Source organism: Gordonia asplenii, from assembly GCF_012933505.1.
In the GTDB taxonomy this organism is placed as follows: domain Bacteria; phylum Actinomycetota; class Actinomycetes; order Mycobacteriales; family Mycobacteriaceae; genus Gordonia; species Gordonia asplenii.
The window spans coordinates 1-57,671 of record NZ_JABBNB010000027.1; the positions used below are offsets into that span (position 1 = coordinate 1).

Here is a 57,671-nt window from a genome sequence, read left to right on the forward strand (position 1 = left end):
GCGTTAGCGACGAGCGTGTCGAAACCACGGTGAGACAACGGATTTCGGTGAGTCGCGGCTGGTCAGGGACTGCAGTGTCGGCGCTACCGTCGGATGCACCTGTTGGGTGCATCCGACTGGAGTTGATCACACGATCGGACGTGAGATGAGGGGTCGCGCGAAATCTGTTGTGTCACCGTGGTTTCGACACGGACCTCGGCTAGCGCCTCGGACCGGCTCAACCAGCGAAATAGGTCCACCGTCGGTGGATCCGGGTTGAGCCGGTCCGAGCGCCGTGCTGACCGACGCGCTAGCCGAGTCGAAGTTGCGGTAGCTTAGTCCGTGTCGAAACCTTTCAGCCACAACGACTTTCGATGAGGTGCGCCAATATCGGCAATGACACCCGGCAAGTGACGCGTGTACACCTTGCTGATGCCACGCCTCGATGTTCGATACCATCACGGTTCGACACGTGCGCTACCGTCAAATGTATTGTGGTACAGGGGTTTCGACACGCTCGTCGCTAGCGCTCCTCGCGGCTCAACCAGCAGAGGGCAACTTCGCCTCGCCCAACCGACAGGTGTGGACGCTGCCCCTACTCCATCCTCAGAATGGTCTTCACACTGCGGCGCTGTGCCATATCCGCGTAACCCTGTGCGGCGTCGGCCAAATCTAGTCGGCCGTCGATGACGACGGTCGGGTCGATGACGCCCGAGGCCAGCAGTCCCGCGAGTTCGTCCCGGTCCCTGATGGCGTTGCCGATCGCGAACGACAGCGTCAGCTCGTCGGCGAAGGCGCGAGCGACCGGCAGCGGCCACTGCGCCGCCGAATGGACACCCACCGACACGACCGTTCCGCGTCGCCTGACCAGCGAAAGGGCCGAGTCCAGGCCGAGGCTTCCGCCGACCGCCTCGACCACCGCATCGGCACCCCGCCCGTCGGTGAACTGGTCGATCACCGCGCGGGCGTCGTCGGGCGCGGCGGCGAGAGCACCGCACTCCTGTGCCAGGTCGCGGCGTTGCGCGACGGGTTCGACGACGATCACCGCGCCGGCACCGCAGGCCTGCGCCGCTTGGCTGGCCATCTGCCCCACCGGACCACCGCCCACGATCGCTACTGTCGCACCCGGGCGGAAGTCCGCGCGCCGGATGGCGGCGTACCCGGTTGCCAGGATGTCCCCGAGGAACAGCGCGGCTTCCCAACTCAATTCCGGCGGTAGCTTCTGCAGCGTGACATCCGCGAAGGGAACCCGCACATACTCGGCCTGAGCGCCGTCGAGTCTCGGACCGAACGCGGTGCCGCTGCCGAAGAACGACCGCGACCGACATTCCCACTGGTTGCCTGCCCGGCACCACCAGCAGGCGCCGCACGCGGTGAAGTCCGCACCCGCGACCCGGTCGCCGATCGACAGTCCGCGGACCGCGGCACCGACGTCGACGACGACCCCGACGAACTCGTGGCCCATCACGGTGCCCGCCGTCAGTCCATCACCGTCGGCGATGAGATGCAGATCGGTGCCGCAGATGCCGGCACGACGCACCTGCACCACCGCGTCGGCGGCGTCGGACAACACCGGGTCGGCGACTGTTGCTACCTCGACCGTCCCGGCGCCGGCGAAGGTGACGGCCTTCATGACGTGACCGCGCTCAGTGCGCTGACGCGTTCGGCGATACGGTCGGCCGCGGTGCGCAACTCACGCCGCTCGGCGTCGGTCAACGGTACTTCGACGATCTCGTCGAGACCACGCCGACCGAGCCGGACCGGCAGACCCACGTATCCGGCGTCGATGCCGTATTCGCCGTGCGGCGCGACGGTGGCGGCCTGGACCTCACCGGTCTCGTCGATCATCGACAAGACCATTCGCGCCGCGGCCAGCCCGGGCGTGAAGAACGCGCTGCCCGACTTCAGCAGACCGACGACCTCGGCCCCCGAGTTCCGTGCGCGGTCCACCAGGGCATCGACTTGCGCCCCGGACAGCGCCTCGGTTACCGGCCGCCCCGACACCGTGGCCTGCGACAGCGGCATGACCATCTCTGCGCCGTGACTGCCCAGCGCTACGGCTGACACCTCGCGGGGGTGGACTCCGGCCCTCGATGCGGTGAGTGCCCGGAAGCGCGAGGAGTCGAGCACGCCGGCCATTCCGATCACTCGACTAGTCGGGAAACCTGATGTGCGCCAAGCATGTTCGGTCATCTCGTCCAGTGGATTGGTGACGATCAGCAGTACCGCGTCCGGCGAGATCAAGGCCGCGTCGGCGGCGAGGGCTCCGACGATCGCCGCGTTGGTGTCGACGAGATCCGTACGGCTCATGCCCGGGGTGCGCGCCTTGCCGGCGGTGATCACGACATAGTCGGAGGGGCCCGCCTCAGCCAGGGTGTTGACGCCGCGAACGCGTGTCGCGAAACCCAGCAGCGGCGACGCGTGTGCGATGTCGAGGGCGATTCCGGCGGCACGCTGGCCTGCGATGTCGACCAGGACCACCTCGTCGATGACGTCGGATTCGGCGAGTCGCATCGCGGCGATCATGCCGACGTTCCCTGCCCCGACCACGGTCACCCGCCCGACTTTGGCGTTCGACGGCCTGCGGGACGCCGAATTGCCATGTCCCACAAGGACGTCGGCCGGCACTGGCGCACCCCGCCGGTACAACGCCGGTGATGGTGGGCTCAGCGGTGCAGGCGGCGCTGAACCCACCACGTCGTGGGGCCCGGGTCGACGGACCACGCTCGCCGGTCGCGCCGACGACGGCGCGGGCGTCGCCGACACCGGCACCGGTGCCGCCGACACCGGCGCGGACGCCGTCGATGCCGGTACCCGAGCCGCGATGGCCGCAGCGGCAGACGCCGTAGTCGCTTCCACGACGATCTCGACCTTCGCGTCGCGAGCGCGTTCACGTGCGAGGGGTGTGACGATGTCGGTGCGGCCGACGATCAACCGGTTCGCGCCGGCCGCGATGACCGCGTCGACGGAGTCGGCACCGTGCACGGTCATCGCTTCCCCTCCGCCACCCCGTCGAGCTGTTCCAGAGCGGCGACCGCAGCGTCCCGCGCGGTGGCGACTTCGCTCTCCCCGCCGGACAGGAACAGCCGGCCGAAACGTCCGACCGCGCGGATCTCGATGACGCTGATGTCGGCGGCCTTCTCGGCCTCGTTTGCGGCGAGCGAGATGTAGGCGGCCGGCGCGCATTCGAGCACGAACAGACTGTCGCCGGGCATCAGAAGCGATCCTTTGCGCCATTTGTTCAGCAATTGCGCCTGATAGCCGTGCACGTTGGTGATGAACTGCGTCGACGCGATCGTCGGTTTGATCCGATCGGACTCGGACATGCCGAGCTCGGCGAGCAGCGCGTCGCCGGCGGCCAGGACGTCGGCTTGCTGCTCCGAATGCAGTTCCAGCAGGCCGAATTCGCGTTCGATGATCTGCAGCGCGGGGCGCACGCCTGCCGCCTTGAGCGCGATGTCGGCGGCCTTGAACACCTCGTTGCCGGGTGCCATTTCGATGAACAGTTCGGCCATACCCGCCAGCGGCGGATCGCCCGGGCTGGTCGCGGCGACGTGCGCGGCGCACTGAGGCTGCATGCGGTCGATGAACGCGTACGTACGCAGAGTGGCCTGATGACTCATGAGTCGGTCCTTTGCTGAGGGTGCCGTCGTGCGGCGACGTCGGGTCGCCCGGCGGGCGCGTGAGTGGTGGTCATTCGTAGACACCTCGCCACGGCCGCGCCAGGTGGGCCACTCGTTTGATGTTGACCAGGTGCAGCGGCGTGACGTTGTCCGAGCAGATCGAGCCACTCCACGTGCCGGTCCCCAGCTGGAACGACGGATCGACGTTGCAGGAGTAGCCCATGCCGCCGAACAGCGCGGGGCTGTTGACGATGATCCGGCCGGCGGGCAGTTCGCTGAACTTCGCGATCACCGCGGAGTCGGTGGCGTGGATGGCAACGGTATGTCCTTCACCGCCCAGCGCGAGGATCTCCCGGCACCGGCGCCAGCCCGCAGCCGAGTCGGCTTCGCGGTACACCGTCAGCACCGGACCGAGGATCTCCCTGGAGAGCGGAATGTCGGGGCCGACCGCGGTCAGCTCCGCGCCGAGCACCTTGGTGCCGTGCGGCACCGAAAAGCCCGACAGCTCAGCCAGTTTCGACGCTGTCTGGCCGACGGCGTCGGGGCGCAGTCCACCGCGTTCGTCGAAGATCGTCCGGGCCAGCGCCGATTGCGCCTCGGGCGTCAGCCAAGCGACTCCGTTGCGTGTCATCTCGTCGACCAACCGGTCGGCGACGGGAGCGTCGACGACCACCGACTGTTCGGCGACACACGCGGTGCCGTTGTCGAAGGATTTCGACGACACCAGCATGGTGGCGACTTCGGCGAGGTCGGGGGCGGTGCGATCGACATACGCGGGCACATTGCCCGCGCCGACGGCGATGGTGGGCTTGCCGCTCGAATAGGCAGCGGCGACCATTGCGGGGCCGCCGGTGGCCAGCACCAGCCGCACATCGCGATGCGACATCAGCTCCTGGGTGGCCGCAAGCGTCGGCTGATGCAGACACGACACCAGGTGTTCGGGCGCACCGGCTTTCACCGCGGCCTCGGCCATGATCTCCGCGGCGCGGATCGAGCATCGCGCGGCCCGCGGGTGGGGTGCATGCACGACGGCGTTGCCGGCTTTGACTGCCGCGAGGCTCTTGAACAGCACCGTCGCCGTCGGGTTGGTCACCGGGATGATGGCCGCGATCAGCCCCATCGGCGAGCCGATCGCGGTGACCTTGTTGGCCTCGTCGGCCCACAGGACGCCCACCGCACGACGTTCGAGCATCCAGTCGGCGACGAATCCCGTGTTGAACCGATTCTTGATGATCTTGTCTTCGAAGACGCCGTACCCGGTCTCCTCGGCGGCCAGCCGGGCCAACTCCTCGGACGCGGCGTAGCCGGCTTTCGCCATCGCACGCACAATCTCGTCCAAGAAGTCCTGGCCGGCACCGTCGATGGCGTCGAACGCAGCTTTGGTCGCCGCTACCTGAGCACGGACGTCCGCCAGTGCCGCAAGGTCGGGATCGAGCACTGCTGTCATGTCAACATGCCTTTCTCGTCTCTACCGCGCCCGACCTCGAGGTGGGCGCAGCTGTCGGCTGAGCCCGCTCAGGCACCCTTGGGACGGGTGAGGATGGCCAACACACTCTCGGTTTCCTCGTGCGGACGTGGGATCACGTGCACGGATACCACTTCGCCCGCCTTGCCCGCGGCGACCGCACCGGCGTCGGTCGCGGCTTTGACGGCGCCGACGTCGCCGCGCACCATCACGGTCACGAGACCGCCGCCGATCTCGCGATGTCCGACCAGCTGGACGTTGGCCGCCTTGACCATCGCGTCCGCGGCTTCGATGGCTCCGACGAGGCCCTTGGTCTCGATGAGACCGAGGGCGCCCGCGCCGCGAGTGGAGGTTGATGTTGGTGCCATGGTGGTGCCTTTCGTGTTGGTTTCCACAGGTGAAGTGGGGGTGGTGGTCGCCGCTCGCGGCGTGCTCTGCGTCGGCTCGGTCTGCGCGCGTGGGACGGTCATTTGTCGTAGGTCACCTCGTTTTCGACGATCAGGCTGTCGATGATTCCGATGACCGCAGCGTCGACGGGGGCGCTCGCCAGCTCCTCGTCGACCCGCGCGGCGCTGCCTGCCGCGACGAGAACCACCTCGCCGCGACCCGCACCAACGAGATCGACGACCGCGTAGGGCGTACCGACGACCCGCTCCGGCGCCGCCGGGTCGAGGTCGTGGACCAGCAGGATGGTGCGGCCGGCGATGGATGCGGGCTTCGCCGTCGAAACCACTTGGCCGACAACCCGTGCGACACGCATTGCGTTCTCCCGTCGGTTCGTACTCCTCGGACCCGTTCGGCGGGCCGCGATCACAGTAAGCAGCGCGGCTCATTGCGACCGTTATCGTCGCGGGACAACATCGGGGGGCGTCTTTGTCCTCGATGGAGGTGACGACTGTCGCCGGTCGCGGGCACGCTGTTCGGTACCCAGGCAGTAACCGATACGAGGAGCAGAAGTGATCGAAGACCACGACGCCGACTTTCACGAGCCCACGAGCGACGACCCGACGTGGGCGGAGACCAACTTCTTCGGGTTCTACGTGCCCGAAGCACATCTCAACGTCGGCGTCTACGCGCTGTTTCGCCCGAACGTCGGCGTGGCCATCTCGACGGTCGCCATGAACTCGAAGTTCGTGGAGGCACCCTGGCAGGCGGAATACTGGGACGCGCAGCATCACCTCGCGATTCCGCAGCCGCACAATCTTCGCGACTATCGACTCGCGAACGGACTCTCGGTCTCCTCCCCCGAACCGAACCGGGTCTGGGACGTCGAGTTCGACAACGGCGACGGCGTGTCGCTCGCGTTCCGGTACACGGCGCTCGCCGACGCCTTCGACATCCACGATCCCAAGCAGGATCCGGTCGTCGCAGCGGCTCTGGAGGCCGCTGCCGACGACGACACCTTCGCCTGGGGTGAGGCGTACGCGGGACACTTCGATCAGACCGGCAAATTCGAAGGCGAGGTGAACCTGCGGGGTCGCACGTATCCGGTGGACTGTGTCTCGACCATGGACCACAGCTGGGGCCTGCGCTCGGAGCACCAGGGGCACACCATGAGCTGGCTCCACGCGCACTTCTCCGACGACTTCGCGATCCATGCGATCCTCGACTTCGACCCCGACGGCGGCCCGGACGCGCCGACCGACCTCACGCTGTCGCACGGCTACGTCATGGACCACGGGCAGCTCTACGGGCTGTCGCACGCGCAGGGACGCACCATCCGTCAAGGCTTCTTCGCCAAGTCGGTCGAACTGGAAGTCACCGACAGCCGTGGCCAGACTCACCAGCTGACCGGGCTGGCCCGCACCGCCTTCCCGTGGCAGGCCGGCCCCGGCACCGTCGGCTACAACGTGCTGGCGCAATGGCGCTACGGCAAGGACCGGACGCCGGGCTGGGGCGAGATCCAGGACTTCATCGGTCCGCAACACCTGTGCAAGATCTACAGCGGCGACGTCGGGCGTTGACGATGTGCCCACCACCCAGTGCGGTCATCTTCGACCTCGACGGCACGTTGGTCCAGACCCGTGAAGCCTCGTGGAAGGTGTTCGCCGCCATCAACGACGCGCACGGCCTGGGAATCGACACCGCTGAGAAGTTCTTCGGGCTGTTCGCCGACAACTTCTTCGCGTCGCTGCGGGAGGTGTGCGGCACGACCGAGCGCGCCGACCGCGTCGTCGGCGAGTTCATGAGCGCGCTCGACGAGCACTACGCGCCGATGATGGTGCCCGGGCTGGCCGACGTGGTCAAGCAAATGGTCCCGCAGTCGCGGCTGGCGGTGCTGTCGTCGAACACGACCGCGGTGATCAGGCGCGTGCTGAGGTCGAATCACCTGGAGTACTGCTTCGCGCATGTGTTCGGCGGCGACGTCGAGCCCGACAAAGGACGCGGCATCGAGCGGTTCCTGTCCGACGCCGCGGTGGGGTCCGGGCGTCTGTGCACGGCGTACTACGACGAGCCGACCGGCGATACGCGTTCCGCCCCGAACGCCACCGCGAATCCTCGCGAAGTCGCCCTCATCACCGACACCGTCGGCGACGTCGAAGCCGCCGTCGCGTCGGGCATCCGCGCCGTCGGCGTGGCCTGGGGCATGCACACCGAGGAACAACTCCTCGCCGCGGGCGCCGAGTTCGTCGCGATCTGGCCGCAGGAGTTGCTGTCGTACCTGTACGGGCGCGTCGACGACGCGTGCTCATGCAGCGTCGCCGTCGTCGAAACCGCGACCGCGCAACAGGACCGCGTGGTACGCAATCGTCGGCTACGACGTCTGCGCGGCATCGGGAACGCTCGCGTACCGGCTGGCGCACCGCAATCGCCGCCCCCGAAACCGCCCGCACCCGCCCGCGATGCCCAGCGCACGACGACCCTCGACCCCGTTCTCGCCGACGCCATCGCCAGGACCATCCGATGAAGGGGCGGGTCCTGGTCACCAACGACGACGGCGTCGCGAGCCCGGGTGTCTTCGCCCTCGCCGAGGCCGCCCAAACGGCCGGCTACGACGTCGTGGTCGCGGCACCCCGCATACAGTCGAGCGGGAGCGCCGCTGGACTGTGGCGCGACCCCGACGCCTCGCCGGTCGTCACGGCGTCGAGGGTCGACGGCTTCGCCAACGACGTCCTCACCATCGCCGCACACCCCGGGCTGATCGCGCTGCTGGCGATGACCGGACAGCTGGGCCCGATACCGGACATGGTGTTGTCGGGAATCAACGACGCTTCCAATCTCGGCTCGGGCGTGCTGCACTCCGGAACCGCGGGAGCGGCGATCGTCGCCGCCGCACACGGCGCCGCGGCCGCAGCCGTATCGCTGTACTGCGACGACGTACCCGACGAAGCGCCGAGACACTGGGCCGCGGCGGTCGGTGTCGTCGCCGACGTCATCGACGAGATCGCCGACAGTCCGCGCGGCGCGGCGTTCAACATCAACGTCCCCAACGCGGCGTCGATCGACCGGCCGCTGACCCAGGCGGTGTGGAGTCCGGCGGGATGTGTGCCGACGCTGGTCCCATTCATCCAGCGGTTCCACGACGCGAACGGGACGCACCTGCGGGATCCGGACATCATTCGACGCCCCGGCACCGACATCGCCCTCGTCGAAGCCGGCTTTCCGACGGTTTCGGTGCTTCGGGTCAGCGGCGCCGAGACGGTGCCGTGGGCGAGTCCGGCACGTCAGATTCCACAACCGACAACAACTGATCAGGAGTCATCATGGCAAGCGCAGTGGGGATGATCGAATGCCGCGGCCTCATCGGAGCGATCGAAGCGGGTGACGCGATGGTGAAGGCGGCGAACGTGACGCTCGACGGATGCCGGGCGCTGCGAAACGGGCAGGTCACGGTCCTCGTACACGGTGACGTCGGGGCGGTTCAGGCAGCCGTCGAGGCAGGCCGCGTCGCAGCGTCGGCAGTGGGCGAACTGTACGCATCGCACGTGATCCCGCGCCCGCATCCCGAGGCCGAGGTCGTCATCGACGAGTCGTTCCCTTCCTAACTAACCGGCGCAGCCGAGTCGACACCCCGTGTGACCTATCGCCGGGTGATCATTTCTGACGTCACCCGCGCCGAGGAATAGACTTGCGCCGACAGACAGCCGACGACGGCACGCACCGCGACGCCGGACACACTTGTGAGAGTTGAGCGATGACGCCCACGGATCATCCCGACCTGCGCCCGGAGATCGCGCTGGGTTGGCGACGGTCGGAAATGAGCGGGCTCGACCCGGGCATGGAGGTCAGGGAGTCTCAGCTGTTCGACGTCGATCGCCACAGTCGGCTGCTGCGTGCGGCCCAGCCGGTGCTGACGAGCATGGTCTCCGAGCTCAACGACACCCGCTTCTCAGTGCTGCTGGCCGACCATTCGGCCAAGATCGTCGACCGCCGGCTGAGCAATCGGAGCCTTCACCGGCACCTGGACCAGGTCAAGGCGATCCCCGGCGCGCAGTACCTCGAAGAATTCAGCGGCACCAACTCGCTCGCCACCGCCTTCGAATTGCGCAAGCCGATCGCGGTCGCCGGGGACGAGCACTATCTGGAGGCGCTGCGCGTCTTCTGCTGCTACGGCGCGCCGATCATTCATCCGATCACGCGCCGGCTGGAGGGGGTACTCGATGTGACCGGTCCGGTCGCCGATCAGAGCGACCTGCTCGGACCGTTCCTGATGCGTGCCGTCCGTGACATCGGCCAACGACTGCAGGAAGGCTCCAAACTCAGTGAGCAGCGGCTGTTCGCCGAATTCCAAGCCGAGTCCGCACGCAGCAAGTCGGCGATCGTCTTGTTCGGCGAGAACCTGGCGCTGAGCAACGCCGCGGCGATGGACCTGATCAGCAGCGAGGACAATGCGCTGCTGCGCACGCTGGCCGGCGAACTCGGCAACACCGGCACAGAGTTGGTGCGATCGGTCGCCCTGACGTCGGGCCGCGAGGTGGACATCCGCGCGCGGCTGGTGGCCCAGAGCCGCGACGGAGTGATCATCGAGGTCGTTCCACACAAGTCGGCGCGCATGACGTCGTCGGCGCCCGCTGCACCGGTTCTCCGCGGTCGCGTCGTGTCCGTGGTGGGCGCTCCCGGAACGGGCAAGACCACCAGGGCCGGTGAGATCGCCGGCCCCGACGCCGTTCTCGTCGACCTGGCCGTCGACGTACCCGATTCGACATGGAAGGCTGCGGTCACTCGGTGGGCCCGCGACGCCTCCGCACTGGTCGTCGACAATCTGCACCTAGCCGACACGACGACGGCGGCGTTCCTGCGTTCGGCACTGCGGGCGGCAAGCGGAACCGTCGTTCTGGTGTCGTCGCTCGACGACCTGCCCGACGACCACCGTGCGCTGCTGGCCTGCGCCGACGAGCAGGAAGAACTGCCGCTGCTCCGCGACCGTGGCACGTCGTTCCCCACAACCGTCCAACGACTGGTCGCGGCGATCGCCGCCGACCGGGACCCCTCGCGTCGAGTGCGCGTGACACCGTCGGCGATGGCGGTGCTCGCCACACAGGACTGGCCGGGAAATCTGACCGAGCTGGACAAGGTTCTGCGGACGGCGCTCGGGCGCGCGCTGGGCGACGTCACCGTCGAAGATCTACCACCTCGATATCGGCTGCAACCGTCGCGCACGACGACGCCCCTCGAACGGGCCGAGCGGGCAACCATCGTCGCCGTGCTCGCCGAGACCGGCGGCAACAAAGCGGCCGCGGCGGCGGCCTTGGGGATCGGTCGGAACACGCTGTACCAGCGGCTTCGCTACCACCACATCGAGGCCTGACCCGCGCGGGAGCGAGCCTGCGCCGCAGCGCCGAGTGTTCGAGATCGGAACACTCACCGGGCCGCGAAACCGGAAAAGTGATGGGTGCCATATTCATCGGGCGATGTGGCCGCATGCACCGCGCATGCCCACTCGCCCCCGCGAGAAGGACCCCGATGAGCACCCCAGTAGACGTCGAATACACGCACACCATCGCCGGTGAACGCCGGCAGTCACCGACCACCGCGCCGGTCTTCAACCCGGCGACCGGCGAGCCGATCGCACAGGCGCCGGTTGCCACGCGCGCCGACCTCGATGAGGCGGTCGCCGCTGCCAAAGCTGCGTTCCCCGCCTGGTCGGCCACTCCCCTGCACGAGCGGCAGGCGATCGTCTCGGCGATCGGCGACCGCATGGAAGAACACGCCGAAGAGTTCCTCGACCTGCTCACCGCCGAACAGGGCAAGCCACGGGCGATGGCGGAGTGGGAGGTCTACGGCAGCATCGCCTGGTTCCGCGAGATCGCCAAACAGGAACTGCCCGAAGAGGTTCTGGAAGACTCACCGCAGCGTCGCGTGATCAGCAGGCACACCCCGCTCGGCGTGGTCGGGGCGATCGTGCCCTGGAACTTCCCGATCCTGCTGGCCGTCTGGAAGATCGCGCCCGCCTTGGTGACCGGCAACACCATCATCGTCAAACCGTCACCGTTCACCCCACTGTGCGACCTGAGACTCGTCGAACTCGTCCAGGATCTGCTGCCGGCGGGTGTGCTGAGCGCCCTGTCCGGCGACGACGAACTGGGCAAGTGGATCACCGGCCACGAGGACATCGCGAAGATCGCCTTCACCGGCAGCACCGAGACCGGCAAGCACGTGATGGCATCGGCCGCGGGCACCCTGAAGCGGCTGACGCTGGAACTCGGCGGCAACGACCCGGCCATCGTGCTACCCGACGTCGACCCCAAAAAGGTTGCGCCCCAGATCTTCTGGGCCGCGTTCCAGAACAACGCACAGTTCTGCAACGCCGCCAAGCGCATCTACATCCACGATGACGTCTACGACGCCGTCCGCGATGAACTCGTCGAATTCGCCAAGACCATAGTCGTCGGCGACGGCGCGCTGCCCGACACCCAGTTGGGCCCGATCCAGAACAAGCCCCAATTGGAGAAGGTCACCGAGTACTTCGACGACTGCAAGTCCAACGGCTACACCTTCGCACTCGGCGGTGAGATCGACGCCGACGCCCAGGGCTGGTTCGTACCGGTCACGCTCGTCGACAATCCGCCGGAGGACTCCCGGTTGGTCGCCGAAGAACCGTTCGGCCCGATACTTCCGCTGCTCAAGTGGTCCGACGAGAACGACGTCGTCGCGCGCGCGAACGACACGCTGTGGGGGCTCGGCGCGACCGTGTGGGGCGATGATCTGGAGGCGGTCGAACGCATCGGCCGTCGCCTCGAGGCAGGCACCGTGTGGCTGAACGAAGTTCACGAGTACTCGCCGCACCAGGTCTTCGGCGGCCACAAGCAATCGGGCATCGGCGCCGAGAACTCACTGCACGGGCTGGCCGAATACACCAACCACCAGACGGTGTGCCTCAACCGCACCCCCGGTTCGGTGGCCTGAGCGATGACGGCCCCTCGCCCCGCGGTCAGCCTCGCCGAGGTGCTGCCGTGGGCAGCGCATCGCTCACCCGACCATGTCGCGCTGGTGACCTCAACAAGGACGCTGACGTACTCCGAGCTGGATAGTCTGTCCAACCGGGTCGCCGCAGCGCTGCGTGCCCGCGGCTTCGAGCCCGGCGACGTCGTTTCGCTGTTCGCCCAGAACAGCTGGCAGTGGATCGCCGCCTATCACGGCATCCTCAAGGCGGGTGCCGTCGTCAATCCGGTGAACGTCATGCTGACGGGCCCGGAGCTGCGGTACGTCCTCGACGACTGCGGGGCGAGGGGCCTGTTCATCGGAACAGCAGAACACGAGCGCGTCGGTGCGCAGCTGCGCGACGTCGACCTGCTCACGACCGTGACACTCGACGACGCGTTCGATCGGTTCGTCGAGCACGCGAGCAGCGCCGCGATCCCACCGGTCGATCGTCGACCGCGAGACCTGGGCAGTATCGGCTACACCTCCGGCACCACCGGCCACCCCAAGGGCGCCATGCAGTCCCTCGAATCGGTGCTGCTGAACTGTGCGCACACCGCGACGATGCACGGGAAGACCAGTGCCGACGTCGTCCTGTCCGCCTTGCCCGCGGCCCACGTCTACGGCAACGTCGTCGTCAACGGCACATTCCTCGCCGGCGGCACCGTCGTGTTGATGGAGCGGTTCGACGCCGATCGGGCCCTCGAGTTGATCACCGAGCACGGTGTGACCGTCATCGAGGGCGTTCCCGCCATGTACTCGATGCTGCTGTGCGCCCCTGACCTCGAGGGCACCGACCTCACCGGGATTCGAGTGTCAACTGTTGGGGGACAGACCTTTTCACGCGTGATCATCGACAAGTGGGAGCGTCTCACGGGCGCCCCGCTGCTCGAGCTGTGGGGAATGACCGAGTTGTCCGGCCTGGGCACCACGCACAGTGTGTACGCGCCCGGGTGCCCCGGCTCGATCGGCGTGTCGCTGCCGGGCTCACAGATCGTCGTCGCACCGACAGACGGGTCGGTCATCCCCTTACCACCGGGCGAACCGGGTGAACTCCTCGTCCGCGGGCCGTTGGTGATGCTGGGCTACTACGGCATGCGAGAGGCGACGGCCCAAGCCCTCACCGACGACGGCTGGCTGCGCACGGGCGACGTCGCCTACCTCGACGATTCGGGCCACGCGTTCATCGTCGACCGTCTCAAAGACATGATCATCACCGGCGGCTACAACGTCTACCCGGCGGAGATCGAACGTGTCGTGGCCGAGCATCCCGACGTGGCGATGGTCGCTGTCGGACGTCGGCCCGATCCCGTCAAAGGTGAGATCGCGGTCGCCTACGTCGTGTTGCGGGCGGGCGCCGACGCCGACCGCGACTCGATCTCGGCATTCTGCACGGAGCGTCTCGCCGCGTACAAGCGGCCCCGCGACGTCGTCTTCGTCGACGCCCTGCCGACGACGTCGTCGGGCAAACTACTGCGCCGCAAGCTGAGCGACCTCGACCCTGCGGCTGCCGTCGCACCATCCACCGCAGCACTATCCACCGCAGATAGGTGACCCCGCCCAAGTCTGTCTCGACGGCGAGTGCGCCACAGCACACTCACCGAGCAATGTGAGCTACGGAACATCACAGGCCGGCTGGCTCCGGCAACAGCAAAGGGAGATTCCATGACGACAGCAGTCGCAGAAGGCTACAACGCTTTCGAAACATCGAAGGTGCCGACCGGCGAGGTCAAGTACCTCGACTCACCGCAGGATGTCATCGAGGTCGTGCAGTCCGGCCGACTCGGCGACTACATCCTGCTGGTACGCGGTGGCACCACCACGTTCCTCACGCCCGCGCTGACCATGGGCGCGATCGGCGTGATCACCATGTCCGGCGCGCCGGAGTCGCATCTGGGAATCCTGTCTCGCGAGTTCCAGATCCCGTGTGTGATGACCGCATACCTCACCGACAGCGCCTCCCGGTACGAGGTCGGCAACACCGACGAGGCGCACTTCGTCGAGATCACCGAGGCACTCGTCGGCAAGAAGGTCCAGTTGCACTGCGACGACGCCGAAACCGGCCGCGTGAGCCTGGTCTGAGACACCGAAGACATCGAAAGGAACTCCATGAGCATTCAAGCCGAGTCCGGCGCCAAAGCAACATACAAGCAGCGATACGAACCCGAGGACAACGGCCTGCGCTTTCAGGACTTGACCTTCGAGGGGAACTTCGTCGGTCTGGAACCGGTCACCGACGGCATCCTCGGTGACAAGATGATGCGGTCCCGCGCGAAGAGCAAGGTGCTGGAGAAGGTCACCAAGGAAGACGTCCTCACCGACCAGTTCACCCTTGACGAACTCAACGACCTCAACAACTACCTCGCCTGGAACATCTGGGACACACTCGTCATGCGCGCCACCGAAGGCGTTTCGGGCATGATTCCGCGCCAGGAATACGAGATCCTCGCCTTCATGCACGAGTTCTACCGGTGGCCGGAGTTCCTGCGCCTGGCCACCGATACCGTTGGCGCACAAGGACTTCTCGACATCGGTGCGTCAGCACGCCGAGAGGTCGGCACCAAGGTCAACTCGGTGCACGACTGGTGTATCGGCGCGGTCGGATTCGGTATGGGTCGATGCGGGCTGCTCGCCCTCGAAGCGATCGGACCCGACGAGTACGTCGAAGAGTCCAACACGATGCTGAAGTTCATGCAGCGGATCCTGTGGGGAAAGCGGCAGGACGGTTTCATCCTCAACTCCCAGGACCGCTACCGCTGCGCCATCCACGACGATGACTTCCTGGCGACCCTGACCAACCAGTTGACGCCGCTGGAAGAGGGCGGACCCGACCACAGCGCCTTCACCCGCTTCAACGCCGCAACCGAGCTGCTGGCGTTCCTGCAGCACTTCGACAACCGCCTCGGGCTCGGCGACACCGGCCCGTACGAGCTGCCCAACGGAAATCTGCTCATCCTGCGCGACCTCTTCGTCAACGAACCGATCTACCACTGGTCGGACGTCTGCGAAGACGCCGGACTGCCCTACTCGTACACCATCGCCATCGAAATCGACCCGAATGCCATGGGGCTGCAGGAGATTCGCGTCAACGACATCTCCACCACGTTCACCCGGCCGAAGAACTACATCCCGGCCATCGTCGGCGGCGCGGTCTTCGCCCGCGAGAAGCACGACAGCCCGATGAGCGAGCTGCGGTCGTTGAGCATCAGCGACCTGGCGGGCGAACTGCCGAAGGTGCAGGATGCGACGCTCAAGCTGTATCGCAAGATCTCGCGCATGTGCCGACGCGACCTGATCTGGTCGGGACACTATGTGTACTACGTCGACATGATCCTGCCGTATCTGCGCAGAGCAGGCGTCTACGAGAAGTGCTGCACCGACCTGCAGATGTGGGAAGTGGACCAGCGCGTCGCCAACTACTACTACGACATCACCAAGCGCGGCTTCGCGCAGGAGGTCGTGCCGCAGAAGATCTTCTCCGGTCGTGGATACCTCCCCTTCGGCGAGGGCGCCGACCTGCGCGCGTCGAAGTACAAGTGGCTCTGATCTCGCGGACCACACACTGCTGACAGCGGCGCGGTGGCTCGTATCGATACGAAAGCCATCCGGGTCACCGCGGCTCGCTGCGCACCTATCCCAAGGAACCCCATGTCCCCAACTCTCTTGGACAAAGACCTTTACGACGCGCTCAACGCGGTCGCGCTGAAGAAGATGTCCACCGTCGCCGCGGTCGCGGATGTGACGACGCTAGACCTCGCCACCGCTCAGTCGGCCTTGACCGAACTCGCACAGCGGAATCTCATCGTGCTGGTGGGCGACAACGCGCTGCCCACCGACGACTGCGCGGCAGCACTGGACGACTCCGCGGCCGCGATCTACGGACCACTCCGCTCGGAACCCGACGTCCTCGCCGTCGCCGACAAGTTCGAAGACGTCAACGCCCGCTTCCTCACCACCATGTCGGCCTGGCAGCAGGTGGAGGTGGGTGGACGCAAGATCACCAACGATCACACCGACGCCGACTACGACCTCAAGATCATCTCGAAGATCGACCGACTGGTCGCACGGCTCGCGGGACTGTTGGAGTCCCTCGGCGAGCGGGACTCCCGCTTCCGTATCTACATCACCCGGTTCCGCGACGCGCTGGACAAGGTCGACGCCGGAGACATCGCGTTCGTCTCCGATCCCACGCGCGACTCGGTGCACAATGTCTGGTTCGAGTTCCACGAGGATCTCCTACGCACCCTCGGCCGGAAGCGAAAGGAATGACCGCCATGGCTGGGACCCCGACGAACGCGGCCACCACGCGCGCCTTCACCGATCCCGGTGAGGTGGATCTCAACGACGTCGGCGGCAAGGGCTTCGGCCTGATCGAGATGACGCGCAACGGACTGCGTGTCCCACCGGGATTCGTCATCTCCACCGCGGCGTGCCACGAGTACCTGCGTACCGGTGAGTTGTCCGCCGAATTGGTGGCACAGATCCACCAGCGGCTGGACTCGATCGAAGAGGCCACTGGGAAGACTTTCGGCGGCGGCCCGGTCCCGTTGTTGCTCTCAGTCCGATCCGGTGCGCCGATCTCGATGCCCGGGATGATGGACACCGTTCTCAACCTCGGGGTCAGCCGCGCCTCGGCGACGGCCCTCGCCGAAGCCACCGGCAGTGTTCGGTTCATGGCCGACGTGGTGTTCCGCTTCCACTGCATGTACGCGGAGACGGTTCTCGAAGCATTCGACGTCCCCGACCGGAACGAACTCACCGACCTGCTCGACACCCTCGACGCCGACACGAGCGCCGAGGCGGTGTACGACGCGGTGTGGACGCTGTGCGCGCAACGCCTGGCCGACGAGACCGACGAATCGGTGCCGGTGGACCCGCGTGAACAGCTCATCGGCGCCGTCGAAGCGGTCTTCCGGTCCTGGAACACCCGCCGGGCGATCACCTACCGCGACGTCCACGGTATCCCGCACGATCTCGGTACGGCGGTGGTCGTGCAGTCGATGGTCTTCGGCAATCTCGACGCCCGAAGCGGCTCCGGCGTCGTGTTCACCCGCAATCCCGTCACCGGCGAGCCGGGCATGTTCGGCGAGTACCTGGAGGCCAGCCAGGGCGAGGACGTCGTAGCCGGGACCCGCACACCGGATCCGGTCCACAAGATGTCCGAACGCGCCCCGCAGGCGTATGGCGAACTCGTCGCCACCTGCGCGGAAATGGAGCGTCGCCGACAGGACATGCTCGACATCGAATTCACCGTCGAGCGTGGGGTGCTCTACATGCTGCAGGTGCGCAGCGCCAAACGGACTGCGCGGGCAGCCATCCGGGCGGCCGCGGACATGTACGACGAAGGGTTGCTCGACGCCGCCGCCGCGCTGGGGTCGGTGTCTCTCGAGCAGATCCGCAACGTGCAGCGTCCGGGCTTCGACCCGCGGGAACTCGCGGCCGCCAAAGAGTCGGGCTCGACGATCACCACGGGAGTGGGAGCGTCGCCGGGGCAGGTCGTCGGCGAACTCTACTTCGACTCCGACTCGGCGCAGGAGGCCGCCAAGCAAGGTCGGCCGGCGATCCTGGCGCGGCCGGTGACCAGCCCGACCGATCTGCACGGCATGATCGCCTCACACGGCATCGTCACCGCCACCGGTGGTTCGACGTCGCACGCCGCGGTGGTGGCTCGTGCGCTGGGCACTGTCTGCATCGTCGGCTGTGCCGAACTCACAATCGATCCGGATGCGGGAACCATGACCGCCTGCGGGCGTGTCTGGCATACCGGCGACGTCGTCAGCCTCGACGGATCAACCGGCGATGTCATCGACGGCGCGATCACTCTCGTCGACGGCGCAACGGGCGACGGCGACGAACTGCTGCGACTGCTCGCCATCACGGCGAGCACCGATGCCACGGTGTCGATCTCGGGACGCGCCCACACCGTCGACCAAGTCCGCGAGGTACTCGATCGCGGAGCCGACAGCTTCGTCACCGCAGTCGACGACGTCCTGGTCACCGCGGGCACCTTGGATCGGATCGTCGCCAATCTCGATGAGGGGCAAGAGCTTTCGGCGGCGGCCGCCGATCTCGAAGCGGCCATCACCGACGCGTTCACCGCGCTGTTCGCGTCGGCGGGCACCTGCGCGGTCGACGTCCGCGGTCTCGATTTCCACGCCGACGACGTGGCGGAGCTGTTCTCGGTCGCCAACCTGTTCGCGGTGCATCCGCAGGTCGCGATGCCGATGGGCTCCCCCGAGCTCGTAGGCGCACAACTGCGCGGCCTCGCCGCAGCCGCGGCACAGACCGACGTCACCGTATGCTTCGTCAGCCCTCGGACGTCGGGACCGGCGGAGGCGATCGCGTTGCGTACGTTGCGCGATCAATTGAAGGTTCCGATCAAGGTGGGCTGCTACATCACCAATACCCAAGGCGCCCTGCATATTCCGGAGATCGTCGCGGAGGTCGACCACGTCTGGCTGGAGTTGCAGAGATTGCAGGCGGAGACCTACGGTATCCCTCCGCGCCACCTGCTCGCCGCTGAGCCGCTCGACGGCTACGTGCGTGACAAGCTGATCGACATCGACCCCCGCAAGTCGATCAGCGTCTTCGTCGACGGGTTGCTCGACGACGCCCTGGGCCGACTCACCTCGCCTGCCGATCTGCGGGTCAGACTCGCGGGGACGGTGTCCGACGGCACGGTCCAATCGCTTCGTACAAAGGGCGTTCGGCACTTCGCGGTGGCATCGGACGAACTGCGCCCGATGCGGTTGGCATCGTCGCGGTAAGTGGCGCGGTGATGCCGGCGCCCCTCAGCCATTCCCCGAGCTGAGGGGTTCCGGCGCCGCTCTGTCTGAGAAACTTGGCCCTCGCCACCCCGAACGGCGAGATTCCGGCAACCGGCAAGAAGGCGGAGTTCGGTCTCGTCGACACATTTCTGGTGTCCGACGGCAAGGTCACCGCGCACCGCGTCTACTACGACAACCTGGCATTCATGACCCAGCTCGGACTGGCCCCCTCCGCTGGTTGAGCCCGTCCGTCCGCTGGGTGAGCGGCCTCCTCCGCTGGTTGAGCCCGTCCGTCCGCTGGGTGAGCGGCCTCCTCCGCTGGTTGAGCCGGTCCGTCCGCTGGTTGAGTTGAGCAGCCCCTCCGCTGGTTGAGCCGGTCCGAGGCGCTAGCCGAGGTCCGTGTCGAAACCTCTCAGCCACAACGACTTTCGACAGCCCGCGCCAATATCGGCGATGTCACCCGGCAAGTGTCGCGTGTGCACCCTACGGATGCACACGCCTCGATATTCGATACCATCACAGTTCGCCAAGTGCGCTACCATCAAATGCATTGTGGTACAGGGGTTTCGACACGCTCGTCGCTAACGCTCCTCACGGCTCAACCAGCAGATGCAGTGCCCGGACCGGTGAAACCAGGCTCAACCAACGGAAGAGGCCTGCCGCCGTTGGATCCAGGTTGGGCCGGTCCGTCCGCTGGTTGAGCCGGTCCGAGGCGCTAGCCGAGGCCCGTGTCGAAACCTCTCAGCCACAACGACTTTCGACGGTCCGCGCCAATATCGGCGACTTTCACCCGGCAAGTGTCGCGTGTGCACCCTACGGGTGCACACGCCTCGATATTCGATTCCATCACAGTCCGACACGTGCGCTACCATCAAATGCATTGTGGTACAGGGGTTTCGACACGCTCGTCGCTAGCGCTCCTCGCGGCTCAACCAGCAGATGCAGTGCCCGGACCGGTGATCCAGGCTCAACCAGCGGAAGAGGCCTGCCGTCGTTGGATCCAGGCTCAACCAGCGGATAGGAACTGCCATCGACGAATCCAGCGTCAACCAACGGGCGGTGTGTCGATTCCGCAGGCGTTCATCGGGTTTCGCGCTCGAAGACGGCGGCCAAGCCCTGACCGCCGCCGATGCACATGGTTTCCAGCGCGTACCGGCCCTGGCGGCGGTCCAGTTCGCGGAGCATGGTGGCGAGGATCCGCACTCCCGTAGCCCCGACCGGGTGGCCCAGCGAAATGCCCGAACCGTTGACGTTGAGCCGTTCGAAGTCCGCCGGGGCGAGATCCCAAGCGGCGGTACAGGCGAGGACCTGCGCGGCGAAGGCCTCGTTGAGTTCGATCAGGTCCAGATCTGCCAGCGTCAGACCACTGCGCGCGAGCGCCTTGTTCGTCGCCGGCACCGGACCGATCCCCATCCGGTTCGGCTCGACACCCGCCACCGCCCACGTGACGAGGCGCGCCATCGGCCGCAGACCCAGTTGTTCCGCCTTCGCCCGAGTCGCCACGATGCACACCGCCGCTCCATCGTTCTGGCCACTGGCATTGCCCGCCGTCACGGTGGAATACGGATCATTGTGTCGCAGAACGGCTTTCAGCTCAGCGAGCGACTCCATCGTCACGTCCGAGCGTGGGTGCTCGTCATGATCGAGCACCACCTCGCCGTTGCGTGTGGAAATCGTGACCGGCACGATCTCGTCGGCGAAGCGACCGGATTCACGGGCCGCGACGGCCCGCTGGTGTGACGTCAACGCGAGTCGGTCCTGCGCCTCGCGCGTGATCGAGTACTCCGACCTGAGGTTCTCCGCGGTCTCCAGCATGCCGCCCGGCACCGGGTAGAACTTGCCGCCCGAGGTGATCCGGCCGCGATTGATTCGGTCCGACAGTTCGGTGTCGCGGCCGCGCAGCCCGAACCGCAGGCCGAGTGAGTAGTGCTCGGCCTGGCTCATGCTCTCCGCGCCACCCGCCAAGACCAGATCGGCGACGCCGGTCTGGACTCGCATCACCGCATCGATCACGGCCTGCAGGCCCGAACCGCATCGCCGATCGAGTTGCAGACCGGGGACCGAAACGTCGAGCCCGGCGTCGAGCGCCGCGACGCGGCCGATCGCCGGCGCTTCACCGTTGGGATAGCACTGCCCGAACAGGACGTCGTCGATGTCGGAGCTGGTGATGCCGGTTCGCTCGACCAGTGCCTGGACGACGGTGGCGGCGAGGTCGGCCGCGGGGACGTCCTTGTACATACCGCCGTAGCGCCCCACCGCTGTTCGGATCGGCTCGCAGATAACCGCATCATGCATGTTCGAGTTCCCGTCCTGATCGGCTCCGGGGCATTTGCCAGCGCCGCGTGCTGTGCCCCGGGGCGAGATTCTATTATTTTGTGCACGATAACAAGCATCTGATCACGAAGGATCCCCATGACCAAGCTGTGCGCCACCGCCGATCTGACCACCGAACAGAGTGACATGCTGGCCGCGGTCCGCGAGTTCGTCGACGCACGGATCCTTCCGGTTGCGACGGAGTTGGAGCATCGAGACGAGTACCCCACCGAGATCGTTGCCGCGATGAAGGAGATGGGGATCTTCGGACTCACGATCGACGAGGAGTTCGGCGGCCTCGGTCAGTCGCTGCTCACCTACGCGCTGGTGGTGGAGGAACTCTCCCGCGGCTGGATGAGCGTCAGCGGCATCGTCAACACGCATTTCATCGTCGCCTACCTGCTGCAGCAGCACGGCACCGTCGAGCAGAAGCAGAAATACCTGCCGCGCCTTGCCGCCGGAGAGCTCACCGGCGCGTTCTCGATGTCGGAGCCGGGCCTGGGCTCCGATGTCGCGGCCATCAAGACGTCGGCCACGCCGACCGACGACGGCACCTACCGCATCGACGGCCAGAAGATGTGGCTGACCAACGGCGGCAGCTCCTCGCTGGTCGCGGTACTCGTCCGCACCCCCGAGGGCTCCGACAGACCGCACCGGAACCTCACGACGTTCCTCATCGAGAAGACGCCGGGCTTCGGCGAGGTGGCGCCCGGATTGTCGATCCCGGGAAAGATCGAGAAGATGGGCTACAAGGGCGTCGACACCACCGAGCTCGTGTTCGACGGTTACCGGATCGAAGCCACCGAGATCCTCGGTGGGCAGCCCGGCCACGGCTTCTACCAGATGATGGACGGCGTCGAAGTGGGTCGCGTGAACGTCGCCGCCCGGGGCGTGGGCGTCGCGAACCGGGCGTTCGAACTCGGCGCCTCCTACGCGCAACAACGCGAGACGTTCGGCAAGCCCATCGCCCAGCACCAGGCCGTGCTGTTCCGCCTCGCCGAGATGGGCACGAAAGTCGAAGCGGCACACCAGATGGTCGTGCGGGCGGCCCGGATCAAAGATGCCGGCCAGCGCAACGACCTCGAAGCCGGTATGGCGAAATACCTCGCGTCCGAGTATTGCCGCGACGTCGTCGAAGACGCCTTCCGCATCCACGGCGGGTACGGATTCGCCAAGGAGTACGAGATCGAACGGCTCTACCGCGAGGCTCCGATGCTGCTGATCGGCGAAGGCACCGCCGACATCCAACGCATGATCATCGGCCGCCGACTGCTGGAGAACTACGCGCTGTAACCTTGCGCGCCGGCGGGGTTCACGTTAGACCCTTTGCCGCACAGCGCAATTCACCTACCACCGCCCTGAGCGCGGGGCGCGCTCCACTGCCCCGCCGATACGCGACACGCGTTCGACGCCGGGCGGGCAACGGAGTCAGCACGACGCCGTCCGGAACATCGTCGACGCCGAGTTGCGGCACCAATGCCACCGCGGTACCCAGTGCGACCAGCTTCAGAACCGCACCGTAATCATCGATGCGATGTGCCACCCGGGGCTCGAATCCGGCTGCCTGACAACTCCTTACCGCCATCGTGTGACACAGCGTGCCCGGGTTGCCGAGAATCCATCGGCTGTCGCTGTGCGCACGAATCACCTCACTCGCCCCGACGTCGGGCCGGGTGGTCGACGCGAAGTACACCACCTCGTCGACCAGCGGTTCGACGTCGATGCCGGCACCCAGCGTCGACGGAACGTTGTCGTACTCGTGCACCAGCGCGAGATCGAGCTCGTCGCAGCGCAGCAGGTCGGGCACGACCGCCGGATCCACCTCGGTCACCGACACCGAGAGTCCGGAGCAGTTCTCCGACACCGATGCGATCGCGGGCAACACAAGTGAGTTGAACGCCGTCTGAAACGCGCCGACCCGCACGGTCCCCGACAACTCGGCGTCGTCGGCCAGTGCCGCCTCGGCTCGTTCCAGTTCCGCCAGAACAGCTTCCGCATGTTCGGCGAGCAACAGTCCGTGCGGCGTCAATACGACTCGACGCCCCGTCCTGGCCAACAACGCGCGACCGGTTTCCCGCTCAAGTGCCGACAGTTGCTGCGACACCGCGGACGGCGTGAACGACATCGCCTCGGCTACCGCGGCGATGGTGCCGCGGTGGCCCAGTTCACGCAACAGCCGCAACTTCCGAACGTCGATCATGTATCGCATCTTATGCTGGTACTCACAAAACATAACTAGACCTGATGGCGATTCGCGATCACGCTGAGTTCATGACCTTCACTCCCACCGGAATATTCGTTCCACTCATCACCCCCTTCACCGACGACGGCTCCATCGCCGACAACGACCTGACCCGACTCGCCCATCGAGTCCTCGACGCGGGGGCCACCGGCATCGTGGCGCTGGGGACCACCGCCGAGGCATCGACGCTGACCCCGGAAGAACATCACCGCGTCGTCTCGATCTGCGGAAAGATATGCGCCGAGTACGACGCGCCGCTGATCGTCGGCGCGGGCAGCAATGACACCCGCGCCAGCGTGTCCGCATTCGAATCACTCAGCGGCACAGCCGATATCGCAGCCTTCCTCACCGTCGTGCCGTACTACTCGCGACCGTCGGAGGAAGGTGTGCTCGCCCACTTCCGCTATCTCGCCGACAACGGCCCGACGCCGCTGGTGCTCTACAACGTCCCCTACCGAACCGGCCAATCCCTTGGGCCGCAAGCGATCCTGACACTCGCAGCGCACCCCGACATCGTCGGCATCAAGCAGTCCGTCGGCGCGGTCGACACCGACACCGCACACCTCATCGCCCAAGCCCCACAAGGGTTTTCCGTTCTCGCGGGCGAGGACACACTGGTATCGCCGCTCCTCGCGATGGGCGCTCGGGGCGCGATTCTGGCGACCGCCAACGTGTACCCGCAAGAATTCGCCGAACTGTTCACGTCGTGGCGCACCGGAGATGTCGAAACGGCACGAATCCTCGGCAACCGGATGGTCGAGCCCGCACGAGCGCTGATGTCGACGCCGAATCCCACCGGCATCAAGGCCGCGCTCTGTGCGGCGGGCCTGATCGAGAGCCCCGAAGTGCGGTTGCCGCTGATCACGGTCCGCGAATCCGTCGCGTAAGCGTTGAGCCGCTCCGGCGTCGCACGGTCACACCCTCCTCCGGCCATCCGGTAACGCTCGGATAACATGTCACAGTTACAGCACGATTTCGATCGTGCCGTGCGTCGAGCTGCAACGGGAGGAAATTCATGTCGGCCATCGGTCTTCGAAGAGTTCTATCGACTGTGGTCGCAAGCGTGAGCCTCGCGTTGCTCGCCGGCACCGGCAGCTCCATCGCGGCACCTCCGCCTCCACCCCCCGCCGACGGCGGATTGAAGCCATGCGGCATGAATACGCCGGGCCTGCAGAATCAGATCTACTTCGGCTCCAAGGTCGTCGAGGCGCCGCGTCCGTATTCGACGGACTTCACCCGCCCCGACAACCGAAATTTCTGCAGCTACAACGTCGGGCGCGGCAATCTTCGATTCCAGCCGAACGGCCTGACCCTGCACATCCCGTCGAACAAGCAGGGCGTCAACAACGCCGAGATCCTCTCGCGCGTCGCGTTCACGAAGGGGCGTCGCTCGACGGTACGGGTCAACGCGGATCGCATCCGGGGACTCAACGGCACCGTCGGCTGGGGAGTCGCGAGCCGGACCCTCGAATATCCGCAACTACAGGTCGCTTGGTTCTTCTACAACGACACCAACTCCAACCTCGGCGCGCTGACCAATCAGCTCAAACCACTCGCCGAGCACATCGCCGGCGGCCTGCCCAAGGGCTTCTTCGTCATGGTCAAGACGGAGAACAACCTGATTCCGCGGGTGGCGCCGTTGCCGATGTCGTTGCTCGACGCCACCCACGATTACGCCGTCACCGCGACCGACGCCACGACGTCGTTCGCCATCGACGGCAAGACCGTCGCCGACTTCCCGATGACGCTGTCGAACACCGTGCACGTCATCGGCTACGACAAGCCCGTCCCGCTGGTGTTCCAGACCTGGGTCGACAGCAACTACTGGTTCCCCTATCCGATCGCACAGTCGAACCCGATCGGGCACGCGTACCGGCTCGAGCAGTTCTCCGAGGGACTTATCGGCTCGACGCCGACGAAGTTCTAGTGTCTGGTGTCGGGAATTGTTGGCACCGCCCATGATTTCCGACACGAAGACACAAGGGTGACAATGCGCGCGCCTGATCAGCGTCCGTTCAAGCGCTCCATTCGCTGACCGGTAACGCCGGCGATCACATCGAAGTCTTTGTCGACATGCAGCACTATTCGCCCGGAAAGCTCAGCAGTCGCCGCAATCAGCAGATCCGGTATCGACGGTGCACGATGGTGGCCCTGCTGCACCAGCAGACGCTGCACCTCGACCGACCGATCCTCGATCGCAGGAGTCAGATACTCGATGATCATCGCCCCAACCGGCGTGCCGATGACCATTTCCGACCAGTCAGCGGCAGAGCGCGCCGAGTACCCCACTTCGAGACGAGTCACGGTCGATATCGCGACCAAGCCCCGATCGATCCGGCCGAGCCATTCGTCGCTATCAGGGCTCGCCGACAGCCGTACCAACGCGGATTTGTCGATCAGCCACTGGCTCACGACCACGCGGAATCCATCACGTCGTCGTCCGCCAAATCCGTCGCGAGCTTGCTGAATCGAGCCAGATCGCTTGCGGTAGTTACCGACTGGGTTCGACGAGCCTCGGCCTGCAGCCGGCGTCGAAGATACTCACCACGCGGCAGGCCCAACTGTTTCGCTTGCGCATCGAGTAGCTTCAAATCTTCGGCAGACAGGTTTCGAATCAGCACATCAGGCATACGCCACCTCCTGATATAGAATGATATCAGGCTAGCGGGAAGATCGCCGCACACATCTCTACTCCAACACCACCCGCAGAAACGTCGCGGTCGCCGACGTCTCGTTCACATACGCGTACTGCTGTGCACTGCTGTAGGTTCGGTGACCCCCGACGCCGAGTTCGACCCGCTCGGCGTCGAACTCGACGACGATGGCGCCCTCGGTCACGAAGAGCATCTCGTGCCAGCCGTCGGGGTCGGGCTCGGCGTCGTAGCGATCACCTGGCCCGAGGCTCCACCGCCACAGTTGCCCCTCGGCGCGCGCGGGCGCACTGCCCAATAGCGTCGCATGACTCGCCGAATCGCTTCCGCGCCACATCAATTCGTCGATCTTGTCCCGGGTGGCACTGGGGGCGATGACGAGACTGACGAACGTCGTGTCGAGCGCCGCGGCCAAAGTGTCGAGCGCCGCGAGGCTCACATTGGCCTGCCCGGCCTCCAGGTTGATGACCGTACGACGGCTGACACCCGCGGCATCGGCCAGTCCCTGCTGACTGAGCCCGGCAGCGCTGCGGAGTCGTCGAACATTGGCGCCGACGTGCGCGAGGACGTCGGGGGAGGTGTCGTCGGACATGGGCCAACCCTAACCGCCGTCGAGTGTCCCACGGCATCGGCCATTGTCGCGTCGATCACTCCGATGTGAATTAAGTTGCACATCGGGGGCGAGGTTTCCTAGAGTGTGCAGAATGCTGCACATTGCCCGGTCTCGACTCCACCGACTGCCCTTCACCCGGCAGGAACTGTCGCTCGTCGCAGTCACCGCGGTGTGGGGTTCGACGTTCGTGGTGATCGCCAAGGTGATGCAGTACAGCGGTCCCCTGTTCTTCATCGGTATCCGATTCCTCGCGGCTGCGGCCATTGCCGCCGTCGTCTTCCACCGCAGCCTCGCGCGTATCACCAGGACGGATCTGATCGCCGGTGTGTCCATCGGTGTCACGATGACATTCGGCTACGGCCTGCAAACCTACGGTCTGCAGACACTCGACGCGAGCACGTCGGCGTTCATCACCGCGATGTATGTGCCCCTCGTCCCGCTCCTGCTGTGGGCGGTCTTTCGGCGGACTCCGAAAGCGATGACAATCGCCGGCGTCGGTCTCGCGTTCACCGGTCTGATCCTGCTCGCCGGTCCGAGCGCCGCCGGTATCAGCCTGGGCGCGGGCGAAATCGCCACGTTGCTCGGTGCAGTGGCGATGGCCGCCGAGATCATCCTCATCGGATCCTTCGCGGGCAAGGCGGATCTGGGCCGGGTCACCATCATCCAGCTCTTCGTCGCTGGTGCCGTCGCGCTGCTGGTGATGCCGGTGGTCGGCGAGTCGGTACCGTCGTTCTCGTGGTGGTGGCTGGGAGCCGCGCTGGGCATGGGCGCGGCCAGCTGCCTGATCCAGGCGACGATGAACTGGGCGCAGCGCACCGTTTCGCCGACGCGGGCGACGATCATCTACACCGGCGAGCCGGTCTGGGGTGCGGTGTTCGGCCGGCTCGCCGGAGACCGCCTGGGACCCCTGGCGCTGGTTGGTGCGGTGCTGATCCTCGCGGGCGTCTTGGTCAGCGAGTTGAAGCCCAAGCAACCGGCCGACGCCGAGATCGAGGGAGAACTGGCGCAGGCCGGCACTCGCTGATCTATTTCTTGCGCAGCAACTCCACGATCGTCTTCGACAGCGCGATCGGATCGACCGGCAACGACGCCGATGCATCGGCGCGCGACCAATCGGCCAGCCACCGGTCGGCCGTGCGGGCGATTAGCACCACCAGGGGCGGGCACGGGTCGTACTCGTCGCGGATCTGCTTGGCGACGCCCATGCCGCCCGCCGGCGTCGCCTCGCCGTCGAGGATGGCGACGTCGATCGCGTGCGCGTCGAGCTGCGCGTAGATCATCGGTTCGGTGGCCACCTCGACATAGTCGAGGTCGGGCAGGTCGGGGTGCAGCGACGTTCCGAGGGCCCCGATCACCTGCGCGCGGGTGCGCGCGTCGTCGGAGTACACCAGCACGCGCAGGGTCGCCCGACTGCTGACGCCGGACGCCGATTCCGTTGCCTGACTCACGCCCCCGATGCTATCGACTGGCCTGCCCGCCGAACTTGATTTACTCAAGATTCACCTCCGCCGCCGATGCTCGTGAGTAGGGTGAGAGCTAGGTCACAGCCATGACGTCAGATGCTCCCGCCACGCGGCGCATCACGACAGCGGAGGGCTTGAAAAGGCATGAACGCGTACGTACCGATTTTCGTGTTGGGCGCAATTGCGCTGGCGTTTGCGGTTTTTTCCGTCGTCATCGCCTCGGTCGTCGGACCAAAACGGTACAACCGCGCCAAATTGGAAGCCTACGAGTGCGGCATCGAACCGCTGCCTCCGACCGCGGGTTTCGTGCAACGCATCCCGATCAAGTACTACCTCACGGCGATGCTGTTCATCATCTTCGACATCGAGATCGTCTTCCTCTACCCGTGGGCGGTCGCGTTCGATTCCCTCGGCTGGTTCGGGCTGGCCGCCATGACGCTGTTCATCGTCAACGTGTCCGTCGCATACGCCTACGAGTGGCGCCGCGGCGGATTGAGTTGGGAATAACCACTAGATCTCACCGGGAGAAGGAGACGCGCCATATGGGCCTCGAAGAGAAACTGCCCAGCGGTTTCCTGCTGAGCACCGTCGAGGGCCTGGCCGGATACATGCGCAAGGGATCGCTGTGGCCTGCGACGTTCGGTCTGGCATGTTGCGCCATCGAGATGATGGCGACGACGTCGGGCCGCTACGACCTGGCTCGCTTCGGGATGGAAGCGTTCCGGGCGTCGCCACGTCAGGCCGATCTGATGATCGTCGCGGGCCGGGTCAGCCAGAAGATGGCACCCGTGCTCCGCCAGATCTACGACCAGATGGCCGAACCGAAATGGGTTCTGGCGATGGGGGTGTGCGCGTCGTCGGGCGGCATGTTCAACAACTACGCGATCGTGCAGGGCGTCGATCACGTTGTGCCGGTGGACATCTACCTGCCGGGCTGCCCGCCGCGGCCGGAGATGCTGCTCAACGCGATCCTCAAGCTGCACGAACAGATCCAACAGATGCCGCTCGGCGTGAACCGCGAACAGGCCGTCTGGGCGGCCGAGCAGGCCGCGCTGAATTCGACGCCGACGATCGAGCTCAAGGGGCTCCTCCGATGACCGGCGCCGGGAGCGGCCCGAATGTCACCGGCGCCGGGAGCGCAGCGAGCGGGCTGAACGCAACCGGCGCCGGGAGCGTCGAGCCGCGAGCGGGTGCCGCCGAGCGCATCGGAACCCGCCACGGACTGTTCGGGGCGAAGGGCTCCGGCGACACCTCCGGCTATGGCCGGATGGTGGCGCCGATCAGCTTGCCGGGCAACAGTTCTCGCCCCTATGGCAGCTACTTCGACGACGTCGCCGACCAACTCGCCGCCGGATTGTCGCGGCGAGAGATCGGCTACGACGAGGCCGTCGAGAATGTCGTGATCTACCGCGGCGAGATGACGATCCACGTCCGGCGCACACATCTGCTCGCGGTGGCGTCGACGCTGCGCGACGAACCCGCGCTGCGTTTCGAACTGTGCTTGGGAGTCAACGGCGCCCACTACCCCGACGAGACCGGACGCGAACTGCACGCGGTGATTCCGCTGCGCTCGATCACCCACAATCGTTTCGTGCGTCTCGAGGTGACCGCGCCCGACGCCGATCCGCGTATTCCGAGTCTGTGCCGGGTGTATCCGACCAACGACTGGCATGAGCGCGAGACCTTCGACTTCTTCGGCATCGTCTTCGAGGGACATCGGTCGTTGACGCGGATCGAGATGCCCGACGACTGGGACGGCCACCCGCAGCGCAAGGATTATCCGCTCGGCGGAATCCCGGTGGAGTACAAGGGCACGACGATCGCTCCCCCCGATCGGCGCAGGTCGTACAACTGATGTGCCCACGGAGTGAGTCGAAGTGCGCCGTATTGAGCGAACGGAGTGAGTCGAAATGACCGACACCACCTTCACCGTCACCGGCCGCGATTGGGACGACGTCGTCACGGCTGTCCGCGAGCGTCGGGCGGCGCTGCCCGACGACGAGCGCATCGTCGTCAACATGGGGCCGCAGCATCCGTCGACGCACGGCGTGTTGCGGTTGATCCTGGAGATCGACGGCGAGACCGTCACCGAGGCTCGGTGCGGAATCGGCTACCTGCACACCGGAATTGAGAAGAATCTCGAGTTCCGCACCTGGACGCAGGGGGTCACGTTCGTGACCCGGATGGACTATCTGTCGCCGTTCTTCAACGAGACCGCGTACTGCCTCGGCGTGGAACGCCTGCTCGGCATCACCGACGACATTCCCGAGCGTGCCAGCGTCATCCGAGTCTTGCTGATGGAGCTCAACCGCATCACCAGCCATCTCGTCGCGTTGGCGACCGGCGGCATGGAACTCGGCGCGGTGACCCCGATGTTCCTGGGATTCGGTGCGCGCGAGACGATTCTGGACATCTTCGAGTACATCACCGGACTGCGGATGAATCACGCGTTCATCCGGCCGGGCGGTATCGCGCAGGATCTGCCCGGCGACGCGGTGGACAAGATCGGCGCCGTGATCGACGCCCTGCCCGGGCAGATCGGCGAGGTGGAGGAACTCCTCAACGACAACTACATCTGGAAGGCCCGCACCCAGGGGATCGGCTACCTCGATCTCACCGGCTGCATGGCACTCGGTATCACCGGCCCGGTGCTGCGCTCGACGGGCCTGCCGCACGATCTACGCAAGACCAATCCGTACTGCGGATACGACACCTACGACTTTGACGTCGTCACCGAAACCACCTGTGATGCCTACGGGCGCTACATGATTCGCATCAACGAGATGAAAGAGTCGATCCGCATCGCGCGACAGTGTCTCGACCGTCTGCGCCCCGGCCCGGTGATGGTCACCGACCGCAAGCTCGCCTGGCCCGCCGACCTCGCCGTCGGCCCCGACGGCCTCGGCAATTCACCCGAGCACATCGCCGAGATCATGGGCGAGTCGATGGAATCGCTCATTCATCACTTCAAGCTGGTGACCGAAGGCATGCGGGTACCGGCCGGGCAGTGCTACGAAGCCATCGAATCGCCGCGTGGCGAATTGGGCGTGCACATGGTCAGCGACGGCGGCACCCGACCCTACCGAGTCCATTTCCGCGACCCCTCGTTCACGAACCTGCAAGCCGTCGCCGCGATGTGCGAGGGCGGCCTCGTCGCCGACGTCATCACCGCCGTGGCGAGTATCGATCCGGTGATGGGAGGCGTCGACCGATGAGTGACCTGCAACAACCGGTCTTCCTGGAGGTACTGGCTGGCCCGCCCGCCCAGTTCGCCACGTCGACGCCGACACCGCCGATCGCATTCGATGGGCCACAACGCTATTCGGATGAACTCACGTCGCGTCTCGCCGCCGAGGCGGCCGACATCATCGGGCGCTACCCGCAGTCGCGCTCAGCGCTGCTGCCGTTGCTGCATCTGGTGCAGAGCGTCGACGGCTACATCACACGCGCCGGAGTCACCTTCTGTGCCGAACAATTGGGGCTCACCGCGGCGCAGGTCGCATCGGTGGCCACGTTCTACTCGATGTACCGGCGCGAACCCACCGGCGAATACCTCATCGGCGTCTGCACCAATACCCTGTGCGCGGTCCTCGGCGGCGACGAGATCCTCGCGTCGCTGACCGAGCACCTGGGCGTCGAACCGGGCGGGACCACGGCCGATGGGCGCATCACCGTCGAACATGTCGAATGCAACGCAGCCTGCGATTTCGCTCCCGTGGTGATGGTCAACTGGGAGTTCTACGACAACCAAACCCCGACGTCGGCAACAGAACTCGCCGAAGACCTGCGCGCCGGAATCGCTCCGCCGCCGAGTCGCGGTTCGACGACGCTGTGCTCGTTCCGGCAGACGGCCCGGCTGCTGGCGGGGCTGCCGCCGGCCACCTCGTCCGACGACGGGAGCGCACCCGCATGACCACCGTCGAATTGCCCCCTGCCACACCGGAACCCGCCCAGGTCCCGGTCCTCAGCCGGTACTGGTCCGACGCCGAGTCGTGGACGCTGCCGAATTATCTGCGCCAGAACGGATATCAGGGACTACGCGCCGCGCTGCGGCAGGCGCCCGACGATGTGATCGAGACCGTCAAAGCGTCCGGTCTGCGCGGCCGCGGCGGCGCGGGCTTCCCGGTGGGCACCAAATGGTCGTTCATCCCGCAGGGTTCGGCGCCCGGCGGCGACCGGCCGCACTACCTCGTCGTCAACGCTGACGAGTCCGAGCCCGGTACCTGCAAGGACATGCCGCTGATGCTCGCCTCGCCGCATATGCTCGTCGAGGGCGTGATCATCGCGGCGTACGCCATCCGCGCGCGCCACGCGTTCATCTACGTGCGCGGCGAAGTCGCCTCGGTGATCAGCCGACTGCGCACCGCGGTCGCCGAGGCATACGACGCAAACCTGCTGGGCGCGAACATCTTCGGCTCCGGGTTCGACCTCGACCTCGTCGTCCACGCCGGCGCCGGCGCCTACATCTGCGGCGAGGAGACCGCACTGCTCGACTCCTTGGAGGGGCGTCGGGGACAACCGAGACTGCGTCCGCCCTTCCCCGCGGTCGCCGGCCTCTACGCCAGCCCGACGGTCGTCAACAATGTCGAGTCGATCGCCAGCGTGCCGTCGATCATGCGCAACGGTGTCGACTGGTTCCGATCGATGGGCACCGAGAAGTCGCCCGGATTCACCATGTATTCGCTGTCGGGACACGTCACTCATCCTGGTCAATACGAGGCGCCGCTGGGAATCACCCTGCGTGAACTCCTCGAGCGGGCCGGCGGCATCCGCGCCGGACACACCCTGAAGTTCTGGACGCCCGGCGGCTCGTCGACGCCGATCTTCACCGCCGAACACCTCGACGTCCCACTGGACTACGAAGGTGTCGGCGCCGCCGGATCGATGTTGGGCACCAAGGCGATTCAGCTGTTCGACGAGACGACGTGCATCGTTCGGGCGGTGCTGCGGTGGACCGAGTTCTACGCCCACGAATCGTGCGGCAAATGCACCCCGTGCCGCGAAGGCACCTACTGGCTCGTTCAACTGCTCAAGCGACTCGAAGCGGGCGGCGGCACACCGGCCGATCTCGACACCCTGTCCGAGGTGACCGGCAACATCGTCGGAAAGTCGTTCTGCGCCTTGGGCGACGGCGCGGGCAGCCCCATCATCTCGTCGCTCAAGTACTTCCGCGACGAGTATCTCGCCCACTTCGCGACCGACGATCATCCCGGCGGCTGCCCGCTCGATCCGTCGCGTTCGACCGTGTACGCCGACAAGGGGGTCCGCCCATGACGACGATCGACGCCAGCCCGGCCAAACCGCCGGTGCCCGACGACTACGTCACGGCGACCATCGACGGCACCGAGGTGTCGGTTCCCAAGGGCACCTTGGTGATTCGCGCGGCGGAGTTGGTCGGTCTGGACATCCCGCGCTTCTGCGACCATCCCCTGCTCGACCCGGTCGGCGCGTGTCGGCAATGCCTGGTCGAGGTGGAGGGTCAGCGCAAGCCGATGGCGTCGTGCACCATCACCGTCACCGACGGCATGGTGGTACACACCCAGTACTCGTCGGCGCAGGCGGCGTCGGCGCAGCGCGGCGTGATGGAACTGCTTCTGATCAATCACCCCCTCGACTGCCCGACCTGCGACAAGGGCGGCGAATGCCCGCTGCAGAATCAGGCGATGTCGGCCGGGCGCACCGAATCGCGCTTCGCCGAGACGAAACGAACCTTCACCAAGCCGGTGCCGCTGTCGTCGGAGGTGCTGCTCGATCGGGAGCGCTGCGTACTGTGCGCGCGGTGCACCCGCTTCTCGGAGCAGATCGCCGGCGATCCGCTGATCGCTCTGGCCGATCGCGGTGCGCTGCAACAGGTCTCCGCGTACGCGGAGGAACCGTTCGAATCCTACTTCTCCGGAAACACCGTGCAGATCTGCCCGGTCGGGGCGCTCACCGGCGCCGCCTATCGCTTCCGCGCACGACCATTCGATCTGATCTCGTCGCCGAGCGTGTGCGAGCACTGCGCGAGCGGATGCGCGCAGCGCACCGATCATCGTCGCGGAAAAGTGTTGCGCCGCTTGGCCGGTGACGACCCCGAGGTCAACGAGGAGTGGAACTGCGACAAGGGCAGGTGGTCATTCGCCTATGCGAGCGCACCGGATCGGATCACCACGCCGCTGGTCCGCGACGCGGGCGGCAAGCTACGGCCGGTCTCCTGGGCTTTCGCACTGGCGACGGCGGCGAAGGGGCTGCGTTCGGGACCGGCGGGGGTGCTGGCCGGCGGCCGGGTGACGGTCGAAGACGCCTATGCGTACGGCAAGTTCGCGCGGGTGGTCCTGGGCACCAACGACGTCGACTTCCGCTCCCGCGCACACAGTGCCGAAGAAACGGAATTTCTCGCCGCCCACGTCGCCGGAACCGGAATCGCGTTGACCTACCACGAATTACAGCAGGCGCCGGTCGTGGTGCTCGCCGGATTCGAGCCCGAGGAAGAGTCCCCGATGGTGTTCCTGCGGCTGCGCAAAGCGGTGCGCCAGCGAGGCCAGCGGGTGTACTCGATCGCCTCGTGGGCGAGTCCGGGCCTGACCAAGCTGTCCGGTGAGCTGATCGCCACCGTCCCGGGCGCCGAGGCGGCGGCCCTCGACGCCGCGCGCGACCTGCTGCGCGTCGACGGCGCGGTACTGATCGTCGGCGAACGACTCGCGGCCGGCCCCGGCGCACTCACCGCGGCGGCGAACGTCGCCGCCGAGACCGGCGCGCGGCTCGTGTGGATTCCGCGCCGCGCGGGCGAGCGCGGGGCCGCCGACGTCGGGACGGGCCCGAACATCCTGCCGGGCGGGCGACCGGTCGGATCGAATGCCGCACGCCGCGACATCGCTGCGATCTGGGGTACCCAACCACCGGGCGCCCCCGGCCGGGACACCGACGGCATCATCGACGCGGTCCGCCGAAACAGCTTGTCCACCTTGCTGATCGGCGGCGTCGACGCCGACGACCTGCCGATGCCGTCGGCACTGACCAGCGCACTGGCGTCGGCCGACTTCGTGGTCAGCCTCGAACAGCGGCACAGCATCGTGACCGCCCGCGCCGACGTCGTCTTCCCCGTCGCCGCCGTCGCCGAGAAGGCGGGAACTTTCGTCGACTGGGAGGGCCGGCCCCGGACGTTCCGCGCCGCGCTCGACGCCGCGACCGAAACCCTCCCGCTCTCCGACCACCGGGTGCTCGGCGCGATCGCGGCCGAGATGGGCATCGAATTGGGTTGTGACAGTGTCGATTCCGTTCACTCCGAGCTGCAGCGGATGGGCGGCTGGGACGGTGATCGGCACGTCATGGCCGCCACCGCACCGGTGCCGGTTCCGGCGACCGAACCCGGGCAGGCGATCCTCGGATCGTGGCGCATGCTGCTCGACGGCGGGCGACTGCAAGACGGTGAACCGCATCTGGCCGGCACCGCGCACCGACCGGTCGCGCGGCTCAGCGCCGCGACCGCGGCGGAGATCGGCATCGCCGACGGTGCCCCGCTCCGGGTCTCGACCATCCGCGGGGCGATCACCTTGCCACTGGTCGTCACCGAGATGCCCGACCGTGTGGTCTGGGTCCCGATGAATTCGCCTGATTCCCAACTCTATTCGACGCTCGGGACCACGATGGGCAGCGTCGTCGGGATCGGCGGCGGCGATGAGTGAGTCAACGACGGTACTCGCCGAGTTCCCCCGGCTGGCGGACTTCGGCTACGACACCTGGTGGCTGATCATCGCCAAGTGCATCCTCATCTTCGGGTTCCTGGTGCTGACGACGCTGGTCGCGATTCTGGCCGAGCGTAAAGTGATGGCGCGCATGCAGCAGCGGCTCGGACCCAACCGGGTCGGACCGGGCGGTGCGCTGCAGAGTCTGGCCGACGGCGTGAAACTCGCTCTGAAGGAAGGCCTCACGCCGTTCGGCGTCGACAAGGTGGTCTACCTGCTGGCGCCGATCATCGCGGTGGTGCCGGCGATCATGGCGTTCGCCGTCATTCCCATCGGACCGATGGTGTCGGTCTTCGGGCATCGAACTCCGTTGCAGCTCACCGACCTTCCCGTCGGGGTGCTCTACGTCCTCGCGATCACCTCGATCGGCGTGTACGGCATCGTCCTGGCCGGCTGGTCGTCGGGCTCGACCTATCCGCTGCTCGGCGGGCTGCGCTCGACCGCCCAGGTGATCTCCTACGAGATCGCGATGGGCCTGTCCTTCGCCGCGGTGTTCCTCAACTCGTCGACGATGTCGACGTCGGAAATCGTTGCCGGACAAGCCAAGCACTGGTACGTGATTCTGGTGCTGCCATCGTTCGTGATCTACACGATCGCCATGGTCGGCGAGACCAACCGCGCCCCGTTTGACCTTCCCGAAGCCGAAGGCGAGCTGGTCGGCGGCTTTCACACCGAATACTCGTCGCTCAAGTTCGCGATGTTCATGCTCGCCGAATACATCAACATGGTGACCGTGTCCGCGCTGGCGACGACGCTGTTCCTCGGCGGGTGGCAGGTTCCCTGGCCGGTCAGCATGTTCGATTGGGCCAATTCCGGCTGGTGGCCGGTGCTGTGGTTCGTCATCAAGGTTTGGATCTTCCTGTTCATCTTCATCTGGCTGCGAACGACGTTGCCGCGCTTGCGTTATGACCAGTTCATGAACATGGGCTGGAAAGTGCTGATCCCGGTGGCGCTCGCCTGGGTGCTGGTGGTTGCGGTGATCCGCGAACTGACCCGCGACAGCGCGGCCTGGGTGCAGGTACTGATCCTGGCCATCGCCGGAATCGTCGTGACGGGACTGCTCATCGCCGGCATCTGGCAGCTGATCAAGTTGCCGAAGTCGGCACGCGCACCTGCGCCCGACGATGCGCCGTTCGACCCGCTCGCCGGCGGCTTCCCCGTACCACCGCTGCCCGGTCAGGTCCTCCCCGCGCCGTCGGCGTCGGCGAAGCTCCCGAACGGCACCATCCGCACCCAACTCGCCACGAGCACGAGCACAACGAAGGAGAGCAGTGATGCCTGACATCGGCAAACCCATCGCCGGGTTCGGGGTGACCTTCTCGACGATGTTCCGCAAACCGATCACCGAGCAGTATCCCGAGCAGAAGGAACCGACGGCGGCGCGCTACCACGGCCGTCACCAACTCAATCGATACCCCGACGGGCTGGAGAAGTGCATCGGCTGCGAACTGTGCGCCTGGGCCTGTCCGGCCGACGCCATCTTCGTCGAGGGCGCGGATAACACTGCCGAAGAACGCTTTTCACCGGGCGAACGCTACGGCCGCGTCTATCAGATCAACTATCTGCGCTGCATCGGCTGCGGGCTGTGCATCGAGGCTTGCCCCACGCGGGCACTGACCATGACCAACGACTACGAACTCGCCGACAGTACCCGCGCAGGCATGATCTACGAGAAGCAGCAACTGCTCGCGCCACTGGAACCGACGATGACGCCGCCGCCGCACGACATGGCGCCCGGTTCCCGTCCGGAGAACTACTACCGCGGCGACGTCGGGGCGGACGGCATGACGACGCGCGCCGAGGATACGACCTCATGACAGTCCTGGTGGCCGAACAACTCACCCACACCTCCGGCGCCGAGGCGGTGCAGTTCTGGATCCTCGCCGTCGTCGTCGTGATCGGCGCACTCGGCGTGGTGCTGAGCCCCAAAGCGGTGTACTCGGCCATCTTCCTGGCGATGACGATGATCATCCTCGCGGTGTTCTATGTGGCGCAGGGCGCGCTGTTCCTCGGGGTCGTGCAGGTGGTGGTGTACACCGGCGCCGTGATGATGCTGTTCCTGTTCGTGCTGATGCTGATCGGCGTCGATTCGTCGGACTCGCTGGTGGAAACCATTCGGGGACAACGGATCATCGCGGCGGGCCTGGGGCTCGGTTTCGGGGTGCTGCTGATCGCGGGCATCGCGAACGCGTCGCTGGCGATCTTCGCCGGAGCACCCGACTACAGCCACGGCACCGCTCCCGGCGGCGGCAACCAGAACATCCAGGCCCTCGCCGAACTCATCTTCGTGCGCTACCTGTGGGCCTTCGAGTTGACTGGCGCACTGCTCATCGCCGCGACGCTCGGCGCGATGGTGCTGGCCCACCGACAGCGGTTCGGGCCGCGCCAGGGGCAGAAGGAACTGTCGATCGAGCGATTCCTCAAGGGCACCCACGTCACGCCGTTGCCCAGCCCAGGCGTCTTCGCGCGGCACAACGCCGTCGACGTCGCGGCACTCGAACCCGACGGCAGCCCGTCGGCCCTGTCGGTCAACGCGATGCTCACCGCCCGCGAGATGGGTACCGGAGCGAGCGGGGCTGCGGTGACCGCGAAGGGTGCCGAACGATCGCTGGAGGAATCCCGATGAACCCGGCCAACTATCTCTATCTGTCGGCATTGCTGTTCGCGATCGGCGCATCGGGAGTCTTGTTGCGGCGCAACGCGATCGTGGTGTTCATGTGTGTCGAGCTGATGCTCAACGCCGCCAATCTGTCATTCGTCACCTTCGCGCGGATGCACGGCAGCCTCGACGGTCAGGTCATCGCGTTCTTCACGATGGTCGTCGCCGCGGCGGAAGTCGTTGTGGGCCTTGCCATCATCATGACCATCTTCCGTACGCGTCGGTCCGCCTCGGTCGACGACGCCGATCTGCTGAAGCGGTGAGCCGATGAGCGCTGAGACCACCGGCCACCTGCTGTGGCTGATTCCCGCGTTGCCCGCCCTCGGCGCTGCGATCCTGCTGTTGGCCGGACGTCGTAGCGACAAGTGGGGGCATCTGCTCGCCACCGCGTTGGCGCTTGCCGCCGCCGTCGTCGGGATCGTGACGTGGATCGGCATGATCGGCCGCGCCGACGCCGACCGCGCGGTGCACAGCACGCTCTACAGCTGGGTGCCGGTGGGTGGCCTGCACGTCGACTTCGGTCTCCAATTGGACCAGCTGTCAATGTGTTTCGTGCTGCTGATCACCGTGGTCGGCTCGCTGATCCACATCTACTCGATCGGCTACATGTCGCACGACCCCGACCGTCGGCGTTTCTTCTCCTACTTGAATCTCTTCCTCGCCGCGATGCTCGTGCTGGTGCTCTCCGACAATTACCTCGGGCTGTATCTGGGCTGGGAGGGCGTCGGCGTGGCGTCGTATCTGCTCATCGGCTTCTGGCAGCACAAGCCGAGTGCCGCAACGGCGGCCAAGAAGGCATTCGTCGTCAACCGTGTAGGCGACATGGGGCTCGCCATCGCGTTGATGATCATGTTCGCGACGTTCGGATCGGTGAGCTTCGCCGGAGTCTTCGGCTCCGCAGGCGATGCGCGCCAGGCCACTATGACCGCACTCGGTTTCATGCTGCTGCTCGCGGCGTGCGGCAAGTCGGCGCAGGTACCGCTGCAATCGTGGCTCGGCGACGCCATGGAGGGTCCGACACCGGTGTCGGCGCTCATCCACGCGGCCACCATGGTGACCGCGGGCGTCTATCTGATCACGCGGTCGGGACCGATTTTCGATCTGGCGCCCGCCGCGCAGACCGGAGTGGTCGTGGTCGGTGCGGTGACCCTGCTCTTCGGCGCGATCATCGGCTGCGCCAAGGACGACATCAAGAAGGCACTCGCGGCGTCGACCATGAGTCAGATCGGTTACATGGTGCTCGCCGCGGGTCTAGGGCCGGCCGGGTACGCGTTCGCAATCATGCATCTGCTCACCCATGGCTTCTTCAAGGCCGGGCTGTTCTTGGGTGCCGGTTCGGTGATGCACGGCATGAACGACGAGACCGACATGCGCCGCTTCGGCGGGCTGCGGACGGCCATGCCGATCACATTCGTGACATTCGGCATCGGGTACCTGGCGATCATCGGTGTTCCGCCGTTCGCCGGGTTCTACTCCAAAGACCACATCATCGAAGCGGCCTTCGGAGCGGGCGGTGCGCGGGGCTGGCTGCTCGGTCTCGCCGCACTACTGGGCGCGGGGATCACCGCGTTCTACATGACGCGGGTGATGTTGATGACGTTCTTCGGCGAGAAACGCTGGGCGTCGGCGCCGGGAGCGGAGCGAGCGGGCCACATGTCACCGGCGCCGGGAGCGGAGCGAGCGGGCCACATGTCACCGGCGCACCCGCATGAGTCGGGTTCGACGATGACCGGGCCGATGATCGTGATCGCGGTCGGGTCGGTGGCGTCCGGTGCGCTGCTGGCGATCGGCGGGACCCTGTCGGACTGGTTGGCGCCGGTCGTCGGGCATGGCGGGGAGGAGTCCCTGCCCATCCCGTCTCTCGCGCTTACGGTGATCATCCTGGTGGTGGTGGCGGTCGGCGTCGCCGTCGCCTGGCAGCGGTACGGCCGGGCCGCGATCCCGGAGACCGCCCCCACCGACGTCTCCGGACTGACCCGGGCCGCACGCGCCGACCTGTACGGCGACGCGATCAACGAGAACCTCCTGATGCGTCCCGGCCAGGAGGTGACCGCGGGTCTGGTCGCCTTGGAAGACAACGGACTCGACGGTGTGGGACGTGGCGTCGGCGCTACGGTCACCACGTCGTCGACCTGGATTCGTCGCTGGCAGAACGGATATGTGCGTTCCTACGCGACGTCGATGCTGGCGGGCACCGTCGTGGTGGTCGTCCTGATCATGGCGGTGAATGTCCTATGAGTCTCACCATCCTGTGGCTGCTGCCCGCAGTCGTGTCGTTGGTCGTGATGCTGCTTCCGGCGAGCGCCGCGCAGGCGGTCAAGTATCTCGGCATGGCCACCACGCTGGTCGTTCTGGCTCTTGCCGTGGCTCTCGCAGTCGGCTTCTCCCCCAACGGATCTCGGTTCCAGTTCACCGAGGATGCGAGCTGGATAAGCTCGTTCGGCGCGCGCTACTCGCTCGGCCTCGACGGCATCGGTCTGGTCCTGGTTCTGCTGACCGCGGTCCTCATGCCACTGCTGTTGTTGGCCGGCTGGGGTGATGCCGACCCTGCGACGGCCGACGGGTCCGGCGAGCGGAAGAACCGCGGGGTGCACACGTACTTCGCGTTGATGTTGTCGGTCGAGGCGATGGTGCTGATGAGCTTCGTCGCCACCGACGTGCTGCTGTTCTACATCTTCTTCGAAGCGATGCTGATCCCGATGTACTTCCTGATCGGCGGCTTCGGCAGTGTCGGCGCGGATCGCGACGGTGACATTGGGCCCGCTCGCTCCGCTCCCGGCGCCCGGTCCCAGGCGGCGGTGAAGTTCTTGCTGTACAACCTCTTCGGCGGGCTGATCATGCTCTCGGCCGTCATCGGCCTGTACGTGGTGACAGCACGGTCGGGGCTGGGCGTCGACGGTCGGGGCACCTTCGATTTCACGGTGATCAGCGAGGCCGCCGCCAACGGGCGGCTCGACGCGTCGTCGGCGACGCTGAACCTGCTGTTCCTCGGTTTCATGTTCGCCTTCGCGGTGAAAGCCCCGCTGTGGCCGCTGCATTCGTGGCTGCCCGATGCCGCGGTGGCGGCCACCCCGGCGTCGGCCGTCCTCATGATGGCGGTTATGGACAAGGTCGGCACCTTCGCCATGCTGCGCTTCTGCATCGGGTTGTTCCCCGACGCCTCACGGACTTTCGCGCCGATCATCTCAGGCCTGGCCGTCGTCGGAATCGTCTACGGAGCGATCCTGGCGATCGGGCAGAGCGATGTGATGCGGCTGATCTCCTACACGTCGATCTCCCACTTCGGTTTCATCATCCTCGGTATCTTCGCGATGACTTCGCAGGGACAGTCGGGATCGACGCTCTACATGGTCAATCACGGAATCTCCACTGCCGCATTATTTCTCGTGGCCGGGTTCTTGGTTTCGCAGCGCGGCAGCCGCCTCATCGCCGACTACGGCGGTGTGCAGAAACTGGCGCCGGTCCTCGCCGGCACCTTCCTGATCGCGGGACTCGCCACGCTCTCATTGCCCGGACTCGCTCCGTTCATCAGTGAATTCCTCGTCCTGATCGGCACGTTCACGCGCTACCCGGCCGCCGCGATCGTGGCGTCGGTCGCGTTGGTGCTGTCGGCGATCTACATTCTGTGGACGTATCAGCGCATGATGGGCGGCCCCGCACCGCAGCGTGCCGCCGACGACGACGCACCGCCGATCCGCGATCTCGGCTGGCGGGAGCGGCTCGTCGTCGCACCGCTCATCATCGCCCTGCTGGCGTTGGGCTTCTTTCCGCGGATCGTGCTGGACTTCGTCAATCCCGCTGTGTCCCATACGTTGTCGACGGTGCACCAGACCGATCCGACGCCGACCGCCGCAGGAGGTTACCGATGAACTCGGTCTCGGTCATGACCGTCGCACTGGACTCCCGCAGCATCGACTATTTCCGGCTGTCCCCCATGCTCATCGTGTTCGGGGCGGCGGTCGTCAGTGTGCTCGTCGAGGCGTTCGCGGCCCGCACGATCCGTTATCGCCTGCAGCTGGCGCTGTCGCTGTCGGGTTTGGTCGGTGGATTCGTGGCGTTGCTGTTCGTCGCGCGGGCACATGCGACCGCGTCGGAGATCGGGCGGGCGGTGATGTCGGGCGCGGTCATCGTCGACGGTCCGACGCTGTTTCTGCAGGGCACGATCCTGCTGATATCGGTTGCCGCAGTGGCGTTCATGGGTGAGCGTCGGCTGGATCGCGTGTGGGCGCCGGTGGAGGTGCAGAGCACCGCGTCCAAGCGGGTACCCGTCGGCGTCGGTGGATCCGGCGACGACGCCGACCTTCCCGCAGACGCCTTTACTCCTTCTGCCGCAACGGTTCCCGGGTCGGCCGACGAGCTGATCGCCGCCCGCGCCGGGGCGATCACCACCGAGGTGTTCCCGCTGACGTTGTTCGCGGTCGGCGGCATGATGCTGTTCCCCGCGTGCGGTGACCTGCTGACGATGTTCATTGCGCTGGAAGTGTTTTCGCTTCCGCTGTATCTGATGTGCGGGATCGCGCGGCGTCGACGATTGTTGTCCCAGGAGGCGGCGCTGAAGTACTTCCTGCTCGGTGCCTTCTCGTCGGCGATCTTCCTCTTCGGGGCGTCCTTCGCCTATGGCGCAACGGGTTCGCTGTCGCTCGGCGCGATCGGCATCGCGTTGACGTCGGCGTCGGATGTCACGTTGGGCCTGATCTCACTCGCGCTGCTGGGCGTCGGGTTGCTGTTCAAAGTCGGCGCTGTGCCATTCGGTTCCTGGGTGCCCGACGTCTATCAGGGTGCTCCCACGCCGGTGACCGCGTTCATGGCGTCCGCCACCAAGGTCGCGGCTTTCGGCGCACTGCTGCGGGTGCTCTACATCGGATTCCCTGCGCTGCAACACAAGTGGGAGCCGGCACTGTGGACGGTCGCGATCGCGACGATGGTCGTGGCCACGTTGATGGCGGTCACACAGAGCGACATCAAGCGCATGTTCGCGTACTCGTCGATGAGTCACGTCGGCTTCATGCTCGTGGGTGTGATCGCGCTGAGTCGGGCTGGATTGTCGGCAACGCTCTTCTACGTTGCGGCGTATGCCCTTTCGTCGTTCGGCGCGTTCGCGATCATCGCCGTCGTGCGCGACGACTCCGGGCGGGAGGCCACCGACCTCGCCGCGTGGGCGGGACTCGGGCGGCGCAATCCTCTTGTCGGGTCGATGCTTTCGCTGTTCCTGCTCGCGTTCGCGGGTATTCCGCTGACGAGCGGGTTCATCGCGAAGTTCGCGGTCTTCGGCGCCGCGGGCGGTTCGGGCGCGTGGGCGCTGATCATCGTCGGCGTGGTGTGCAGCGCCATCGCGGCGTACTTCTACGTCCGGGTGATCGTGGCGATGTTCTTCACCGAGCCGACCACCGACAGCGGCGACGTCGGGGTGGTGCGCAAACCCAGTATGCTGACGACCATTCCGATCGCGTTGTGCGCCGCGGCCACTCTGGTGCTCGGCATCTTCCCGCAGCCGCTGCTGGACCTGGCTCACTCGGCCTCGCTTTTCCTGCCGTAGGGGTGTTGGCGGTCGAGCTGCCTCAGCTGGTTGAGCTGCCTCAGCTGGTTGAGCCGGTCGAGGCGCCTTAGTTGGTTGAGTTTTGGTTGAGTTTGGATTCACCGCTGGCAGGCTCTCTTCGCTGGTTGAGCCGGTCCGAGCGCCGTGCTGAGCGAGGCGCTAGCCGAGTCGAAGTAGCGCTAGCCGAGACCGTGTCGAAACCTCGCACGACGACGCCCAACGCACATCAATGCGTTGCGACGGTGATGAATTCGTGTCGCCGGGTTTCGATACGCCGCGTCTCGCTGCGCTCGTCGAGGCTACTCAACCAGCAGAGGGGAACCTCATCCAGCGGGGCGGGTTTCGATACGCCGCGTCTCGCTGCGCTCGTCGGGGCTACTCAACCAGCGGAGTGGGCCTGCCGTCGTCGCTGAATCCAGGCTCAACCAGCGGAGGGGGAACTACCCTTGATCGGTCCAAGAAGATACGTTGAGAATCGATGACGCCACAATCGACACTCCTCATCGCCAACCGCGGCGAGATCGCCCTGCGGATCATCCGTACCGCAACCGAGCTCGGGCTGCGTACCGTCGCCGTGTACGCCGACGACGACGCGGACACCCCACACGTGCGCGCGGCGTCCACCGCGGTCGCATTGCCCGGGGCGGGGCCGTCGGCGTACCTGAACCAACAGGCGGTCCTGGATGCTGCCGAGGCGTCCGGCGCCACCCTCGTTCATCCCGGCTACGGATTTCTCGCCGAGAACTGGGAGTTCGCCCGCCGATGCGCCGGCGCCGGGCTGACGTTCGTCGGCCCGTCGCCGGAGTTGCTGGCCACTTTCGGCGACAAGCGCCTCGCGCGATCGGCGGCCGTGGCCGCCGGTGTTCCCGTCGTCGCCGCAACGTCCGGCGACGGCGGACTCGACGAGATCCGCGTGTTCTTCGACGCTGCCCCGAGCGGCATCATGATCAAAGCCGTCGCGGGCGGCGGCGGACGCGGAATGCGCGAGGTGCACGACGCCGCCGACATCGAAAGCGCATATCGCGCTTGCGCTGCCGAGGCAGAACTGGGTTTCGGTAGCCCGGAGGTGTTCGTCGAGCAACTGCTCGGTGCGGCGCGGCATATCGAAGTGCAGGTCGTCGCGGCAGCGTCGGGCGACGGCCATGCGTATGCGCTCGCTCTGGGCGACCGCGACTGCAGCGTACAACGGCGTCATCAGAAGCTCATCGAAGTGGCTCCCGCACAAGACATCTCGCCCGCGCTACGCCGATCACTGCATGCGGCGGCGGTCACGCTGATCGCACGCGAAGGGTATTGCGGTCTCGCCACGGTCGAATTCCTTGTCAGCGGAAGTGATTTCGTCTTTCTCGAGGTCAACCCCCGAATTCAGGTGGAGCACACCGTCACCGAGGAGGTCACCGACACCGATCTCGTGGCGGTGTCGCTGGCGATCGCGACGGGAACGTCGTTCGGGGACCTGCGCCTACCGCCCGGCGTGAGCGCCCGCGATCACGACGTGCCCACCGGCGAACCTGCGTCGTCGGCGGGCGTCGCCATCCAGGTGCGCATCAACATGGAGACTACTTCCGTTGACGGCCAGACGATTCCGTCAACGGGAACCCTGACTGAGTTCACCCCGCCGTCGGGTCCGGGAGTGCGGGTGGACACCTACGGTCGAACGGGGCTGACCATCAGTCCCCGCTACGACTCACTGCTGGCGAAGGTGATCGTGTATACGCGTGTCGGCGGCGTCGACGCCGCGGTGCGCAAAGCGCTCGGCGCGCTCGACGAGTTCGCCGTCGCGGGTGTCGCGACGAACATCGGGTTGCAGCGAGCTATTCTGTCGGACAACGACTTTCAGTCAGGCGTCGTCGATACGGCCTGGTTGGGTGCGCGGATGTCGGAGTTGGTCGAGTCGTCGGGTCCGGCATCCGCGCAGGTGTCTGCCGCGGACCGGTATGCCGACGACGAGGTGATTCGCGCATCGATGGCGGGGATCGTCGTGGAAACCGCGGACGAGTCGGCGCGGATCGCTGCCGGTGGTCAAGTCGCCGTTCTCGAGGCGATGAAGATGCAGCACGTGGTGTCGAGTGCGGGCAGCGTCGTCGTCGAACGGGTCCTCGTGCGACCCGGCCAGTCGGTCAATCCCGGTGACCCGCTGTTGGCGGTTGCCGTCGACGATGCGGCTTCCGGTGACCACGGCGTCGACGATGCCTCCGACCACGAGCGCGCCGATCTCACCGAAATCATTGCGCGGCACGAGATCACGCTCGATGCGGCTCGACCTGCCGCGGTCGCCAAAGTGCACGGGCGGGGACGACGGACGGCGCGGGAGAACATCGCCGACCTGGTCGACGACGGCAGCTTCGTCGAGTACGGCGCGTTGGCGATCGCCGCACAGCGGAGTCGGCGCAGTGAGCAGGATCTGATCGAGAACACCCCGGCCGACGGGCTCGTCGGCGGGACGGCCACCATCGGCGCGGAGCGCTTCGGCTCGGCCGCCGAGGTGGTCGTCATGTCCTACGACTACAGCGTTCTCGCCGGCACGCAGGGCATGCGCAATCACGCCAAGACCGACCGGCTGCTGGAATTGGCTGCGCGCAAACGGGTTCCGTTGATTCTCTTCGCCGAGGGCGGAGGCGGGCGGCCCGGGGATACCGATTGGTCGGGCAATGCGCTCGACGTTCCGACGTTTCGCACCATCGCGGCACTCAACGGTCGGGTGCCGACGGTGTCGATCGTGTCGGGACGCTGCTTCGCAGGCAACGCGGCGCTGGCAGGCGCCTGCGACGCGCTCATCGCGACGCCCGACGCCAACATCGGGATGGGCGGGCCCGCGATGGTCGAAGGCGGTGGACTGGGCGTCTATCGGCCCGAGGAGATCGGACCGATCCACATTCAGCGGCGCAACGGCGTCGTCGACCTCGCCGCCGACGATGAGCAGCATGCCGTCGGGCTCGCCAAGCAGTATCTGAGCTACTTCCAGGGCAGCGTCGACGACTGGCGGGCTCCCGATCCGGACCTGGCCCGCGCGGTGGTCCCGGAGAATCGGTTGCGCGCCTACGACGTTCGGCGGGCCGTTGCCGCGATCGCCGACGTCGGGTCGGTGTTGGAACTACGCCCCGACTACGGCATCGGCATCGTGACGGCACTGATCCGTGTCGAGGGGGTCGCCTACGGCGTGCTCGCCAACAGCAGTCGGCATCTCGGCGGCGCGATCGACGCCGAGGCGTCGGACAAGGCGTCGGACTTCCTCGCGCTCTGCGAGACCCATCGTATGCCGATCGTGATGCTGTGTGACACACCGGGATTCATGGTCGGGCCGGAGTCGGAGAAGGACGCGACCGTACGGAGGTTCGGTCGGATGTTCATCGCGGGTGCGCGACTGACCGTTCCGTTCGGCGCGATCATCCTGCGCAAGGGCTACGGACTGGGTGCGATGGCGATGACGGGCGGCTCGTTCCACGCGCCGGAGTTCACCGTCGCATGGCCGACCGGCGAGATCGGGCCGATGGGCCTGGAAGGTGGCGTACGGCTCGGCTTCCGCAAGGAGTTGGAGGCCATCGACGACGCCACCGAGCGCGACAGGGTCTTCACCGACTTGGTAGCGGCGGCGTATCAGCAGGGCAAGGCACTGACCGCGGCGACGGCGTTCGAACTGGACGACGTGATCGACCCGGCGGATTCGCGGCGGTGGATTGCGACGCTGGGAACGGGGTAGGTCCGATGGTCGTGCACGTCGGGCCGTCCCCGGACGCACCTCATGACGCGTCGACGACCGCCACCCCCACCCTTCCACCGTCGACGTCGACGACGGTGCCGTGGACGAACTTCGCGTCGTCGGACGCCAGATACGTTGCGGCTGCGGCGATTGCGTCGGGATGCCCGGCCTGTCCGGCCGGCGTGCCCTGCATCAGCACCTCACCCGGATACGGCGCGCCAGCGTCCAGGTCGGGTGTCCGGATAACGCCCGGAGACACTCCGTTGACCCGGATGTTGCTGTCGGCGAACTCGGCAGACCATGCGCGCGTGAGGGTTTCGAGGGCGCCCTTCGTCGACGCATACAGTGCACCCGAACCGATTCCGAGGCGCGCGACCCAACTGCCCAGGTTGATCACGGTCCCGCCGCCCGCGGCCGCCATCACCGGCGCAAGCGTCTGCATGAGGAAGAAGGGGGCTTTGACGTTCACTCCGTAGACGCGGTCGAAGGTTTCCTCGTCGACGGTGAGAGTCGTCGACGCCGGGAAGATGCCCGCGTTGTTGACGAGGATGTCGAGGCGACCGCCGACCAGGTCGAGCGCCTGTGCGGCCAGGTCGGCACTCGCCGCTGCGGTGCCGTCGAGGTCTGCGCGCACGAAGTCGGCCCGCCCACCGTCGGCGCGAATGGCGGCGACGACGTCGGCGCCACGTTCGACATCACGGCCGGAGACCACGACGTGCGCCCCTTCGGAGGCGAATCGGAAGGCGATCGCTCGGCCGATATTGCTGGTGGATCCGGTGATCAGGGCTGTCTTGTGCTGCAGGCGAGAAGTCATGGATCCGACCGTAGGACCACATTTTTGGACTAGCAAGTCCAAACTATCGCTATCGTTGACTTATGACTCTGACGACGAAGGGGCTCGCGACGCGACAGCGCATCATCCAATCCACCGCCGAGTACCTGCGCAGCAACGATCCGGGCAGCGCCACCCTCGACGACATCCGGGTGGTGACCCGAACGAGCAAAGGTCAGCTGTTCCACTATTTTCCCGGCGGTAAGGAACAGCTGTGGCTCGAAGTAGCCCGCTTCGAGGCCGACCGCGTCCTGGACGACCAACAACCGTACTTGGGCGCCCTGGACTCCTGGGAGTCGTGGGAGCAGTGGCGTACGGTCCTCGTCGCGCGCTATCGCGCGCAGGGCAAGAACTGTCCGCTGGCGACGTTGATGGGCCAGGTGGGCGAGACGGGGACCACCGAGGTGGTCACTGCTCTCCTCCAACACTGGGAAGACGATGTGCGCCAAGGGATTCTGAAACTACATTCGGCTCAGCCGCGTCACGGCGGCATCGACGCCGCGACGCTGGCGGCGGCGTTCATCGCCGGAATCCAGGGAGGCGTATCGGTACTGCGCACCACCGGCGATACCGCGCACCTCGAAGCGGTGCTCGACGTTCTGTTCGCAGCCTTGCGGACGAGCGTCGGCACCGCATCGGTCCGCCAGACTCGCGACGGCGGATCGCAAGTCTGACTGGACTAGTCCTCGTCGACGCAGGTCTGTCGCGATGCTCCCGTAGCGTGTCGCGCCTAATGGAATTGATACGTTGCGCACCCTGCTTCGCCGCATCCTGCTGGTTGAGCGAGACGAAGCCGAGTCGAAACCACTGTGACGCTGCGGGTTTCGTCGTTGCGGGGCTGGCGGGGTTTCGACTCGCTGCGCTCGCTCGCTCAACCGGCAGAGGAACGCACCGGTTATACAACTCTTTAAGTGCGACACTCCACATGTGCTCGACGAGCCCGGCGTCACTCGAGCAGGCCCATATGAGGGGGCACACACTTACAACAGAAATGCCATGAGTCGGTCGTCATATCTGTGTTTCACAACACACGCAGTCGACGCGAGACTATTTTCATGTGGACCAACTGGGCAGGTGACCAGACCTGTAATCCTTCGAAAATTGCACGCCCGGCGACGGTGGATGAGGTGTCGCGGCTCGTTACCGAGGCCGCGAGCCGCGGCCAGACGGTACGGGTCGTCGGTGCGGGACACTCCTTCGGTGGCAACGTATTGACCGACGGCACGCTCCTCTCCCTCGACAACCTCTCCGGGATCCACCACGCCGATCCCGCCACGGGATTGGTCCGGATCGGGGCGGGCACCCGACTCCATGAATTGAACCGACTGCTCGACGCGCACGGATTGGCCATGCCCAACCTCGGCGATATCAACGTCCAGAGCGCGGCCGGCGCGATCTCGACGGCGACGCACGGGACCGGCCGCAAACTCGGCAACCTGGCCACGACGGTCGAGTCGATCGAGCTCGTGAAGGCTGACGGGTCGATCGTCGAACTGAGCTCCGGCGACGACTTGCGCGCAGCCCGCGTCAGTGTCGGCGCGCTCGGCGTCATCACCGCTTACACCCTGCGGACCGTGCCGTCGTTCCGGTTGCGCGAGGAGCGCACAAAGATGCCGCTGGCCCAGGTGCTCGCCGAACTCGATGAGCATGTGGACGGCAACGACCACTTCCAGTTCTTCGTCTTTCCGCACGCTCGCGATGTGTTGGCCAAGTTGCTCAACCGCTCCACTGCGCCGGCGAATCCGCCGAGCCGCGCTGCGGAGTACATCCGTGACATCGTGGTGGAAAACCGTGCCCTGGATGCCATGAGCAAGGTGGGCCGACGGTGGCCGACGCAGATTCCGCGCTTGAACCGGACGCTGACCGCTATCGCATCGTCGAGCAGCCGCGTCGATGTGAGCCACCGGGTGTTCTCCAGCCCGCGGACGGCGGCGCGGTTTACCGAGTCGGAATGGGCCGTGCCGCGGGCGGCGTGTGGCGAGGTCTTCCGCGCGATCCAGGCCGAGATCGATAGCCAGGGATTGGCGGTCAATTTCCCCTTGGAAGTGCGGTTCGTCGCCGCGGACGAGGCATCGCTGTTGAGTCCGTCGTTCGGACGCGAGACAGCGTACATCGCGGTCCATATGTACGAAGGCATGCCGTGGAAACCGTACTTCGAGGCAGTTCAGCGCATCGCGACCGAGCACGGCGGGCGGCCACACTGGGGCAAACGGCATTCACTCGACGCCGCGGCGCTGGCCGAGGTCTACCCGGAGTGGGAAACGTTCCAAACCGTGCGACGCGCCTACGACCCGGATGGCGTGTTCGCCAACGATCACATCCGCCGAATCTTTGGTGTCGAATGAGCAGCCGGTGGGGAGCAGTCGCCGCGTACTCTCTGCTGGGTGCGTCGACCCAGTTGCTGTGGTTGACCTTCGCACCCATCACGACCGACGCCGCCAAACATTATGGGGTCTCGGCCGGCGCGATCGGGTGGCTGGCCAACGTGTTCCCGCTGCTCTACGTCGTGCTGGCGATCCCGGCGGGAATCGCGCTCGATCGATCGTTTCGGGCCGCGCTGACCCTGGGTTCCGTGCTGACCGCGGCGGGCGGCCTGTTACGGCTTGTCAGCGATCAGTATTCAGCGGTCCTGGCCGGGCAGCTGCTCGTTGCAGTCGCGCAACCCTTCGTCCTCAATGCGATCACCCGCGTCGCGGGTGGCTATCTGGCTGAGCGGGACCGGCCCAAGGGTATCGCGGTGGGGTCGGCCGCTCAGTTCGCCGGCATGCTCGCCGCGTTCCTGATGGGCAGCGTGATGGAGTTTCACACCCTGCTCGTCGCACAAGCCGCCATAGCGGTCGTGTCGGCGGCGGCCCTCGTCGTCGCACTGCGGGCACCGGCGCTGTACCACCGGTCGTCCGAACACTCCGGATTTGCCGCGTTCCGGGAGACCTGGCGTGATCCCTTCGTCCGCCGACTGTGCGCTCTCGTTTTCGTGCCATTCGGTACATTCATCTCCCTGACGACGTGGATCGAGGCGCTGCTGGCACCGGCCGGCGTCTCGGCCGATCAAGCCGGAATCGTGTTGATCGCCAATGTGATCGCCGGTGTGGTCGGGTCGGCGCTGATTCCGGTGTGGGCAACCAAGCGTCGCCGTGAGCTCTGGATCATGCTCGTCGCCGTGGCGGTCACGGCAGCCTCCTGCCTCGTCTTGGCCGTCGCTCCCGGATTCGCCCTCGCGGTCTTGGTGTTCACCCTCTTCGGGTTCCTACTCTTGCCTGCCCTACCGATCGTCCTCGAGCTGTCCGAACGCCGAGTCGGCGCCAGCGAAGGCGCAGCCGCGGGCCTCATCTGGCTCTCCGGAAACCTCGGAGGCCTGATCGTGGCAGGTGTTGTCGGCGCACTCGTCGACCACCCCGCTCCCGCCTTTCTACTCATGGCCGCGGTCGTGCTCGCTGCCATTCCGCTGCTGCGCGGGTTGCGCTCGGATGTCGAGGCACTGCCGTCGATTACAACAGGAGAACACTCATGACAACGTTGGACTTGGGGTCGGTTACCGCAGCGTCCGGTGGCGGGTACGGCAGGCTCGCACGCGCCACCGCCGACCTCGAACCGCCGTTCGCCGTCGTCGACCTCGGTGCGTTGAAGGCCAATGCGGATTCGCTCGTCGCACGCGCGGGCGGCAAACCCATCCGGCTCGCATCCAAGTCGGTGCGCTGCCGCGCGATTTCCGGTGCGGTGCTCGACCGTCCCGGCTACCGCGGCGTCCTCGCCCTCACTCTCGCGGAAGCACTGTGGTTGGCGTCCGACGTGGACGATGTCGTAGTCGGCTACCCGACCGCCGACCTCACCTCGCTGCGCAGGCTCGCCGCCGATCCGGAACTCCTCGCCAGGGTGACGATCATGGTCGACCACGTCGCGCAGCTCGACATGATCGAGCACGCGACCGGCGACGGCCCCCCGATCAGGGTCTGCATCGACCTCGACGCGTCGCTGCGCCTCTTCGAGGGACGCGTCCACCTCGGGGTGCGTCGATCACCCGTGCATTCGGCGGGTGAAGCCGTCATGCTGGCACGCAGGATCGTCGCGCGGCCACGGTTCACGCTCGTCGGGCTGATGGCGTACGAGGGGCAGATCGCCGGGGTCGGCGACAACGCCGGGTCGATGCTGAATCGACTCAAGATCCGCGGCATGCAGATGGCGTCGGCCGTCGAGCTGCGCAGGCGTCGCGCGGCGGCAGTCGCTGCCGTCCGCGAGGTCGCCGACCTTGAGTTCGTCAACGGCGGGGGAACGGGCAGCATCGAACGGACCGTCTCCGAGCCCGCCGTCACCGAGGTCGCCGCGGGATCGGGTCTCTACTGTCCGACGCTGTTCGACGCCTATCGCGGTTTCCGCCCGCAGCCGGCCGCGTTCTACGTGCAGTCGGTGGTCCGCAAACCGAGTCCGGAGTACGCCACCGTCCTCGGCGGCGGATGGGTCGCCAGCGGCGCGATCGGACCCGAGAAGTTGCCGACTCCGTCGTGGCCGATGGACTTGTCGCTGCTCGCGATCGAAGGGGCGGGCGAGGCGCAGACTCCCTTGCACGGGCCCGGCGCCGTGGCCCTGGCGGTCGGCGATCGTGTGTGGTTCCGACACGCAAAAGCCGGCGAGCTGTGCGAACGCGTCAACGAACTACATCTCGTCGACGGTGATGCGGTGATCGCCACCGTGCCCACCTACCGAGGCGAAGGACAAGCATTCCTATGACCATGCCGACCATCGAGTCCCGAGAAGGGGACGCCATGTCAAACACCGCCCACGCACCTACTGACACCCTCCCGAACAGCGAGATGATCGCCGTCGAGAACCCCGCCACCGGCGAGATCATCGGCCACATCCCCGACCTGACGCCCGAGCAGGTCGCAGACCTGGCACGACGCGCCCGCGCCGCCCAGCCCGGATGGGAAGCGCTCGGATACCACGGTCGAGCCCGCGTCTTGCGCCGCATGCAGCGATGGCTGATGGACAACGCAGACCGCGTGATCACCACGATCAGCGCCGAGACCGGCAAAGCCTACGAGGACGCCCAGATGGCCGAACTCGCTTACGGCGCACAAGCGTTCGGATTCTGGGCCGAGAACGCACCCAAGTATCTGGCCGACGAAAAGATCAGGTCGTCCTCGCTCTTCGTCAAGGGTAAGCGCCTCACCCTGCGATACCGGCCCATCGGCGTGGTCGGCGTCATCGGGCCATGGAACTACCCGCTGGTCAACTCTTTCGGCGACTGCATCCCCGCACTCGCCGCCGGCAACAGCGTGATCCTCAAGCCGTCGGAATACACACCGATGACCTCGCTACTGATGGCCGACGGACTGGCTGCCTGCGGTTTGCCCGACGACGTGTTCCTCGTCGCGACCGGACGAGGCGCGACCGGCGCCGCGGTCCTCGACGAAGTCGACATGATCATGTTCACCGGTTCCACCGCCACCGGCCGCAAGGTGGGGATCCGCGCAGCCGAACGCCTCATCCCCGCGTCCCTCGAACTCGGCGGGAAGGATCCGATGATCGTTCTCGCCGACGCCGATGTCGAACGCGCAGCCAATCACGCGGTGTACTACTCGATGTTCAACTGCGGCCAAACCTGTATCTCCATCGAGCGCTGCTACGTCGAAGCGCCGGTCTACGACGACTTCGTCGCACGAGTGACGGCCAAGACCCGGGCCCTGCGCCAAGGCGTACCGAACGGCCCGGGCAGCGTCGACGTCGGCTCGATGACCTTCCCGCCACAAGTCGAGATCGTCGAACGACACGTCGAGGACGCCCGCCAACGCGGCGCTCGGGTACTGGTCGGCGGGCACCGTGGACGCGCCGACGGGCATTGGTTCGAGCCCACGATTCTCGTCGACGTCGACCACGACATGGCCTGCATGCGCGAGGAGACCTTCGGTCCGACGCTTCCGATCATGAGGATCACCGACGCAGACGAGGCGATCAGGCTGGCCAACGACTCCGAGTACGGACTGTGCGCCTCGGTCTTCACCCGCGATGCGGCACGCGGTGAGGCCATCGCCAGACAGATCAAGGCCGGGTCCGTCACTGTGAACGACGCGCTCGTGAACTACACCGCCCTGGAACTCCCGATGGGTGGCGGCAAACCCGGCTCAGGCGTCGGCTATCGGCACGGCGTCGGCGGAATTCGCAAATACTGCCGCCAACAGTCGCTGCTCATCTCGCGAATCCATGGGCACCGAGATGTTCACATGCACCCCTACAACGCCACCCGAACCGGCCTGTTCACCCGCGTTCTGGCGCTACTCAATCGCGGGCTGCCCGCCCGGTCACGGCGAGCGGACTGACTCTGGACTAACCGAGCCCCCGGGACCACCCGGGAGGCATACCGTACGCGCGCATTTGTTGATGAGGCAACGGACTACCTCTACGCGCGAATCTTTGAAGAGTCAACGCATGTAGCCGGCCGATGGCAGCTTTATGCAATTCGACTCAGGCACGTCGTGTAATGCAGGCAGCGATGCCTGCCGACTAGCGGAACGGAACAAATGAGCAGAAACAGTGGAAAGTCGATATTGATTACGGGCGGCGGGAGCGGCATCGGCGCTGCGATTGCGCGAATGGCGAGTGCGAGCGACATGCGTGTTCTCATCGCTGATATCAATGAACATGCCGCTCAGCAAGTTGCCAATGACATCGGCTCGTCCGCGACAGCCATAAATCTGGATATTCGCGATTCAGAGCAATGGAACGAGGTGCTCGACAAAGCGTGGGAACTTTTCGGCGGGCTCGACATCCTCGTGAACAATGCAGCCATTGCCCGTCCGGGGTATGTACGGAGTTTGCAGGTCGAGAACCATCACGAGACCATAGATGTGAACGCGATGGGTCCGATCCGGGGCATGACGGCCACGCTGCCTCGCTTTCGCGAGCAGGGCAGCGGTCACTTCGTCACCATCTGTTCAATGACCGGATTTCTACCGTTTCCGGGCCTCGCAAGCTACGCAGCCGCCAAGCACGCCTTGCGTGCCTTTCATCACGGTCTCGCGATGGAAGAAAGGCACTCTGGCCTCGACTTCTCGATCATCCACCCAACCTCGACTGAAACACCGATGCTCGAGCTGGAGGCTACCAGCGACGAAGTCCCGATGGCCTTTCTCGTGGAATCGGTCACCGCTGACCATGTCGCCGAAGTGGTGTTAGAGGCCGTGCGTCTCAAATCACTGGAGGTATTCATGCCCCCGTCGGCAGCAGACACCGTCCGCTCCGTGGGAACGAATGCCGACCAGCTGATGGCGATGGCGGAGGAGGCCGAGAAGGCGGGCGCGGCAAATCTCGCCGCGCGGCGCGCAAGGGAAAGTGAGGCGTGATCACACCCGCCACTGAACCAATTTTCAGCAGAGATAGGAATTCTGGTTATCACGATGGAGCGTACTTTAGAAGGCAAGATTGCCATTATTACCGGCTCTGGTCACGGCATCGGACTTTCCATTGCGAAACTCTTCGCCTCCCACGGGGCCAAAGTAATGATCGCCACACTTGATCAAGCCAGTGGTCAAAGCGCGGCGAAATCGATCAGGGACTCGGGAGGAGAGGCCGAGCTATTTGTACTCGATGTCGGCATTCCAGACGCCGTCATGGCGATGGTCGAACATACGGTAGAATGTTTCGGCGGCGTCGACATTGTCGTCCACAATGCTGCGTCGTTTCTGTTTGGTGCCGTCGACAAGTTCGTCGAGCAAGACTTCGACACTGTCATCGACGTCAATTTGAAAGCGTGCTTTGCGTTGACAAAAGCATGCGTGCCCCACCTCAAGAAGCGCAGAAACGGTCGGATACTCGTCACTTCTTCCGTGACGGGACCGAGAAGAGCCATGCCGGGCTTGGCGTATTATGCCGCCTCAAAGAGCGCCGTGAACGGATTCATTAGGACGGCGGCACTTGAACTGGGCGGCAAGAACATTACCGTAAACGGCGTGGAGCCCGGCTACATAGTGACCAGAGCGCATGAACAGGTAGAAGCTGTTGTCGGCACGGGCGAAATTGAAAAGTACATCCCTGCTGGGCGATTGGGCGAACCCGAAGAGGTTGCACACGCCATGTTGTTCTTGGCCGGCGAAAATGCGGGATACATAACCGGCCAGACCATCGTGGTCGATGGCGGTGCATGTTTACCTGAAACTCCACTTTTTGCCAATATCGCAAAGTTGCTTGATGAGCACGTCTAATTGTCTTTGAAGGAGAAATGCAGTGTCATATGAACTTGAAGTTCTCGCCGAAGACCTCGCATTCGGAGAAGGGCCAAGATGGCATAACGGAGCGCTCTATCTGTCGGATATCCACGCCGACAGGGTGATCAGGATGCAACCTGACGGTAAGTATGACGTCATTGGCTCGTTCGAAGGGCCGACATCCGGGCTTGGTTGGCTGCCCGACGGCGCAATGTTGGTGGTATCGATGAATGATCGTCGGGTGCTTCGACAGGAGCCTGATGGGCGGTTTGTCGAGCACGCCGATCTGTCGGAAGTCGCCTCTTGGCACGCTAACGACATGGTGGTGGCTTCTGACGGACGGGCCTACGTCGGCAATTTCGGGTTTCCCATCTTTCCGACGATCCAGTCTCCCCGCTCGACTGCCATCGCGATGGTCACGCCCGACGGGCAGGTGGTCACCGCAGCCGATGACTTTTGGTTTCCCAACGGCATGGTGCTGACCCCTGATGAAGGGACTCTCATCGTGGCAGAGAGCGCCGCCCGTGTATTGACGGCGCTGGAC

At 65.9% G+C, this 57,671-nt stretch carries 50 protein-coding genes and 1 pseudogene (1 of these 51 running past the window's edge); 38 read left to right on the forward strand and 13 right to left on the reverse strand.

Features of this window, described 5'->3' with window-relative positions:
• Positions 1-574: 574 nt before the first annotated feature.
• The 6 genes from HH308_RS21375 to HH308_RS21400 form a co-directional block, all read right to left on the reverse strand.
• On the reverse strand, positions 575-1,612 hold the full coding sequence (locus HH308_RS21375) for an alcohol dehydrogenase catalytic domain-containing protein (RefSeq protein ID WP_170196279.1): 1,038 nt from the start codon (positions 1,610-1,612) through the stop codon (positions 575-577).
• Positions 1,609-2,970, reverse strand: coding sequence for a malate dehydrogenase (locus HH308_RS21380; protein WP_170196280.1), 1,362 nt, complete (start codon positions 2,968-2,970; stop codon positions 1,609-1,611). Before HH308_RS21380 ends, HH308_RS21375 begins: the two co-directional genes overlap by 4 nt.
• Positions 2,967-3,602, reverse strand: a complete 636-nt coding sequence (locus tag HH308_RS21385) for a hypothetical protein (protein ID WP_170196281.1) — start codon at positions 3,600-3,602, stop codon at positions 2,967-2,969. The genes HH308_RS21380 and HH308_RS21385 overlap by 4 nt, the downstream gene beginning before the upstream one ends.
• 70 nt (positions 3,603-3,672) lie before the next feature.
• A complete protein-coding gene (locus tag HH308_RS21390; protein WP_170196282.1) occupies positions 3,673-5,049 on the reverse strand; it encodes an aldehyde dehydrogenase family protein in 1,377 nt (458 codons plus the stop codon).
• Between the two features lie 68 nt (positions 5,050-5,117).
• Positions 5,118-5,435 (reverse strand): BMC domain-containing protein, encoded by a 318-nt coding sequence (locus HH308_RS21395; RefSeq protein WP_170196283.1) that lies wholly within the window; start codon positions 5,433-5,435, stop codon positions 5,118-5,120.
• A 98-nt stretch (positions 5,436-5,533) separates the two neighbouring features.
• Positions 5,534-5,827 carry a EutN/CcmL family microcompartment protein gene (locus HH308_RS21400; RefSeq protein ID WP_170196284.1) on the reverse strand — a complete coding sequence of 98 codons (294 nt, stop codon included), beginning with the start codon at positions 5,825-5,827 and terminating at the stop codon, positions 5,534-5,536.
• Between the two features lie 196 nt (positions 5,828-6,023).
• On the opposite strand from HH308_RS21400, the gene HH308_RS21405 reads away from it, so the two are divergent.
• The 12 genes from HH308_RS21405 to HH308_RS21460 all read left to right on the forward strand — a co-directional run bounded on the left by HH308_RS21405 (position 6,024) and on the right by HH308_RS21460 (position 19,438).
• Positions 6,024-7,031: a DUF7064 domain-containing protein gene (locus HH308_RS21405; protein ID WP_170196285.1), complete on the forward strand. Its 1,008-nt coding sequence runs from the start codon at positions 6,024-6,026 to the stop codon at positions 7,029-7,031.
• A gap of 2 nt (positions 7,032-7,033) precedes the next feature.
• Entirely contained in the window at positions 7,034-7,975 is a 942-nt protein-coding gene (locus HH308_RS21410; RefSeq protein ID WP_170196286.1) for an HAD family hydrolase, read from the forward strand.
• Positions 7,972-8,793, forward strand: a complete 822-nt coding sequence (locus HH308_RS21415; protein ID WP_170196287.1) for a 5'/3'-nucleotidase SurE — start codon at positions 7,972-7,974, stop codon at positions 8,791-8,793. The genes HH308_RS21410 and HH308_RS21415 overlap by 4 nt, the downstream gene beginning before the upstream one ends.
• A complete protein-coding gene (locus HH308_RS21420) occupies positions 8,772-9,053 on the forward strand; it encodes a BMC domain-containing protein (protein WP_170196288.1) in 282 nt (93 codons plus the stop codon). The genes HH308_RS21415 and HH308_RS21420 overlap by 22 nt, the downstream gene beginning before the upstream one ends.
• 149 nt (positions 9,054-9,202) lie before the next feature.
• Positions 9,203-10,816 carry a sigma-54-dependent Fis family transcriptional regulator gene (locus HH308_RS21425; RefSeq protein ID WP_170196289.1) on the forward strand — a complete coding sequence of 538 codons (1,614 nt, stop codon included), beginning with the start codon at positions 9,203-9,205 and terminating at the stop codon, positions 10,814-10,816.
• A 155-nt stretch (positions 10,817-10,971) separates the two neighbouring features.
• Positions 10,972-12,414, forward strand: a complete 1,443-nt coding sequence (locus HH308_RS21430) for an aldehyde dehydrogenase family protein (RefSeq protein ID WP_170196290.1) — start codon at positions 10,972-10,974, stop codon at positions 12,412-12,414.
• Positions 12,415-12,417: 3 nt separating this feature from the next.
• Positions 12,418-13,983 (forward strand): class I adenylate-forming enzyme family protein, encoded by a 1,566-nt coding sequence (locus tag HH308_RS21435; protein WP_170196291.1) that lies wholly within the window; start codon positions 12,418-12,420, stop codon positions 13,981-13,983.
• Between the two features lie 111 nt (positions 13,984-14,094).
• Positions 14,095-14,511 (forward strand): PEP-utilizing enzyme, encoded by a 417-nt coding sequence (locus tag HH308_RS21440; RefSeq protein WP_170196292.1) that lies wholly within the window; start codon positions 14,095-14,097, stop codon positions 14,509-14,511.
• Between the two features lie 27 nt (positions 14,512-14,538).
• Complete coding sequence (locus tag HH308_RS21445; RefSeq protein WP_170196293.1) at positions 14,539-15,975, forward strand: hypothetical protein; 1,437 nt, start codon at positions 14,539-14,541, stop codon at positions 15,973-15,975.
• Positions 15,976-16,077: 102 nt separating this feature from the next.
• Positions 16,078-16,698 carry a hypothetical protein gene (locus tag HH308_RS21450; protein ID WP_170196294.1) on the forward strand — a complete coding sequence of 207 codons (621 nt, stop codon included), beginning with the start codon at positions 16,078-16,080 and terminating at the stop codon, positions 16,696-16,698.
• Positions 16,699-16,703: 5 nt separating this feature from the next.
• Positions 16,704-19,196, forward strand: a complete 2,493-nt coding sequence (locus HH308_RS21455) for a pyruvate, phosphate dikinase (RefSeq protein ID WP_170196295.1) — start codon at positions 16,704-16,706, stop codon at positions 19,194-19,196.
• Positions 19,197-19,270: 74 nt separating this feature from the next.
• Positions 19,271-19,438 carry an ester cyclase gene (locus tag HH308_RS21460; RefSeq protein WP_170196296.1) on the forward strand — a complete coding sequence of 56 codons (168 nt, stop codon included), beginning with the start codon at positions 19,271-19,273 and terminating at the stop codon, positions 19,436-19,438.
• 838 nt (positions 19,439-20,276) lie between these two features.
• On the opposite strand, the gene HH308_RS21465 is transcribed toward HH308_RS21460, so the two are convergent.
• Positions 20,277-21,491: an acetyl-CoA C-acetyltransferase gene (locus tag HH308_RS21465; protein WP_170196297.1), complete on the reverse strand. Its 1,215-nt coding sequence runs from the start codon at positions 21,489-21,491 to the stop codon at positions 20,277-20,279.
• Between the two features lie 117 nt (positions 21,492-21,608).
• On the opposite strand from HH308_RS21465, the gene HH308_RS21470 reads away from it, so the two are divergent.
• A complete protein-coding gene (locus tag HH308_RS21470) occupies positions 21,609-22,802 on the forward strand; it encodes an acyl-CoA dehydrogenase family protein (protein WP_170196298.1) in 1,194 nt (397 codons plus the stop codon).
• A 19-nt stretch (positions 22,803-22,821) separates the two neighbouring features.
• On the opposite strand, the gene HH308_RS21475 is transcribed toward HH308_RS21470, so the two are convergent.
• Positions 22,822-23,709, reverse strand: coding sequence for a LysR family transcriptional regulator (locus tag HH308_RS21475; RefSeq protein ID WP_170196299.1), 888 nt, complete (start codon positions 23,707-23,709; stop codon positions 22,822-22,824).
• A gap of 71 nt (positions 23,710-23,780) precedes the next feature.
• Here HH308_RS21475 and dapA point away from each other — a divergent pair, with 71 nt between their 5' ends.
• Positions 23,781-24,638, forward strand: a complete 858-nt coding sequence (dapA, locus tag HH308_RS21480) for a 4-hydroxy-tetrahydrodipicolinate synthase (protein WP_170196300.1) — start codon at positions 23,781-23,783, stop codon at positions 24,636-24,638.
• 266 nt (positions 24,639-24,904) lie between these two features.
• Positions 24,905-25,678, forward strand: a complete 774-nt coding sequence (locus tag HH308_RS21485) for a hypothetical protein (RefSeq protein ID WP_246284761.1) — start codon at positions 24,905-24,907, stop codon at positions 25,676-25,678.
• A gap of 77 nt (positions 25,679-25,755) precedes the next feature.
• Here the strand turns inward: HH308_RS21485 and HH308_RS21490 are convergent, their stop codons facing one another.
• The 3 genes from HH308_RS21490 to HH308_RS21500 are packed head-to-tail and all read right to left on the reverse strand — an operon-like array spanning position 25,756 to position 26,994.
• The gene (locus HH308_RS21490; protein WP_170196302.1) at positions 25,756-26,169 is read right to left on the reverse strand and encodes a PIN domain nuclease; all 414 of its coding nucleotides are present in this window, start codon (positions 26,167-26,169) and stop codon (positions 25,756-25,758) included.
• Positions 26,160-26,381, reverse strand: a complete 222-nt coding sequence (gene vapB, locus HH308_RS21495; RefSeq protein ID WP_170196303.1) for a type II toxin-antitoxin system VapB family antitoxin — start codon at positions 26,379-26,381, stop codon at positions 26,160-26,162. The genes HH308_RS21490 and vapB overlap by 10 nt, the downstream gene beginning before the upstream one ends.
• Positions 26,382-26,439: 58 nt before the next feature.
• On the reverse strand, positions 26,440-26,994 hold the full coding sequence (locus tag HH308_RS21500) for an XRE family transcriptional regulator (protein ID WP_170196304.1): 555 nt from the start codon (positions 26,992-26,994) through the stop codon (positions 26,440-26,442).
• 112 nt (positions 26,995-27,106) lie between these two features.
• Between HH308_RS21500 and HH308_RS21505 the strand changes: the two genes are divergently transcribed.
• A complete protein-coding gene (locus HH308_RS21505) occupies positions 27,107-28,039 on the forward strand; it encodes a DMT family transporter (RefSeq protein ID WP_170196305.1) in 933 nt (310 codons plus the stop codon).
• Position 28,040: 1 nt separating this feature from the next.
• Here the strand turns inward: HH308_RS21505 and HH308_RS21510 are convergent, their stop codons facing one another.
• Positions 28,041-28,463, reverse strand: coding sequence for a response regulator transcription factor (locus HH308_RS21510; protein ID WP_170196306.1), 423 nt, complete (start codon positions 28,461-28,463; stop codon positions 28,041-28,043).
• Positions 28,464-28,622: 159 nt separating this feature from the next.
• Between HH308_RS21510 and HH308_RS21515 the strand changes: the two genes are divergently transcribed.
• From HH308_RS21515 to HH308_RS21585, 14 genes and pseudogenes are all read left to right on the forward strand, one after another.
• Positions 28,623-28,985, forward strand: coding sequence for an NADH-quinone oxidoreductase subunit A (locus HH308_RS21515; protein ID WP_170196307.1), 363 nt, complete (start codon positions 28,623-28,625; stop codon positions 28,983-28,985).
• Positions 28,986-29,020: 35 nt separating this feature from the next.
• Entirely contained in the window at positions 29,021-29,575 is a 555-nt protein-coding gene (locus HH308_RS21520) for a NuoB/complex I 20 kDa subunit family protein (protein WP_170196308.1), read from the forward strand.
• Entirely contained in the window at positions 29,572-30,333 is a 762-nt protein-coding gene (locus HH308_RS21525) for an NADH-quinone oxidoreductase subunit C (protein ID WP_170196309.1), read from the forward strand. Before HH308_RS21520 ends, HH308_RS21525 begins: the two co-directional genes overlap by 4 nt.
• Positions 30,334-30,388: 55 nt before the next feature.
• Positions 30,389-31,693, forward strand: coding sequence for an NADH dehydrogenase (quinone) subunit D (nuoD, locus tag HH308_RS21530; RefSeq protein ID WP_170196310.1), 1,305 nt, complete (start codon positions 30,389-30,391; stop codon positions 31,691-31,693).
• 5 nt (positions 31,694-31,698) lie between these two features.
• Positions 31,699-33,752 (forward strand): annotated as a pseudogene (gene nuoF / locus HH308_RS21540) (NADH-quinone oxidoreductase subunit NuoF).
• Positions 33,749-36,142 (forward strand): NADH-quinone oxidoreductase subunit G, encoded by a 2,394-nt coding sequence (locus HH308_RS21545; RefSeq protein ID WP_170196313.1) that lies wholly within the window; start codon positions 33,749-33,751, stop codon positions 36,140-36,142. The pseudogene nuoF and the gene HH308_RS21545 overlap by 4 nt, the downstream one beginning before the upstream one ends.
• A complete protein-coding gene (nuoH, locus tag HH308_RS21550) occupies positions 36,135-37,484 on the forward strand; it encodes an NADH-quinone oxidoreductase subunit NuoH (protein ID WP_170196314.1) in 1,350 nt (449 codons plus the stop codon). Before HH308_RS21545 ends, nuoH begins: the two co-directional genes overlap by 8 nt.
• Entirely contained in the window at positions 37,477-38,019 is a 543-nt protein-coding gene (nuoI, locus tag HH308_RS21555; RefSeq protein WP_170196315.1) for an NADH-quinone oxidoreductase subunit NuoI, read from the forward strand. The genes nuoH and nuoI overlap by 8 nt, the downstream gene beginning before the upstream one ends.
• Positions 38,016-38,828: an NADH-quinone oxidoreductase subunit J gene (locus tag HH308_RS21560; RefSeq protein WP_170196316.1), complete on the forward strand. Its 813-nt coding sequence runs from the start codon at positions 38,016-38,018 to the stop codon at positions 38,826-38,828. The genes nuoI and HH308_RS21560 overlap by 4 nt, the downstream gene beginning before the upstream one ends.
• Positions 38,825-39,124, forward strand: coding sequence for an NADH-quinone oxidoreductase subunit NuoK (nuoK, locus tag HH308_RS21565; protein ID WP_170196317.1), 300 nt, complete (start codon positions 38,825-38,827; stop codon positions 39,122-39,124). The genes HH308_RS21560 and nuoK overlap by 4 nt, the downstream gene beginning before the upstream one ends.
• A 4-nt stretch (positions 39,125-39,128) precedes the next feature.
• A complete protein-coding gene (nuoL, locus tag HH308_RS21570; RefSeq protein ID WP_170196318.1) occupies positions 39,129-41,099 on the forward strand; it encodes an NADH-quinone oxidoreductase subunit L in 1,971 nt (656 codons plus the stop codon).
• Positions 41,096-42,730, forward strand: coding sequence for an NADH-quinone oxidoreductase subunit M (locus HH308_RS21575; protein WP_170196319.1), 1,635 nt, complete (start codon positions 41,096-41,098; stop codon positions 42,728-42,730). The genes nuoL and HH308_RS21575 overlap by 4 nt, the downstream gene beginning before the upstream one ends.
• Positions 42,727-44,397 carry an NADH-quinone oxidoreductase subunit NuoN gene (nuoN, locus tag HH308_RS21580; protein ID WP_170196320.1) on the forward strand — a complete coding sequence of 557 codons (1,671 nt, stop codon included), beginning with the start codon at positions 42,727-42,729 and terminating at the stop codon, positions 44,395-44,397. The genes HH308_RS21575 and nuoN overlap by 4 nt, the downstream gene beginning before the upstream one ends.
• Before the next feature lie 478 nt (positions 44,398-44,875).
• Positions 44,876-48,097, forward strand: a complete 3,222-nt coding sequence (locus HH308_RS21585) for an acetyl-CoA carboxylase family protein (RefSeq protein WP_170196321.1) — start codon at positions 44,876-44,878, stop codon at positions 48,095-48,097.
• 40 nt (positions 48,098-48,137) lie between these two features.
• Here the strand turns inward: HH308_RS21585 and HH308_RS21590 are convergent, their stop codons facing one another.
• Positions 48,138-48,911, reverse strand: a complete 774-nt coding sequence (locus tag HH308_RS21590) for an SDR family NAD(P)-dependent oxidoreductase (RefSeq protein WP_170196322.1) — start codon at positions 48,909-48,911, stop codon at positions 48,138-48,140.
• Between the two features lie 62 nt (positions 48,912-48,973).
• Between HH308_RS21590 and HH308_RS21595 the strand changes: the two genes are divergently transcribed.
• From HH308_RS21595 to HH308_RS21630, 8 genes are all read left to right on the forward strand, one after another.
• Positions 48,974-49,603: a TetR/AcrR family transcriptional regulator gene (locus tag HH308_RS21595; RefSeq protein WP_170196323.1), complete on the forward strand. Its 630-nt coding sequence runs from the start codon at positions 48,974-48,976 to the stop codon at positions 49,601-49,603.
• 381 nt (positions 49,604-49,984) lie between these two features.
• The gene (locus tag HH308_RS21600) at positions 49,985-51,274 is read left to right on the forward strand and encodes a D-arabinono-1,4-lactone oxidase (RefSeq protein ID WP_170196324.1); all 1,290 of its coding nucleotides are present in this window, start codon (positions 49,985-49,987) and stop codon (positions 51,272-51,274) included.
• Complete coding sequence (locus HH308_RS21605; RefSeq protein ID WP_170196325.1) at positions 51,271-52,440, forward strand: MFS transporter; 1,170 nt, start codon at positions 51,271-51,273, stop codon at positions 52,438-52,440. The genes HH308_RS21600 and HH308_RS21605 overlap by 4 nt, the downstream gene beginning before the upstream one ends.
• Positions 52,437-53,654: an amino acid deaminase/aldolase gene (locus tag HH308_RS21610; protein ID WP_170196326.1), complete on the forward strand. Its 1,218-nt coding sequence runs from the start codon at positions 52,437-52,439 to the stop codon at positions 53,652-53,654. The genes HH308_RS21605 and HH308_RS21610 overlap by 4 nt, the downstream gene beginning before the upstream one ends.
• Before the next feature lie 35 nt (positions 53,655-53,689).
• Entirely contained in the window at positions 53,690-55,243 is a 1,554-nt protein-coding gene (locus HH308_RS21615; protein WP_170196327.1) for an aldehyde dehydrogenase family protein, read from the forward strand.
• Between the two features lie 201 nt (positions 55,244-55,444).
• Positions 55,445-56,266 (forward strand): SDR family NAD(P)-dependent oxidoreductase, encoded by an 822-nt coding sequence (locus tag HH308_RS21620; RefSeq protein WP_170196328.1) that lies wholly within the window; start codon positions 55,445-55,447, stop codon positions 56,264-56,266.
• Between the two features lie 54 nt (positions 56,267-56,320).
• Positions 56,321-57,124: an SDR family oxidoreductase gene (locus HH308_RS21625; protein ID WP_170196329.1), complete on the forward strand. Its 804-nt coding sequence runs from the start codon at positions 56,321-56,323 to the stop codon at positions 57,122-57,124.
• 22 nt (positions 57,125-57,146) lie between these two features.
• Positions 57,147-57,671, forward strand: the 5' portion of a protein-coding gene (locus tag HH308_RS21630) for an SMP-30/gluconolactonase/LRE family protein (RefSeq protein WP_170196330.1). 330 nt of this gene lie beyond the right edge of the window; 525 of the gene's 855 nt are visible here — the first part of the coding sequence; its start codon is at positions 57,147-57,149; the stop codon falls past the right edge of the window.

Coding starts and splice junctions, on each gene's coding strand:
- vapB (WP_170196303.1), bottom strand. CDS start 26,381: ATGCCTGATGTGCTGATTCGAAACCTGTCTGCCGAAGATTTGAAGCTA.
- nuoN (WP_170196320.1), top strand. CDS start 42,727: ATGAACTCGGTCTCGGTCATGACCGTCGCACTGGACTCCCGCAGCATC.
- dapA (WP_170196300.1), top strand. CDS start 23,781: ATGACCTTCACTCCCACCGGAATATTCGTTCCACTCATCACCCCCTTC.
- HH308_RS21455 (WP_170196295.1), top strand. CDS start 16,704: ATGGCTGGGACCCCGACGAACGCGGCCACCACGCGCGCCTTCACCGAT.
- HH308_RS21610 (WP_170196326.1), top strand. CDS start 52,437: ATGACAACGTTGGACTTGGGGTCGGTTACCGCAGCGTCCGGTGGCGGG.
- nuoI (WP_170196315.1), top strand. CDS start 37,477: ATGCCTGACATCGGCAAACCCATCGCCGGGTTCGGGGTGACCTTCTCG.
- HH308_RS21435 (WP_170196291.1), top strand. CDS start 12,418: ATGACGGCCCCTCGCCCCGCGGTCAGCCTCGCCGAGGTGCTGCCGTGG.
- HH308_RS21420 (WP_170196288.1), top strand. CDS start 8,772: ATGGCAAGCGCAGTGGGGATGATCGAATGCCGCGGCCTCATCGGAGCG.
- HH308_RS21620 (WP_170196328.1), top strand. CDS start 55,445: ATGAGCAGAAACAGTGGAAAGTCGATATTGATTACGGGCGGCGGGAGC.
- HH308_RS21450 (WP_170196294.1), top strand. CDS start 16,078: ATGTCCCCAACTCTCTTGGACAAAGACCTTTACGACGCGCTCAACGCG.
- HH308_RS21505 (WP_170196305.1), top strand. CDS start 27,107: ATGCTGCACATTGCCCGGTCTCGACTCCACCGACTGCCCTTCACCCGG.
- HH308_RS21615 (WP_170196327.1), top strand. CDS start 53,690: ATGTCAAACACCGCCCACGCACCTACTGACACCCTCCCGAACAGCGAG.
- HH308_RS21385 (WP_170196281.1), bottom strand. CDS start 3,602: ATGAGTCATCAGGCCACTCTGCGTACGTACGCGTTCATCGACCGCATG.
- HH308_RS21520 (WP_170196308.1), top strand. CDS start 29,021: ATGGGCCTCGAAGAGAAACTGCCCAGCGGTTTCCTGCTGAGCACCGTC.
- HH308_RS21445 (WP_170196293.1), top strand. CDS start 14,539: ATGAGCATTCAAGCCGAGTCCGGCGCCAAAGCAACATACAAGCAGCGA.
- HH308_RS21375 (WP_170196279.1), bottom strand. CDS start 1,612: ATGAAGGCCGTCACCTTCGCCGGCGCCGGGACGGTCGAGGTAGCAACA.
- HH308_RS21415 (WP_170196287.1), top strand. CDS start 7,972: ATGAAGGGGCGGGTCCTGGTCACCAACGACGACGGCGTCGCGAGCCCG.
- HH308_RS21605 (WP_170196325.1), top strand. CDS start 51,271: ATGAGCAGCCGGTGGGGAGCAGTCGCCGCGTACTCTCTGCTGGGTGCG.
- nuoD (WP_170196310.1), top strand. CDS start 30,389: ATGACCGACACCACCTTCACCGTCACCGGCCGCGATTGGGACGACGTC.
- HH308_RS21390 (WP_170196282.1), bottom strand. CDS start 5,049: ATGACAGCAGTGCTCGATCCCGACCTTGCGGCACTGGCGGACGTCCGT.
- HH308_RS21410 (WP_170196286.1), top strand. CDS start 7,034: ATGTGCCCACCACCCAGTGCGGTCATCTTCGACCTCGACGGCACGTTG.
- HH308_RS21500 (WP_170196304.1), bottom strand. CDS start 26,994: ATGTCCGACGACACCTCCCCCGACGTCCTCGCGCACGTCGGCGCCAAT.
- HH308_RS21475 (WP_170196299.1), bottom strand. CDS start 23,709: ATGATCGACGTTCGGAAGTTGCGGCTGTTGCGTGAACTGGGCCACCGC.
- HH308_RS21560 (WP_170196316.1), top strand. CDS start 38,016: ATGACAGTCCTGGTGGCCGAACAACTCACCCACACCTCCGGCGCCGAG.
- HH308_RS21380 (WP_170196280.1), bottom strand. CDS start 2,970: ATGACCGTGCACGGTGCCGACTCCGTCGACGCGGTCATCGCGGCCGGC.
- HH308_RS21590 (WP_170196322.1), bottom strand. CDS start 48,911: ATGACTTCTCGCCTGCAGCACAAGACAGCCCTGATCACCGGATCCACC.
- HH308_RS21600 (WP_170196324.1), top strand. CDS start 49,985: ATGTGGACCAACTGGGCAGGTGACCAGACCTGTAATCCTTCGAAAATT.
- HH308_RS21585 (WP_170196321.1), top strand. CDS start 44,876: ATGACGCCACAATCGACACTCCTCATCGCCAACCGCGGCGAGATCGCC.
- HH308_RS21395 (WP_170196283.1), bottom strand. CDS start 5,435: ATGGCACCAACATCAACCTCCACTCGCGGCGCGGGCGCCCTCGGTCTC.
- HH308_RS21430 (WP_170196290.1), top strand. CDS start 10,972: ATGAGCACCCCAGTAGACGTCGAATACACGCACACCATCGCCGGTGAA.
- nuoL (WP_170196318.1), top strand. CDS start 39,129: ATGAGCGCTGAGACCACCGGCCACCTGCTGTGGCTGATTCCCGCGTTG.
- HH308_RS21400 (WP_170196284.1), bottom strand. CDS start 5,827: ATGCGTGTCGCACGGGTTGTCGGCCAAGTGGTTTCGACGGCGAAGCCC.
- nuoK (WP_170196317.1), top strand. CDS start 38,825: ATGAACCCGGCCAACTATCTCTATCTGTCGGCATTGCTGTTCGCGATC.
- HH308_RS21485 (WP_246284761.1), top strand. CDS start 24,905: ATGAATACGCCGGGCCTGCAGAATCAGATCTACTTCGGCTCCAAGGTC.
- HH308_RS21525 (WP_170196309.1), top strand. CDS start 29,572: ATGACCGGCGCCGGGAGCGGCCCGAATGTCACCGGCGCCGGGAGCGCA.
- HH308_RS21545 (WP_170196313.1), top strand. CDS start 33,749: ATGACGACGATCGACGCCAGCCCGGCCAAACCGCCGGTGCCCGACGAC.
- HH308_RS21425 (WP_170196289.1), top strand. CDS start 9,203: ATGACGCCCACGGATCATCCCGACCTGCGCCCGGAGATCGCGCTGGGT.
- HH308_RS21625 (WP_170196329.1), top strand. CDS start 56,321: ATGGAGCGTACTTTAGAAGGCAAGATTGCCATTATTACCGGCTCTGGT.
- nuoH (WP_170196314.1), top strand. CDS start 36,135: ATGAGTGAGTCAACGACGGTACTCGCCGAGTTCCCCCGGCTGGCGGAC.
- HH308_RS21470 (WP_170196298.1), top strand. CDS start 21,609: ATGACCAAGCTGTGCGCCACCGCCGATCTGACCACCGAACAGAGTGAC.
- HH308_RS21575 (WP_170196319.1), top strand. CDS start 41,096: ATGAGTCTCACCATCCTGTGGCTGCTGCCCGCAGTCGTGTCGTTGGTC.
- HH308_RS21595 (WP_170196323.1), top strand. CDS start 48,974: ATGACTCTGACGACGAAGGGGCTCGCGACGCGACAGCGCATCATCCAA.
- HH308_RS21440 (WP_170196292.1), top strand. CDS start 14,095: ATGACGACAGCAGTCGCAGAAGGCTACAACGCTTTCGAAACATCGAAG.
- HH308_RS21515 (WP_170196307.1), top strand. CDS start 28,623: ATGAACGCGTACGTACCGATTTTCGTGTTGGGCGCAATTGCGCTGGCG.
- HH308_RS21465 (WP_170196297.1), bottom strand. CDS start 21,491: ATGCATGATGCGGTTATCTGCGAGCCGATCCGAACAGCGGTGGGGCGC.